The organism is Hanstruepera sp. CR43 (assembly GCF_055227665.1).
In genome coordinates, this window is the sequence record NZ_CP200078.1 from 57,672 (window position 1) to 115,342 (window position 57,671).

Below are 57,671 nucleotides of genomic sequence, written 5' to 3' on the forward strand. Positions count from 1 at the left end.
TAATATCCAATGAATGTGGAATTTTGGAGTCCTTAAAATAAAAACATGGAAACGTTTCATTATATAACATCTGACGCCTTAAGCATTGAGACAATATCAGAAGTAATTTACGAAAGCAAAAACCTCAAATTATCAGACGAAGCTAGCCAAAAAATAAAATCCTGCAGAAGCTATTTGGATGATAAGTTAAAAAGTCAAGACAAACCTATTTATGGTATCAATACAGGTTTTGGATCTCTATATAATATAAAGATATCATCTGAAAATCTTACCAAACTGCAAGAGAATTTAGTTATGTCACATGCCTGTGGTACTGGAAAAACCGTTCCACAAGAGATTGTGAAAATCATGATGCTTTTAAAAATTCAGTCATTAAGTTATGGGCATAGTGGAGTTCAGTTGGAAACCGTTGAAAGGTTAATTGATTTTTATAATAATGATGTATTGCCTGTAGTCTATACTCAAGGATCATTGGGGGCTTCTGGGGATTTGGCTCCATTGGCACATTTGTCACTTCCTTTATTAGGACGCGGTGAAGTTTATTTTGAAGGTGAAGTTTGTGATGCTTCTTCAGTTTTAGACCAATTTGGATGGCAGCCCATTCAATTGCAATCTAAAGAGGGACTGGCACTGTTGAATGGTACGCAGTTTATGAGTGCTTATGGGGTATATTTATTAATGAAATCTTTCAAATTATCTTATTTGGCCGATTTAATCGGAAGTATTTCTCTTGAAGCTTTTGATGGTAGGATTGAACCTTTTAATGAATTGGTTCATTTGGTGCGTCCGCATAATGGTCAGCTCAAAACGGCTGAACGCGTGCGTGAATTTTTGGACGGTAGCGAACTCATATCCCAAGAAAAAGCACATGTTCAAGATCCGTATTCATTTAGGTGTATACCTCAAGTTCATGGCGCTTCAAAAGACACATTAGAATTTGTGAGAAAAACATTTACAATTGAAATAAATGCTGTAACAGATAATCCGAATATTTTTAGTGTAGAAGATGAAATCATTTCAGGAGGTAATTTTCATGGGCAGCCATTGGCATTGGCATTGGACTACCTCAAAATTGCTATGGCAGAATTAGGTAATATTTCTGAACGCAGAATTTTTCAATTGGTTTCAGGTTTAAGAGGATTACCAACATTTTTGGTTGATAACCCTGGGTTGAATTCAGGATTTATGATACCTCAATATACGGCAGCGAGTATTGTAAGTGCTAATAAACAATTGGCATCTCCTGCCAGTATCGATAGTATTGTTTCTAGTAATGGACAAGAAGACCACGTGAGTATGGGGGCAAATGCAGCAACCCAAGCTTACGACTTAATAAACAATGTAGAACGCATTTTGTCTATAGAATTGTTTAATGCGGCTCAAGCCATATCTTTCAGAAAGCCTTTAGAATCTTCAGATTTTGTTGAATCATTTTTAGATGTTTTTAGAGAAGAGGTTGAATTTGTTTCAAACGATAGGGAACTTTATTTGGATATTGATAAATCCCTTAAGTTTCTTCAAAATTTAAATATCGATGTTCATGAATTGTACTAATTAGATTACACATCATCTGATAAAATTGTCGATAATCTAATTTACTTTGAAACAGCCTTGTGAATTATATATATTCGTGTTTAGAATAAATAATTCTACCTACAATTATAGCATTTAAATTGGTTAATAGCATTTAAGTGCCTCAATTTACTTCATAAAAATGACTTGTTATTTTTAGGATATTATGCATCCTGAAAGTAATGTTCCATTTGGAGCTACTGTGTTATGTTAACGCATTATTTAATCAAACTAAAATGTTATGTTAATGTACACTTTTTCCTCAAAATCAAGAGCTGTGAATTGTTGGAGCTCGTTAAAAAAATTATCCTCTAGTAGGAATGAGAAAGCCATTAGTTCAAGCAACATTAAATTGTTGTTGATGTCGATGGCTTTTTTATTGATTTCTATTCAGGGATTTAGCCAAAATCAAGAAGCGGTGATTACCACCAATGCGATTGATTCGAATTTAGGTTGTAATCCTGTTGTGGTTCCACCTCAATTCAACACCGACGTTAAATGTGATATTATAGTCAGTACCAGTGGCCCTCAAAATGCCGGAGGTTTTGATTGTAGTTTTTCACAAACTTGGACAGCATATTTATCAAAAAAATGCGATTATATTGCTGAACCTGTAAGTATTACCTACACATGGACTGAAGACAATTTACCTCCAAAGGTAATTTGTAATGGAGTCACCGGAGGTGATTTGGGATGTAACCCAGGAGTCAATTCCTAGTGGAGAAAGTTTAATAGATTTTTTTGATGTTGATGACAATTGTTTTGGAGCCGCTGATAATTCAGTGGTTTTTGTGGATGAAACAATTCTAGATGACGAAGGATGTGAAAGAAGTGTAACATATGTATTTAAAGCCACAGACCCTTGTGGTAATACCTCATTCGATTTTGAAGCCTGTAGAGTAACCTATACTTGGACTGTGGATATGGAAGCACCAGTTATCACAACCAATGGACAAAGTGGTGATTTGGGTTGTAACCCAGAGATCATACCACCGATATTCAAGGCAGATGACAACTGTGCAGGAGAAGTAGAATTAGAAGCTTCTACCGAAGGACCAATGAATGATGGTTGTGCATACAGCCAAACATGGACTGCAAACTACACTGACCCATGTGGTAATCAAGCAGAGCCAGTATCTGTTACCTACACATGGACAGTAGATATGGAAGCGCCAGTAATCACAACAGATAATGAGAGTGGCGACTTGGGCTGTAACCCAGAAGTTATGGCACCAATGTTTGGAGCAACGGATAACTGTGGTGTTGGTGAGCCAATGGTCACAACAGAAGGCCCAACCAATGATGGTTGTGCTTACAGCCAGACTTGGACAGCCAATGTAACAGACAACTGTGGTAACCAAGCAGAAGCAGTAAGTATTACTTATACTTGGACGGTAGATACCGAAGCACCAGAATTAACATGTCCAGAAGCTCAAGATTTTGGTTGTAATCCAGAACTTGTTCCTGTACCTCGTGTTGATGGAGCAATGATGCCTGCGGCTATATTGAATTTAACAGCTGAATGGACTGATAACTGCAGCGGTTCAGGAACTACGGATGATTGGTTTGTAGTTGCTCGTTGGAGTGATTTTGAAGGCTGTGACAGATCTGTATTTGTACGTTATAGAGAATATGATGATTGTGGCAATATAGGAACATGTGATGTAACTTTCACATGGACAATAGACACAGAAGCACCAATAATCACAACAGATAATGAGAGTGGAGACTTGGGTTGTAACCCAGAAGTTATGGCACCAATGTTTGGAGCAACCGACAACTGTGGTGTAGGTGAGCCAATGGTCACAACAGAAGGCCCAACCAATGATGGTTGTGCTTACAGCCAGACTTGGACAGCCAATGTAACAGACAACTGTGGTAACCAAGCTGAAGCAGTAAGTATTACTTATACTTGGACAGAAGATACAGAGGCACCAGTAATCACTCCTGAGAACGAAAGTGGTGATTTGGGTTGTAACCCAGAGATTGTACCACCTACCTTTAAGGTGAATGACAACTGTATGCAACAAGCTTCCTTAACAGGAATGGTTATAGAGGGAGAAACTGAAGGACCAACTAATGACGGTTGTGCTTACAGCCAGACCTGGACAGCAAATTATACAGACCCATGTGGTAATCAAGCAGAGCCTGTATCTGTAACTTACACATGGACTGTGGATATGGAAGCACCAGTTATTACTACCGATGGACAAAGTGGTGATTTGGGTTGTAACCCAGAGATTGTACCACCGATATTCAAGGCAGATGACAACTGTGCTGGTGACGAGATTGAATTGGAAGCTTCTACCGAAGGTCCAATGAATGATGGATGTGCTTACAGCCAGACCTGGACAGCAAATTATACAGACAACTGTGGTAATCAAGCAGAGCCAGTATCTGTGACCTACACATGGACAGTAGATATGGAAGCACCAGTAATCACAACAGAAAACGAAAGTGGTGATTTAGGTTGTAACCCAGAAGTTATGGCACCAATGTTCGGGGCAACGGATAACTGTGGTGTAGGTGAGCCAATGGTCACAACAGAAGGACCAACCAATGATGGTTGTGCCTACAGCCAGACCTGGACAGCCAATGTAACAGACAACTGTGGCAACCAAGCAGAAGCAGTAAGTATTACTTATACTTGGACAGAAGATACAGAGGCACCAGTAATCACTCCTGAGAACGAAAGTGGCGACTTGGGTTGTAACCCAGAGATTGTACCACCTACCTTTAAGGTGAATGACAACTGTATGCAACAAGCTTCTTTAACAGGAATGGTTATAGAGGGAGAAACTGAAGGACCAACTAATGACGGTTGTGCTTACAGTCAGACCTGGACAGCGAATTACACTGACCCATGTGGTAATCAAGCAGAGCCTGTATCTGTAACTTACACATGGACTGTGGATATGGAAGCACCAGTTATTACTACCGATGGACAAAGTGGTGATTTGGGTTGTAACCCAGAGATTGTACCACCGATATTCAAGGCAGATGACAACTGTGCTGGCGATGAGATTGAATTGGAAGCTTCTACCGAAGGTCCAATGAATGATGGTTGTGCATACAGCCAAACATGGACTGCAAACTACACGGACCCATGTGGTAACCAAGCAGAGCCAGTATCTGTGACCTACACATGGACAGTAGATATGGAAGCACCAGTAATCACAACAGAAAACGAAAGTGGTGATTTAGGTTGTAACCCAGAAGTTATGGCACCAATGTTTGGAGCAACCGACAACTGTGGTGTAGGTGAGCCAATGGTGACAACAGAAGGACCAACCAATGAGGGTTGTGCATACAGCCAGACTTGGACAGCTAATGTAACAGACAACTGTGGTAACCAAGCTGAAGCAGTAAGTATTACTTACACTTGGACTGTGGATATGGAGGCACCAGTTATTACTACCGATGGACAAAGTGGTGATTTGGGTTGTAACCCAGAGATCATACCACCGATATTCAAGGCAGATGACAACTGTGCAGGAGAAGTAGAATTAGAAGCTTCTACCGAAGGACCAATGAACGATGGTTGTTCATATAGCCAAACCTGGACTGCAAATTATACAGACCCATGTGGTAACCAAGCAGAGCCAGTATCTGTGACCTACACATGGACAGTAGATATGGAAGCACCAGTAATCACTACAGAAAATGAGAGTGGTGATTTAGGTTGTAACCCAGAAGTTATGGCACCAATGTTTGGAGCAACGGATAACTGTGGTGTTGGTGAGCCAATGGTCACAACAGAAGGCCCAACCAATGATGGTTGTGCTTACAGCCAGACTTGGACAGCCAATGTAACAGACAACTGTGGTAACCAAGCAGAAGCAGTAAGTATTACTTATACTTGGACGGTAGATACCGAAGCACCAGAATTAACATGTCCAGAAGCTCAAGATTTTGGTTGTAATCCAGAACTTGTTCCTGTACCTCGTGTTGATGGAGCAATGATGCCTGCGGCTATATTGAATTTAACAGCTGAATGGACTGATAACTGCAGCGGTTCAGGAACTACGGATGATTGGTTTGTAGTTGCTCGTTGGAGTGATTTTGAAGGCTGTGACAGATCTGTATTTGTACGTTATAGAGAATATGATGATTGTGGCAATATAGGAACATGTGATGTAACTTTCACATGGACAATAGACACAGAAGCACCAATAATCACAACAGATAATGAGAGTGGTGACTTGGGCTGTAACCCAGAAGTAATGGCACCAATGTTTGGGGCAACGGATAACTGTGGTGTAGGTGAGCCGATGGTTACAACAGAAGGCCCAACCAATGAAGGTTGTGCATACAGTCAGACCTGGACAGCTAATGTAACTGACAACTGTGGTAACCAAGCTGAAGCAGTCAGTATTACTTACACTTGGACTGTGGATATGGAAGCACCGGTTATCACAACCAATGGACAAAGTGGTGATTTGGGTTGTAACCCAGAGATCGTACCACCGTTGTTCAAGGCAGATGACAACTGTGCTGGTGACGAGATTGAATTGGAAGCTTCTACCGAAGGTCCAATGAATGATGGATGTGCTTACAGCCAGACCTGGACAGCAAATTATACAGACCCATGTGGTAATCAAGCAGAGCCATTATCTGTTACCTACACATGGACAGTAGATATGGAAGCACCAGTTATTACTACCGATGGACAAAGTGGTGATTTGGGTTGTAACCCAGAGATTGTACCACCGATATTCAAGGCAGATGACAACTGTGCTGGCGATGAGATTGAATTGGAAGCTTCTACCGAAGGTCCAATGAATGATGGTTGTGCATACAGCCAAACATGGACTGCAAACTACACGGACCCATGTGGTAACCAAGCAGAGCCAGTATCTGTGACCTACACATGGACAGTAGATATGGAAGCACCAGTAATCACAACAGAAAACGAAAGTGGTGATTTAGGTTGTAACCCAGAAGTTATGGCACCAATGTTTGGAGCAACCGACAACTGTGGTGTAGGTGAGCCAATGGTGACAACAGAAGGACCAACCAATGAGGGTTGTGCATACAGCCAGACTTGGACAGCTAATGTAACAGACAACTGTGGTAACCAAGCTGAAGCAGTAAGTATTACTTACACTTGGACTGTGGATATGGAGGCACCAGTTATTACTACCGATGGACAAAGTGGTGATTTGGGTTGTAACCCAGAGATCATACCACCGATATTCAAGGCAGATGACAACTGTGCAGGAGAAGTAGAATTAGAAGCTTCTACCGAAGGACCAATGAACGATGGTTGTTCATATAGCCAAACCTGGACTGCAAATTATACAGACCCATGTGGTAACCAAGCAGAGCCAGTATCTGTGACCTACACATGGACAGTAGATATGGAAGCACCAGTAATCACTACAGAAAATGAGAGTGGTGATTTAGGTTGTAACCCAGAAGTTATGGCACCAATGTTTGGAGCAACGGATAACTGTGGTGTTGGTGAGCCAATGGTCACAACAGAAGGCCCAACCAATGATGGTTGTGCTTACAGCCAGACTTGGACAGCCAATGTAACAGACAACTGTGGTAACCAAGCAGAAGCAGTAAGTATTACTTATACTTGGACGGTAGATACCGAAGCACCAGAATTAATATGTCCAGAAGCTCAAGATTTTGGTTGTAATCCAGAACTTGTTCCTGTACCTCGTGTTGATGGAGCAATGATGCCTGCGGCTATATTGAATTTAACAGCTGAATGGACTGATAACTGCAGCGGTTCAGGAACTACGGATGATTGGTTTGTAGTTGCTCGTTGGAGTGATTTTGAAGGCTGTGACAGATCTGTATTTGTACGTTATAGAGAATATGATGATTGTGGCAATATAGGAACATGTGATGTAACTTTCACATGGACAATAGACACAGAAGCACCAATAATCACAACAGATAATGAGAGTGGTGACTTGGGCTGTAACCCAGAAGTAATGGCACCAATGTTTGGGGCAACGGATAACTGTGGTGTAGGTGAGCCGATGGTTACAACAGAAGGCCCAACCAATGAAGGTTGTGCATACAGTCAGACCTGGACAGCTAATGTAACTGACAACTGTGGTAACCAAGCTGAAGCAGTCAGTATTACTTACACTTGGACTGTGGATATGGAAGCACCGGTTATTACTACCAATGGACAAAGTGGTGATTTGGGTTGTAACCCAGAGATCGTACCACCGTTGTTCAAGGCAGATGACAACTGTGCTGGTGACGAGATTGAATTGGAAGCTTCTACCGAAGGTCCAACCAATGATGGATGTGCTTACAGCCAGACCTGGACAGCAAATTATACAGACCCATGTGGTAATCAAGCAGAGCCATTATCTGTTACCTACACATGGACAGTAGATATGGAAGCACCAGTAATCACAACAGAAAACGAAAGTGGTGATTTAGGTTGTAACCCAGAAGTTATGGCACCAATGTTCGGGGCAACGGATAACTGTGGTGTTGGTGAGCCGATGGTCACAACAGAAGGCCCAACCAATGAGGGTTGTGCATACAGTCAGACCTGGACTGCAAACGTTACTGACAATTGTGGTAACCAAGCAGAAGCAGTAAGTATTACTTATACATGGACTGTGGATATGGAAGCACCGGTTATCACAACCAATGGACAAAGTGGTGATTTGGGTTGTAATCCTGATGAAATAATACCACCGATATTTAAGGCAGATGACAACTGTGCAGGAGAAGTTGAACTAGAAGCTTCTACCGAAGGTCCAATGAACGATGGATGTGCTTACAGCCAGACCTGGACAGCAAACTATACTGACCCATGTGGTAACCAAGCCGAGCCTGTAAGTGTAACTTATACTTGGACGGTAGATACCGAAGCACCAGTTATCACGACGAATGGACAGAGTGGTGATTTGGGCTGTAACCCAGAGATTATACGTCCTCAATTTAAAGTAGATGATAACTGTCAAGATGGTGAAATGGAAATTGAACCTGTAACAAGCGGCCCATCAAATAATGGATGTTCTTATAGTCAAACATGGACGGCTAATTATACAGATCCTTGTGGCAACGTTGCGGCTGAATTAAGTGTGACTTACACTTGGACTGTTGATACGGAAGCACCTGTTATTACAACCAATGGACAAAGTGGCGATTTGGGCTGTAACCCAGAGATCATACCACCATTGTTTAAAGCAGAGGATAACTGTGCAGGTATTGTATATTTAGATCCAGAAACTGAAGGACCAATGAACGATGGTTGTGCATACAGCCAGACCTGGACAGCGAACTATACCGATCCATGTGGTAATGCAGCTGAAACTGTAAGTGTAACATACACTTGGATTGTGGATACCGAGGCTCCTGAAATTGAAATTCCGGATATGGATCCAATGTGCAACGGTACATTCCCTAAAAATGTTACAGTTAACTGGACAGATAACTGTTCAGATGGCGGGGAACTACATGCTGGTCCTACAAATATTGTAGTATCTGAATGCCAAGAGACTGCGGATTATGTATTTACGGTTACTGATGATTGTGGAAACACAGCTACAGAGACATTAACATTAATACGTGAATTCGATATCATTGGAGAATGTGAAACAGCATTCGGTAGATCGGTTGATAATAGTATATGCTTTATACCTGACTTTAGTCGTTGGGGATGGACTAACTATTTTGAGACTGAAGGTGTTTATACTTTAGAAATGTATGCTGGAGCAGCTCATTGTGATATCACCAGAGGTGCTTATGCAGGGGATGTGATTGTAACTTATGAAAATGGTCAAGTAACTCTAGAATTTAATATAGATGAAGGTTATACCATGAGTGAAGCACATGTTTACGTAGGATGCAATATGTACCCAACAGGAAACAATGGTAGTCCAACTGTGGCGCCTGGACAGTACAATTTTAACCCTAGCGGATTTGGCGATGGAGTATCAAACTATACTGTTGGTCCTATTGATGCAAATGGTCCAATATATGTTATTGCTCATGCCAATGTTTGTGAAGTAACTTGTAGCTGTTCGGTTTCTGAACATGAAGGCGGTCAATTTGTGCCATCTAATTACGACCCTGTCAATTGTGGAGCTGATTTAACCAATGATGAAGTTCCAGAAGAGATCTCTTTTAGAGCACATCCAGTACCATTCGACAATGAAGTGTTCATCAATTACGTATATGATTTTGACACAGATGTTGTAGTTGAAGTGTTTGATACTAGAGGAGTAGTAGTTAGAAAAGTTGCCAATAACAATTATGTTAAAGGTACTGAAGGTACTACAAGAATAGATTTATCAGATACCAATAATCAATTCTACTTTGTAAGATTAACAACAAGTAAAGGAACAGTTACCAAAAAGATTGTTTCTTCTAGTCCGCAAAGAAGAGATTAAAGTTTAATCCATAAAATGAAAAAGGGAGCATTTAAATGCTCCCTTTTTTTATTAAAAAATAAAAGGCTTATGATTCACATAAATCATTGGCCCATTTAATTGCTTCATCAAGATTATTATAAGTTTTAAAGGGCTTTGAAAGAAACACACTTTCCAGATCAGTATTGTCAATAACAATTTTCTTCCCAGTAACAACCGCAAAACCAACGAGATTTTCAATTTTTGAAGTTCTAAAGTATATATTGGGATCGACTGCATAGGAATTTAATCTATGGGTGATATAAACAAAATTCTTGCCTGAAAAATAGCCATTGGAAATGTTTTCAAGTACATCATTCAATTCAGGTAAAATGGTCACCCCTTCATTCATAACAGCTATCAAATAATTGTCATAAATGGTGATTTTTCCAAAGGAGTATGTTAAGATTTTCCCCATATTATAAAGGTAATGATTTTAAAATTTAAACAAAAAAAACTCCGCAAAACGCGGAGTTTTCAAGTTTATGATTCTTTTATTTAAGATTCAGTTTTCTTTTTTGGAGACTCAATTTTTATTTTAAGTTCATTGGTTTTGGTGTCCAAATCCATTGAAATTTTATCGCCTTCAGAAATTTGAGAATTTATAATTTCTTCTGCCAATGCATCCTCTATATACTTTTGAATAGCTCGTTTAAGGGGTCTAGCTCCATATTGTTTATCGAAACCTTTATCAGCAATAAAATCCTTGGCGGCTTTGCTCAATTTTAATGTATACCCTAGATCTTTAATACGCAGAATCAATTTTTCAAGTTCAATATCTATGATCTTATTAATATCTTCTTTTTCAAGCGCATTGAAAACAACTACATCATCAATTCTATTTAAAAATTCTGGTGCAAATGCTTTTTTCAAGGCATTTTCAATAACACTTCTGGCATTGGCATCTTCTTGAGCTTTTTGAGAGGCTGTCCCAAAACCAACACCAGTTCCAAAATCTTTAAGTTTTCTTGACCCGATGTTTGAGGTCATAATGATGATCGTATTGCGAAAATCAATTTTTCGTCCTAAACTATCGGTTAAATAACCATCATCCAAAACTTGCAATAACATGTTGAAGACATCAGGATGTGCTTTTTCAATTTCATCTAAAAGAACTACGGCATAAGGTTTACGCCTAACTTTTTCGGTTAGTTGTCCACCTTCTTCATAACCCACATAGCCTGGAGGTGCACCAATCAGTCGCGATATAGCAAATTTTTCCATGTATTCACTCATGTCAATTCTAACGAGTGAATCCTCACTATCAAATAGTTCTTTTGATAGAACTTTAGCTAATTGTGTTTTACCAACTCCTGTTTGACCTAAAAATATAAAAGATCCAATCGGTTTGTTAGGGTCCTTAAGTCCAGCTCTGTTTCTCTGAATGGCTTTGACGACTTTAGCAACGGCATCGTCTTGACCGATAACCTTTCCTTTAATTAATTCAGGTAATTTTGCTAATTTATTGCTTTCGGTTTGAGCAATTCTATTTACGGGAATACCTGTCATCATGGAGACTACATCGGCTACATTGTCTTCAGTAACTATTTCACGATGTTGTTTAGTTTCTTCTTCCCATTTTTCTTGAGCAATAGCCAATTCTTTTTCAATGCGTTTTTCGTCATCACGTAATTTAGCTGCCTCCTCGTATTTCTGTTTTTTTACCACAGAAGATTTGGTTTCCTTAACAGCTTCAAGTTGTTTTTCCAAATCAATTATTTGATCAGGAACATTAATATTGGTGATATGAACACGAGAACCAGCTTCATCTAAAGCATCAATAGCTTTATCTGGAAGAAAACGATCTGTCATATACCTGTTCGTCAATTTTACACAAGCTTCGATGGCTTCTGGTGTATAATCTACATTATGGTGATTTTCGTATTTCTCCTTGATATTATTCAATATTTCAATAGTTTCCTCAACAGAAGTTGGTTCAATGATAACCTTTTGAAAACGACGTTCTAAAGCACCATCTTTTTCTATATACTGTCTGTATTCATCTAAAGTTGTTGCACCAACACATTGAATTTCACCTCTAGCTAAAGCTGGTTTAAACATATTGGACGCATCTAAACTTCCTGTTGCGCCACCAGCACCTACAATAGTGTGAATTTCGTCTATGAACAAGATAATGTCGTCATTTTTTTCAAGCTCATTCATAACAGCTTTCATACGTTCTTCAAACTGCCCACGATATTTGGTCCCAGCAACCAAGCTGGCTAAATCAAGTGTTACAACACGCTTGTTGAATAGAATTCTAGATACTTTTCGCTTTACAATTCGGTTGGCTAAACCCTCTGCAATTGCCGATTTACCAACACCTGGCTCACCAATAAGGAGCGGGTTGTTTTTCTTTCTTCGACTTAAAATTTGTGAGACGCGCTCAATTTCTTTTTCTCTACCCACAACAGGGTCAAGCTTGCCTTCTTCGGCTAAAGCCGTTAAATCGCGTCCAAAATTGTCTAAAACAGGTGTTTTAGACTTTTTATTTGTCTTACCAGAGGGAGAATTAAATAAATTGTCCTTTGAAGTATCCTCATCCGCTGAATCATCATCTTGAAAAGATTCTGCTTTGGGTTCTATATAATTTTCGTCATTTGTTATCATAAATTTAAACTGCTCTTTAACATTGTCATAATCAACTTTCAACTTATTCAAAAGTTTTGTGGTAGGGTCATTCTCATTCCTTAAAATACAAAGTAGTAAATGTGCTGTATTTATAGAGGTGCTTTGGAATAATTTAGCTTCCAAAAAAGTGGTCTTAAGAGCACGTTCTGCTTGTCTTGTAAGGTGTAAGTTCTTCTTTTCATTTGATGCAACCGCTACATTTGGATTTGCAGGACTTAAAATTTCCACCTTTCGTCTCAAATGGTTTAAATCTATCTCTAAAGCATTCAAAATATTAATAGCCTTTCCGTTGCCATCTCTTAATAGCCCGAGCATTAAATGTTCGGTACCAATAAAATCATGACCCAAACGTAAAGCTTCCTCTTTACTGTAAGCTATAACATCTTTAACTCTTGGTGAAAAATTATCATCCATAAATAAAATCCTTTCTGCATTAAATGTACTAAACATATTTTTAAGGTCAAAAACTGTACCTAAATTATGCTCTTTGCTAATAGACAAAAAAAAGTTTATAAAATCAAAATAATTAACAGCATACTTATTAACTATAATACGGTGTAAAATTGTTAATAAAAAATCCGAAAAAACAAATAGGGAAGTCTTGCTGTCACTACTGAAATGGTTATATTAGCACGTTTACAAAACCTACACAAAATCTAATAAATTTATATATGGCAGAAGGAGAAAAATTGATTCCAATTAACATTGAAGATGAGATGAAATCAGCCTACATTGATTATTCAATGTCGGTCATTGTGTCACGTGCTTTACCTGATGTTCGAGATGGTTTAAAGCCTGTTCACAGACGTGTGTTATATGGAATGCATGAACTTGGTGTTAGATCTAATTCGGCACATAAAAAATCGGCAAGAATTGTTGGGGAAGTATTGGGTAAGTATCATCCTCATGGCGATACTTCAGTTTATGATACCATGGTCCGAATGGCGCAGGAGTGGAGCTTACGTTACATGCTTGTTGATGGTCAAGGAAACTTTGGCTCAATTGATGGCGATAGTCCCGCAGCAATGCGTTATACTGAAGCACGGATGCGTAAGATATCTGAAGACATGTTGGCAGATATCGAAAAAGAAACAGTTGACCACAAACTTAATTTTGATGATACATTACAAGAACCAACAGTTTTGCCCACACGTATTCCCGGTCTATTAGTTAATGGAGCATCGGGTATTGCTGTCGGTATGGCTACCAATATGCCGCCGCATAATTTAAGTGAAGTAGTTGACGGTACAGTTGCTTATATAGAAAACAATGATATTGATATAGATGAATTAATCACTCACGTCAAAGCTCCCGATTTTCCAACTGGAGGAACCATTTATGGTTATGATGGTGTTCGTGAAGCTTTCAAAACAGGACGCGGACGAATTGTGATGCGTGGAAAGGCAAACATTGAAGAAGTTCAGGGTCGTGAATGTATCATTGTAACAGAGATTCCTTATCAAGTGAATAAGGCAGACATGATTAAAAAAACTGCTGATCTTGTTAATGAAAAAAAATTAGAAGGTATTTCTACTATTCGAGATGAATCTGATAGAAATGGTATGCGTATCGTTTATGTTTTAAAGCGTGATGCGATTCCAAATATTGTATTAAACAAACTTTTTAAATACACGGCTTTACAATCTTCTTTTAGTGTGAATAATATTGCACTGGTTAAGGGAAGACCACAGTTATTGAATCTAAAGGATTTAATCTATCATTTTGTGGAGCATCGTCATGAAGTTGTAGTAAGACGTACAACCTATGAATTACGTAAAGCGGAAGAGCGTGCTCATATTTTAGAAGGGTTAATCATTGCTTCAGATAATATCGATGAAGTGATTGCCTTGATTCGAGCTTCATCAAATGCTGAAGAAGCCAGAGAAAAATTAATTGAACGATTTGAGCTTTCTGAAATTCAGGCCAAAGCAATCGTAGAAATGCGATTACGTCAATTAACCGGTCTCTGAGCAGGATAAATTGCGTTCAGAATATGAAGAGTTGATGAAGACCATTGAGGATTTGAAAGATATCCTTGACAAAAAGGAGCGACGTATGGATATCATCAAAACGGAACTACTTGAGGTTAAGGAAAAGTATGGTGATGAAAGACGTTCTCAAATAGAATATGCAGGAGGTGATTTGAGTATTGAGGATATGATTCCTGATGAGCAAGTAGTGATTACCATTTCGCATGCTGGATATATTAAGCGTACCTCTTTAACTGAATATAAAACTCAAAACAGAGGTGGTGTTGGACAAAAAGCGTCCACAACCCGAAATGAGGATTTCCTAGAGCATCTATTTGTTGGAACGAACCACCAGTATATGTTGTTCTTTACTCAAAAAGGTAAGTGTTTCTGGATGCGTGTTTATGAAATTCCTGAAGGCAGTAAAACTTCTAAAGGACGAGCTATTCAAAATTTGATCAATATTGAGCAGGATGATAAAGTCATGGCTTTCATCTGTACCCAGGATTTGAAGGATGAGGATTATATTAATAGTCATTATGTGATTATGGCTACCAAAAATGGTCAGGTTAAGAAAACATCTTTGGAGCAATATTCAAGACCGAGAACAAATGGTATTAATGCTATTACCATCAAAGAAGATGATGAGTTGTTGGAAGCAAAACTAACAACTGGTAACAGCCAAGTAATGTTAGCATTGAAATCTGGTAAAGCCATTCGATTTGAAGAAGCTAAAACGAGACCAATGGGACGTAATGCGTCTGGTGTTAGAGGTATAACATTGGCCAATGCTCAAGATGAAGTCATCGGAATGATTGCTATTGAAAATCCACAAGAAGAGTCTGTTTTAGTTGTTTCAGAAAAAGGCTATGGTAAGCGAACATACATTGATGATCCTGAAGATGGTGAAGCCGTTTACAGAATTACAAACCGTGGTGGAAAAGGTGTTAAAACGATTTCTATTACAGGAAAAACAGGTCACTTGGTAGCTATCAAATCAGTTACGGATGATGATGATTTAATGATTATCAATAAATCGGGCATTGCCATTAGAATGCAGGTTAACGATTTGCGTGTTATGGGAAGGGCTACCCAAGGCGTTAAGTTGATTAATCTTAAAGGAGGTGACTCCATTGCAGCTGTTGCTAAAGTGATGAAAGATGAGAATGACGAAGAAATAGTTGATGACGCGTCAGATGTGAATAATGAAAATGGCACGGCTATTGATAATGATGGCGTGAATGAAAATAATGATAATTAAATAATTTAAACATGAATAAATCGATATTATTTGTTTTGACAGTTTTGTTAAGTTCACTGTCATTTGCTCAAAAAAAAGAATTACGTGCAGCAGATAAAGCAATTAAAAGCAACAATTTCGCAGAAGCAAAAGCAGCATTAGGCCAAGCAAAAGCCATGATGTCTGAAATGGATGGCAAACAAGCATCTCAATACAATTTGTTAATGGCCGAAGCACTTTTTGCCAATGGGACAGCAAATAATGAGGATGTAAATGCAGCCATTGAGCACCTTAATAAGGTAGGTAATGATTATGCTTCTGATGCATCAATGTTTCGCCAGTCTATTGGAAATGATTTGTTGTTAAAGGGGCATTCATTATATACTGATGGGAGCTTTGTTGATGCAGCAAATAAGTTCGAGCAAGTTTATAAAGTTAAACCAAACGATACTATATATCTTTATAATTCAGCAATTAGTTCAGATAGAGGACAAGATTATGAAAAAGCATTGAATAGTTATTTAAAGTTAGATGATATGGGATATACCGGCCGAGTTAAGGAGTATTATGCCTTTAATATTGAAGAAAATAAAGAGGAGAAGTTTGAAAAAGATACTAGAGATTTGTATGTAAAGGCGGGAACCCATATAAAACCGACTGAACGTATGTCAGAATCCAAATCAGGTGAAATTGTTGAAAGAATTGCCGCTTTATATGCACACTTGGATAAAAAAGATGAAGCGATTGCTGCTATAAAAAGAGCTAGAACCAATAAACCTAACGATTCTAATTTAATTCTAACAGAAGCCGATTTACATTACAAATTAGGAAACATAGAAGAATCTACTGCTTTAATACAAGAAGCTATCAAATTGGATCCCAATAATCTGGACTTGGTTTATTATTTGGGTCAATTATCTGCCAAAAACAAAGATGTTGAAGCTGCAAAAGGGTATTATCAAAAAGTGATCGATATGGATCCTAACTACGTTGATGCATTATACGATTTGTCAAGTTTAATTTTAGAAGATGACGTATCTATTTTAGAAGAAATGAACAATTTAGGTAATTCTACAGCTGACAACAAAAAGTATGATGAATTAAAAGAGCAACGAGAAAAAAACTTTAAAAAAATAATACCATATTTAACAACAATATTAGAAGTCAAGCCAGACGATGTTGGTGTGGCTAAAACCTTAATGAGTATTTACGGAGCTCTTGGGGATTCAGAGAATCAAAAGAAAATGAAAGCCAAAGTTGAAGAGCTTGGCGGATAAGAGATGATATAATAAACAAAAAAGCACTACAATTTGTAGTGCTTTTTTTATGGTATTATTTTTTTGATTACTCTTAACTTATGAGTGTGAATCCCTTTTTCTACATTGTATATTCCTGAATGATCGAGTCTATCAATGCGAACTTTTCCGTGGGCATGAATAATAAAATTATCTTTCATGATAATACCTACATGGACAATTTGACCTTCATTGTTATCAAAAAAAGCTAAATCACCAGGATCACTTTCTTCAATGAAACTTAAGGCTTCACCTTGAGTTGCTTGTTGGGAAGCATCTCTAAAAATTTTGTAACCATTGAGCTTATAAACCATCTGGGTAAATCCAGAGCAATCGATACCAAAAGGGGTTTTTCCTCCCCATAAATAAGGAGCGTTCAGGTATAAAAAAGCTGTTGTGATTAAATGATCTTTTGAGAATTTTTTTTGAACAGCATTTCCGTCGTGGGAATGATTTAAAATGCTCAATCCATTCAAACATGATCCAATTGGTATTGGATACAGTTGATTAGCTGAATCTTTAACAAATTCAACTAAATCAGTAGATACATGAGGTTTTTCAGCATGCAAAAAATCATATTGATCTTTAGATATTTCAATATATTGTTTGTTGTCAATCCAACCTTCGTATTTGTCAAAAGCTAACCGGATTTTACTCCAAGATTTCCGTTTTTCTAGTACTTTAAAAAAATCGCCATACAATACTTGAGATACCATTTCAGAGGTATCTGAAGATTCAATCCGAAGCGGAACTATGCTTAAATTGCAAATGCCGTATTGCATGAACTAACTGTGGTTAATTTCTTTTTATTACCATAGCAGAAGCACCACCACCGCCATTACATATTGCTGCGGCACCAATTTTAGCATTATTCTGCTCTAAAACATTTAATAACGTAATCAAAATTCTAACACCAGAACAACCAAGAGGGTGTCCTAATGAAACGGCACCACCATTGACATTAACATTGGAATCATTAAGACCTAAAATTTTCATATTGGCTAAACCAACGACAGAAAAAGCTTCATTAAACTCAAAGTAATCCACATCATCAATTGTAATTCCAGCTTTGTCGAGCGCTTTAGGAAGTGCTTTGGCTGGAGCTGTTGTAAACCATTCCGGTTCATGTGCAGCATCGGCATAGCCTGTTATGGTTGCTAAAGGTTTTAATCCAAGTTCTTCGGCTTTTTCTCTACTCATTAATACCATAGCACCTGCACCATCATTAATGGTTGAAGCATTTGCGGCTGTTACTGTCCCTTCTTTTGTAAAAGCCGGACGTAGTGCAGGTATTTTTTCTATTTTGACATTAGTGTACTCCTCATCTTTTGAAATAACCAATGCATCCCCTCGTCTTTGAGGTACTTCAACAGGTACCACTTCATTATCAAATTTACCTGATTCCCATGCTGCTGCTGAACGCTCATAAGATTGAATCGCAAATGCATCTTGTTCCTCTCTGGAAAAATTGTATTCCACAGCACAGGCATCTGCACAGACACCCATAGCGTTTTGGTCGTAAGCATCAACCAGACCATCTTTTTGCATGCCATCAATCAATGTTGCAGGACCAAATTTGGTACCATTTCTGGCGTGCAAATAATGAGGAATTAAACTCATATTTTCCATACCTCCTGCAACAATGATGTCCGTATCACCCAAAGCAATACTTTGAGCGCCTTGCATAACGGCTTTCATTCCTGAAGAACATACTTTATTGACTGTGGTGCAAGGCACCGTATTTGGGATTCCTGCGTAAATAGCTGCTTGTCTTGCTGGAGCTTGACCAGTTCCAGCCTGAACGACATTACCCATTAATACCTCCTGAACCAACTCAGGTTTTAAGTTTATTTTGCTTAAAGCGCCTTTTATGGCAATAGCTCCTAACCGGGGAGCTGGAATTGTAGATAATGAACCTAAAAAACTACCGATTGGAGTTCGTGCAGCAGAGACAATAACAACTTCTTTACTCATTTTGTGTGGGTTTAATTTTTATAGGCGCAAAATTAATCATTTTTTCATAGAATCTAGAATGATTGATACATTATACTTGCACAATTAACGGTGATATTTTTATTACATTTGACATTATAAAGCTATAGAATGAAAGACTTCATTAATTTATTATACAGAAACCATTCCTTGGGTTATAAGTTATTGTTGTTTATTAGTACGACCTTCCTTATAGTTTATCTGTTTCCCAAAAGCGGTAAGTTTAAATATAATTTTGAAAGAGGTAAACCCTGGCAATCTGAAAGCTTGCAGGCTCCCTTTGATTTTGCTATTAAAAAAACAGATGCTGAAATCAATTCCGAAAAGCAAGCTATTAAGGATAATGCCACACTGTTTTTTGATTTAGATGATAAGGTTTATGAAAGAGTGTTGGGCAATTATAAATCTGAATTTCAAAATGTATTTCCTGACACATTGGATGTTGCCACAAGTGCATTATTCTTTGAGCATGGTGAGCAAATAATTAATAGACTTTATTCCAAAGGCATTTTAGGTGATGACTATAATTTTTCAGGAGACAGAAATATTATTATCCTTAACAATAAAATTGAAAAGGAGCGAACTCAGTTTTCACAATTATTAAAGCAAAACCAGCTTACATCCATTATTGATAACAGTTTGTTAGATGACACCTTTAAGGGTTTCAAGACAGATTTTGTATCGTTGTTCTATGATGTTATTGAGCCCAATATTACTTTCAATAAGTTGTTTACAGACCGGGTTATTCAAAGTGAGCTTGACAAAGTGGCCTATACAAGAGGTAGCATTGAACGCGAAACCTTAATTATATCAAAAGGAGAGGTTGTTGAGGGCGATAAATTCCAGATTTTAAAATCGCTTGAAGCAGAATATGAATCTCAAGTCTGGACAGACTCCAACTACTATTGGGTCATTGGAGCCTATACACTGTTGGTTTCATTAGCACTTTTGATGCTTTTGCTATTTATTAAAAAGTATAGACCTGAAGTTTTTGAAAATAACACCAAGGTCACTTTTATTTTCTTCAATGTGTTTTTGATGATTTTCATTACAACATTGGTGGTAAACTACAACTCAAAATACGTCTATGTAGTTCCCATATGTATTTTACCATTGGTTTTAAAGGCTTTCTTTGATGCCAGACTTGGTTTGTTTGCCCATGTTATTACGGTTTTACTTTTAGGCTTTATTGTGTCTAATAGTTATGAATATATGTTTTTGCAGATTATAGCAGGAATTGTCACTATTTTGACCGTTTCGGAGTTGTATAAACGCGCTAATTTATTCATATCTGTTGGACAAATAACTCTTATTTACATTGTTGCTTACTTCGCTTTTTTTGTTATTCATGAAGGTAGTGTAGATACACTGAAATGGGAAACATTCGGGTTGTTTATCTTGTGTGGTTTAGCTACACTTTTTGTTCAGCCTCTAATATATGCCTATGAAAAATTATTTGGATTGGTTTCTGATGTCTCATTGTTGGAACTATCAGATACCAATACCAAACTCTTAAAGGAGCTTTCAAATAAAGCTCCAGGAACATTTCATCATTCATTAAATGTTGCAAACCTTGCAGAGGCAGCAGCCAACGAAATAGGCGCCAATGCCATGTTGGTTAGGGTAGGTGCTTTGTATCATGACATTGGTAAGATGAAAAACCCTACTTATTTTACTGAAAATCAATCGACAGGAATCAATCCGCATGATGAGTTATCCTCACGAGAGAGTGCTTCAATCATTATTAATCATGTAATCAATGGTATTGGAATTGCCCGTAAAAATAATTTACCAGATAGGATTATAGATTTTATCCGGACGCATCATGGAACCAGTGTGGTCTATTATTTTTATAAAAAAGAAAAAGAAATTAATGCAGATTTAGACGTTTCTGAATTTGAATATCCTGGACCAAAACCTTTCAGTAAAGAAACAGCGATCTTAATGATGTGTGATAGTGTTGAGGCAGCATCTAAAAGTTTAAAAGAGCCAACATCATCAAAAATTGATGTCTTTGTTGAAAACATTATCAATAAGCAAATGAATGATGGTCAGTTCTTAAACGCCAACATTACATTCAAGGAAATACAGTCCATAAAAAAAGTATTGAAGCATAAGTTAGCTAACATATATCATTTGCGAATTGAATATCCCGAATAAAATTATTCAGATTTCTTACTTATTGAATTTAGTTAGTACTTCATAACTCTCTAAATGCCCTTTTTTATTATATGTCTCCTCTTTAACTACTCCCACACCTTCAGCAATCCATATTTTTGATGTGGTATGTTTTGTTATCAACATTTTTATTTCATTTTTAGCCGTTATGATAATGCAACCAAATGTCCCTGCGGGAACGGTAATCTGTTCTTTACCAACAACTTTTCTGTCAGTTGAATTGGCACCAAAACTCATATTGATATCACCAGCATGGAAATCCATTTTCATATTTGAGTCTGGCAAATCTTGCCCAACAGTTAGGTTATTCGGCGTAAAAGGGTTTGTACCTGTTATTTCTGACTCAATATCTGAATTGGTTTGAGTGGCTTCAATTCTGTTTTTTAACAAGGTATTTAGATCAATAGTAGTACCCTTGCCATCACAGCTTATAGTATATTCTGAATTTAAACTTTCTTTACCATTTTTATCTGTAGTAATAGAGCTAATGGTTGCTGTTTCAGTAGAACCATTTTTTTGGAAATTGATAACTGTGTTAGTAATTACAGATTCCAATCTATCTTTCTTGTCATACTTTGTCAGCTCATAAGTTGTTCCTTTGGACATTGGGTAGTAGTCACTACAGGATTGAGCTTGTGCAAATGAAAATGTCGTTAAAATTAAGATGAAGGCAACAATGTTAGATATTTGTTTCATGATATAATAATTTAATTGGTTGTTTTTTGTCTAATTTATTAAGATAAATTACGTACCTAAATTAATAAAAAAAATAACAAAAAAGCTAAAACTATTGCCCTGAAGGTTGGTTTCGGAGTTAGAAACAAAAAAGCCTTAACATAATAAGTTAAGGCTTTAAGTGATCGCGACAGGATTCGAACCTGTGACCGTCTGCTTAGAAGGCAGATGGGCACATGTTCTAATGCGCGATCTTTATTAACCTTATCAATTCCAGAGAAGCAATGTGCAAATAATGTGCAAAACTTAACCTGATTGTATAATATATTAATTTTCGACGCCTCTTTCAAGTTTTCCGAAATTATCTGTTGGATAAAGCCACTTGTTTTTTGTGGCTATCGGATAATTATTTTCTTTTTGATTAATCATGTGTCTTCTCTTAAAAAGACATGATAATCTTCTAGCTAAATAGTTGGAAATCATTTCTCTCAAATTTTCTGGTTGTAATTTAGTAAAAAAGTATGGTATGCGTAAAGTATGTGTAGCGTATTATAAAGTTTTACCGTGTAAAGCTTATAATTAAGCTACTCATACTGGTAAAACAAATAGCTCGTTACAATTTAGACATAAATTGTAATGTGCTATTAAAAGCGTTGGAGAGCGGCTATTTTACATAATGTGGTTATGGCTTACAGCTCTGCTGTACCATAACTATTACATTATGTAAATATAGCTTTGGTTTAGATTGAAATTAATAAGGCGGGGTTACCGAATCTTTCTTTTTAAGCAAGGGGGTGTTTGTTGGTAGTAGTCTTATGTATTTAGAAAAAATTTTAATATCATTTACTTCATAAGGTCATCAAATGAATCAGGTCGAATAGGTTCATAACCATCATTAAGTCCAGAATTATTTACTTCATCATCAGAATGCTTGTTTTTTAACAATTCTAGTTCTTTCTCTAATTTATCAATTCTTAATGCATATTCTCTAACACAAGACCTTTCAAACTTTAATGATTTAGACATCTCATCGTATTTAATAGCACTCTCAAGTTCAGCTTCCTTATCTCTTATTGGTAATGTCATCATGGCAAGAACATATCCAAATGAAAGGCAAGCAACAGGGACTAAAACAGATCCAATAGCATCCATACAAAATATTTTTTAATTAAATTAAACAACTAAAATTTTAGATTCTTTTTAAATTTTATTTTCATTAAATAGTTAAATATACCACAACTACAATTCAGCAATTTCATTTATGTTTAATAGAACTGTTAAATTAATTAATTCTAAAGCAAAGATGAAGTTATAGCAATATTAATTCTATTTACTAAAGTTAATTATTTTAATCAAATCGGTAAAAATAGACCTGTTAATTATACACCTTATTTGTTGGTCACAAGTTAAATTATAGAAATTCACTTTTTGTATTATGATAAAGTGGGGTAGGTAAGTGCTGTGTTATTTTGCTTCACTGGAGCATCCGACCTCACACACAAAGGTCTGGGATGCGACTAGTTGTAACATATTAAGTTATTTTCTAGGCTACAATGGCATTATTATTAATCAAATCAATGATTTTAACAATTTTTGTTACGTCTGCATCATTTTCAAATACACCAATTAGGCCTTGATCATTAAGGTCTGTAAATGGTGGTTCAAAGAGCATTTGTTTATCTATGGTACCGTTCTTGGTGAGATATGACATTATTGTCCTAACAAAAGTGATCTGATCTGCTCTTAAATTGCCTGTTTGTAAGAAATCTGCAAACGCTTCATTTACAGTTTGCTCATTTAGTCCTGTAATACTTCGGATAAAGCTTCCTAATGGCTGTTCGCCATACTGTTTAATGAAATCTTCTTTAGTACCGGCCACACTTTCCGTGAATAGTATTTTTTCTAATTGATTGAGCTCTGCTTTAGTAATAGCTATATTATTACAGAGCTTATTTATTGTCAAATGGTTCTTGTTTTTACGAATATAACTTTCAACTCTATCCTTGTAAGACTGCAGGCTAACGTATGTATTTACAGGCTCTCTTGATGTGATGTTGTCTAAATCAATTTCATCCTCAAAATTAGTGTATACCGGATCTTGTTTTTCTATTTCAAGATATTTAATTAGTTCACGTAGTGCTACCCTTAATTCTTCAAGTTTTTTAATATTAATAGTGCTCCAGTATTGTTCTGTCTGCACATTTTTAATTAATGTTATGTGCTGTGCGACCTGTGGAATATTATCTTTCTTTTGTAAAGCTGCGGCTGTCCTGAAAATCTTGCTCATGTATTTTCCTGTATTTCCAGATTCGTTGAGCAACAATATTTGATAAATAAGCACTAACATATCAAAACGTCTAGCTAATTCATCATCATTCTTATTTGCAGGCTGTAAATTTGACAAATGCGTGTTTATTTCTTGCACATCACTTTTTGATAGATTAAACCATTTTGATTTATTGCTATACTCTTTAACATACCTCAATTCTTTTCGCACCACAAACCTATTTTCATCTAGATTTTTAATACTACCATGAAGCTCATCTAAATACTTATTTCTAATTTCTACTTGCTCATTTGTTTTTTCTGGAATGTCTGCTACAAGTTGTGTGACCTTTAGTTTAGCTTCAAATATTTGTTGTAATAAAGGCTTATCATTTGAAGCATTTGCACCATCTGGATACTCATCAAAAAATTCAAAGTTTTGGCAGTAATCAAATATTAAAAATTCCTTTTTATCCTGATCTGGACCGAATAAATCTGGGCATAACCGTGTGCCTCTTCCTATCATTTGCCAAAATTTAGAAGCACTACGCACTAATTTAAAAAACACCAAATTTACTACTCTCGGTGCATCAACACCTGTATCCATCATATCTACAGATACCGCTATTTGTGGTTCTTGTTCCTGATAAGGGTCGACAAACTTTTCCAGTAAATCCTGTGCTTTAGTTTCGTAATTATCAATTACACGTAAAAACTTACCACCATATTCTGGATAGTTTTTATTAAAGCGTTCTTCAATAAAGACTGCATGCTTATGATTCTTTGCGAAAATGATGGTCTTGCCAAGTTTATCACCACCACTTACTTTAATACCATCATTCATAAGGTGTTCCAATACTTTATCAACAGTATCTGTGTTAAATAACCATTTGTTAAGCGCACCACTACTGATTGTATCAGGTGCTTCTTCATTGGTTGGATCACCAAATTTTTCTTCATACTCTAGCTTTTCAGTTTCTGATAATTCATGGTACTTAATTCCTTCTCTTTGGAATTTTAGTGGTACACTAATAGCTTTTGGTGGTACTAGATAACCATCATTAACAGCTCTATCCAATTCGTAGGCAAATGTTGGATTATCATCTTCAATACCAAATAGGCCATAGGTGTTATGGTCAATATCCTTTTTTGGTGTTGCTGTTAAACCTAATAGCATGGCATCAAAATATTCAAATATGGCTCTGTATTTCTGATATACAGAACGATGGGCTTCATCAATGATGATTAAATCGAAATGACCTACACCATAGAAGCGTTGATCATCTGTCTTTACTTTATCAATCTTATTGATTATGGTTGGATATGTTGAAAACACCAGCCTTGTTTTACTATCTTCTTTTTCTTTGGTTAAATCTATGGCTGAAAGCTCTGGTAAATGTTCTCTAAAGGCATTTTTAGCCTGTGTTACTAATGCATTTCTATCAGCAAGAAACAACACCCGTTTAGCCCAATTGCATTTGGTAAACATATCTACAATAGCTGTTGCAGTTCTGGTCTTACCTGATCCTGTAGCCATAACTAGTAAGCTCTCTCGTCGGGCACCTCTTAATTTACCATTTGGTGCATCAACCACTATATTTTCTGCAACTCTTTGAATAGCTTCCAATTGGTAATCTCTACCTGCAATATTAGTGTTAACCTTAAATTTTCTTGGGTCTTTTCTTGTTGTTCTTCTATCAATGAGTAATTGTAACTCATTTTGGGTGTAAAAGCCTTGTATTTCTCGATCAGTGTAGAATGTATCATCCCAAATAAAGGTTTCAAAACCATTGGTATAAAATATTATAGGCCTTTGGGTGTATGATTGTTCTAAACAATCGGCATACAATTCAGCTTGATGTCTACCTTTTCTAGCATCTGCCATGGTTTTTTTAGCTTCCACAACAGCTAAAGGCTTACCATCTTTACCCCAGAGAACATAATCAACATATCCTACACCAGATGGATTAGTACTAACAGGCATACCAGATATCTCATATTCCAAATCTTTACCATCTTTTAGGTTTTCCCAACCTGCTTCTTTAAGCAATACATCAATGTAAAGCTTACGTGTAACTGATTCTGGAATTAAAGTTGGTATTACCTCATCTGGGTCTTTAACCTTTTCACGTTTAACTCGACGTTGCTTATTAGCTATTTGTTGTGCTTTTAACTGCTTTTTAAGTAGTTCAATTTCGTTAGCCTGTTCTTCCAGCTTTTTACGTTCTAGTTGCTCTTTTTCCCTTCTCTGGTCTAACTGACGCTCTATGTTTTGCAGTTCTTTAAGCGTGGCTTTATGTTCATTACCATCTGGTATAATCCCCATGGTAAACGTTGGAATCTTAATATCTTCTTCGCTGTAGTACAAGCCTATAAAGCTTAAAAAACGAAACAGGTTTTTAATACTGGCAATTGACTGATCGTGCGAAATGGATTTACCATGAGCACCTGCATTACCATTGAGGCGAATTAGGTTAATCTCCCTAAACATGGAAGGCTTAATGATTTCCCTAAAACACTGGGCGTGTATTAAACTGGATAGCTTGGTATCATAAGGCCATTCCAAATCTACATCATTATCATACAGCCATTGTACGGCTTTTTCTAAAGCACTACGAGCAATTAAAGCACTTGCTTTGGGCGAAGTTAAAGTAAGCTGTTCAGCTTCTTTAGCTTCCTTATAGATGGCTGGCCATTGCTTATGTAGAAATTGAAAATTACTCATTAACTTAAACTAATATCTCGTTATATCTCGTTTTTCTGCAGATATATAGTGTTTTTTGTATCCTTGATCCAATAATTTTCCATCAAAATTTACTTTATAATGAGATTCATATACAATTTTAAATGAATCTAGAAAAAACTGCTCGGTTTCATACAATTTCCTATTGGATGATGCTTGATTCCCATCCAAACTATTGTATGTGAAAAATCCAACTAGTTCAAGTAGATGACATGGAATATTTATTACTTTAATATTGTTATGCAAAGGCCATGTCCAATCATTTTCAGTTAAAATATCTGGCTCATACGAATCTATTGAATAATGGTCCAATCCTAAATTTATTTTTATAAGAGCATATTCATTGCCATTTTCAATTTCACGTATTTGAGTGTTAATTACTGCGTTAATAATATCTAATTTGTTTGTTCTTAAAACGCAAATACCTTTATTATCTGGTCTCAAACCTTGAAACCTAATTTTTTCCCAATTTATTGCTGGTGTAATATGGTAAAAGGTACCGTTTTCATTTAAGTAATTTCTCATAATATATTCTCTTGAAATTCATTACGTTATTGCAATTGTAAGAACCTTGTTTTCTAATTTACCATTCATCTTCATCATTTTGTTTGCAATCGGTACAAAGTCCGCGGTAAACATAATATTCAAACGCACCACAACGCGAGCATGTGTTTTCTAAATAATTTTTACAATCTTCACAATAATCATCATACTCATCTTTTGAATAACCACATCTGGGACACGTACTATCAGCTACGTCATTTTCTAGATAATAGCCATCATCAAATGAACATGCTGGACCTGTAATTTGAATTTCAAATTCTCTGCCATCATATAATGTAATTTCACAATATCCATTATCATTTAATTCTTCTGATGAAAACTCGCTACTATCAAGCCAGCCGCTCGAAAAAGATATTTTAACCACTTCATTATATTCAACATCTACATTTAAAGTGTAGTTGTTACTGAAACCAGTTTTTGGGTTGTAGTAATCCACATCAGCGCAATATGTGTCATCTGGATAAGCTTCCTCATCATCTTCATAATAACTACTTTTAGAATTATTATAACTATTTGAACTAGAAGTGTTCTTTTTGCATGATTGCAACGCAAATACTAATAAAATTGCAATAAGTAATGTTTTTGTTTTCATATTAATTCTCCTTTAAATGCCTTTTGTAATAGGCTGTTAAACAATTCATCTGCTTTATTCAGTTCTTGCTGTGCTATTGCTTTTTGGACTTCAATTGCTTTAACTCGTTCTGCAAATTGTATTTGAAGGTCATAAGGTGTGAACATTATTTCCAATTCTGCTAAAGTCCCAACATTTAAGCCTGGTTGTGCTGCACCTGTAGCATATTTGTTCAAGTTTATCATATCTAACATGTGGTAAAGCCATAACGTTTTGTATTCCATAATAGGTGTGCAAACAATTGCATGCTCTGTAGCATGAAATTTGCCATTTACCATCTTAACGTTACCACACAAAGCTCCTTGTCTTCCTATTAAAATAAATTCTCCCTCATGCGTGAATGATTTAACAAATCCTCTCAAACCATTTCCTCCATAACACGAATATAAGTCAGTACTTTGTTGAGGATGTATTTCTGATGCTTTTATAAATTTCCCAGCTTTCATGCTAGAAACAAGACCTAACTTTTTACTTTCCCAACCATTCGGATTAGTAACAGGATCCCCAAACATATCCAGAAATAGGGATTGAGTTAGCGCATCATATTTAGCTATAAGTGCTTTTGTCTTTTGCCTATAGGCATCTGCGGTATCTAATATATTGGCTATTTGTTTTTGTTGGTCTATTGGTGGTAGTGGAAGCTTTACTCTTGATACGGTTTTAAAATTAATAGCAGACATTGATGTACTTTGTGAAGCATGAAGTAATTGTCTTTGAACCGAATTACTCCAAAGAGCCCTGTAAAGAAAATCACCATTAACAAGATTTTTATCATAATTTACCTTGAACATATTGTTCGCAAGAACACCTTCAAGTCCTCTACCTACAAAACCTACAGCACCGTATCTCACCATTATAATATCGTCAGCATTTACATGATACTTTTGATTCTGTTTTGGTATGTATCTAAAATCTTGAGAGTTTTGAGTATAATTTACTATTCTTAAAAAAGTATCAGAATTTTCAAATTGTTCAGTTTTCTGATCTGGTATAGAAACTTGTTGACCTTGACTAAAGCTAGCTATTTCTCCTAATTGTACCATTTTCATCGTAACATCTCTTTTAAAGTAGTTAAAGCCTCATATCGTTCTTTATTTAGTAATTCTATATCCTTAATAATGGTTGCAGGTGCATCGTACTCAATTTCATCATAAACAATCTCCTTATAGCGATTGATAGATAAATCCCAATCATTTTCCTTAATCTCATCAAAAGGTACCAAGAAGCTCTTTTCAGTTCTAGCTCGTTCCAGTTCACCTTGCATGTTATGATACCTAGATAGGATCTCTGGAATATCATTTTCCTTAATCTGTGAACGCTTATCATCTAAACTATACCCATCGGCCTGCATATCATAGAACCAAACCTTGTCTGTTCCTCCTGTTCCTGTTTTTGTAAAGAACAGCACCGCAGTACTTACACCTGCATAAGGTTTAAAAACACCACTAGGCATAGAAATAACCGCATCTAGTTTATGATTTTCAATAATTTCTTGTCTTATTTGTTTATGTGCTTTAGAACTACCAAATAGCACGCCATCTGGTACGATTACTGCACATCTACCACCTGTTTTAAGCATACGAAGCATCAATGCTAAAAATAGCAATTCGGTCTTTTTAGACTTGACCATTTTAAGTATTGAACCTTCCACCACATCATAATCCAAAGCACCTTTAAATGGCGGATTGGCTAATATTAGTGAGTACTGATTTCTAATGTCTGCCAAACTCTCACCAAGAGCATTGTTTTTCATCAAATTTGGGCTATCAATACCATGTAATTGCAAGTTCATAGCACCAATACGCACCATAGTATCATCTATTTCAATACCATTAAACATGTCATTATTAAAATGGTCTCTAAAGTCTTTATCTAAAAACCAATCGTTATGGTTATCTCGGTAATATTCGCTAGCCGTTACTAAAAATCCTGCTGTTCCTGCAGATGGATCGCAGATTATATCATCTTTTTTAGGTTGTACAATATCAACCATCATCCTTATAATATGGCGTGGTGTTCTAAATTGTCCGTTAGTACCTGCTGACGCAATTTTAGACAGCATGTACTCATAGAGATCACCTTTGGTATCTCTATCTTTCATATCAATGGCATCAATGAGTTGAACTACCTGATCAAGTAGTTTGGGCGTTGCTATAATAAAGTTGGCGTTCTTCATAAAATCAGCAAAAATGCCTGCTTTATGCCCAACTTGTTTCATATGATCAAAGACTGTCATGCCTTCCACTGAAGGCCTTGTAAACAGCTCGAACATGCTTTCTGGGTCTTTATTCTTGAAAGAGCTCCAGCGAAGCTCCTTTTGATCTGGTGTGAACAATGCATTTTGTATTGGAATACCTACTGTATTAGCTTTCTTTTCTTCTAATAGCTGTCGTTCATCCAATCTGCGTAAAAATAGTAGGTAAGTAAATTGTTCTATTACTGTTAGTGGGTTTGATATTCCGCCAGACCAGAATGTATCCCATATTTTATCGACTTTTGATTTGAGTTCGCCTGTGATCATTTAAAATAATGTAGTTTAAGTTGGTTTTAATAGAACGTCTAAAATAACATAGTTGAATGGTAATTTCTAGAAATTTGGCGTTTTTATGTGAAAAATAGTATCAAATTTTAGATGAATTCATCAAATTGAAAATTTAAACTCTCAAAAAAAAGCCTGTTTTATTGAGAATAATGCAATTCCGTTTTTTGAAATGTTAAAAAAGGGGTCAAAATAGGCCAAAATACGACCTATTTTTAGCTATATCATGCAAGTAAAATTTTTATTGAGAATTTCGCAAAAGTGTTGTATAGCATTGGATTTCAATGGTTTTAGACGTACTTTCACTGCTTCAAGGGAAGTAATATGTTGGTGGTAATTTCCAATGAAAAAAAATGCTTCACTCAATACTAAAAAATGGCACTTCAGAACAATAAAATTCAAAATGACGACATCAAAATTGGTGATAAGTACAGATTAAATGATGTTTTAAGAACAGATAAAAAACAGCGCACCATAAAACAGCTTATTGATGAATCACCATTGTATTTATGGAATAAAATTCACTCAAAACATAGTAACGTATCACTTGTAAGAAATGCATATGCCTTACTAAAAGCAAAAGTTGGGGCAAAAAGGCCTGATTGGGTTTCAAAAGTAGAAAAACAGCATTTACACCACAAAACTAAAAAGATGCTACGAGTTGCCCTTAAAGATGGTACAGCAGGGCTTCCGGGAAGTAGATTTAAAAAAATAGCTTCCCGAAAGATTGAAAAGTAACTTATTTTATATCAATAACTTCCTGATGCATGGCATCTATTTTATTTGTATCAAATGCGTCCAAATAAATTGCTGTTGTCCTATTTCCGTAAGAATGGCCTAATGCTTCTGCAATGAGCTCATTTGAGTAACCCAATTGTTTTGCAATATTGGCAAATGAGTACCTACTACTATAGGTTGTAATAGTTATTTCACATTGTAATTCCAGAGAAAAACGTTTTAGATACTTATTAGTAGTCTTTATCCACTGTTTAATAATCTTTTTAGCTTCTAAACTGTCCTCAATAATGTTGTTAGGCAAAATAGGTAACAAATAATCTTGATCTTTTTGATGTAAACGATTTACAATTGATTTTGCCTGACTAAATAGTTTAATATTATACTGTTTATGTGTTTTACGTCTTGTATAATGTATTCTGTTATTTATGATGTTAGAATGCTTTAAATATGCCATGTCTGTAAATGATATACCCCTTAAATAGAAGCTTAACATAAAGTAATTTAACGACCTATAATGTTGCGAATCATTAACTATATCTAGTTTGTTGAGCTTTTGAATAACAGCTTTAGAAATAGCCTTATTTTCAGTTCTCTGGGACTTGATGCTAATATCATAAAATGGATAGTTGGATCTATCAACAATCTTATGCTTAATAGCCTTATTATAGATGGCTCTAATTGTCCTGAAGTAGTTGGAAATGCTATTTTGTTTAAGGCCTTGTAGCTGTAAGTGGTGTCTATATTTATCCAGAAGTTTATAATCTATATCTGTAAACAATATATCCTTGTTACAAAAGGTTAAAAAGCTGTTCATTGCTGTACGATAAACTATGGCGTTACCAGTTTTGTTCGTAGCAAGCATTTGATCTATTAAATTTTGTGCAAACTTTTTAAATGTTAATGAACTGTTTGGTGGATTACCTTTGATGATATTTCTTAATTTTTCAATTGTAAAATCATTGTCAAGTGTTAGAATAGCTTTCTCAATTTTAAAGTAATCTTTTAATAGTTTTAAGTTTAGCAATTTAGCATTTGGGTGCTGTTTTGAAATTCTAGAATGTTCGTCATCCCAGTAGCTTTCAATAATTGATGTACCTGAATTAATAGTGTACACTTTCTTGTAATGTGTAATACGATAAATAATGTTGTAAGTACCATCAGACTTTGCTCTTCTGGTGTCTAGTGTAGTTTTTACATTTGCCATAATTTGGAAGTGTTATGGTCAAGTTGTGCAAACTATGTGCAAAAATAATGGCTGATTAAATAGCCAAATTATGCTTCTCTGGAATAATTAAATTTGTTATAAATAAAAAAACCTCCTGATAATCAGAAGGTTAGTTAGTGATCGCGACAGGATTCGAACCTGTGACCGTCTGCTTAGAAGGCAGATGCTCTATCCAGCTGAGCTACGCGACCATTCAATCACGCAACGGCGCGATGAAAAAAGATTAAGTCGGGGTGGCAGGATTCGAACCTGCGACCTCCGCGTCCCAAACGCGGCGCGATAACCGGGCTACGCTACACCCCGAATAAGGTTATCATTAAAGTGCGGAGAGACGGGGATTCGAACCCCGGCGACACTTACGCGTCGACAGATTAGCAATCTGCTCCATTACCACTCTGGCACCTCTCCAATTGAAAAGAACGTTCTTTTAATGCGGATGCAAATGTAACTTTTCATTACAAAGAACGCAACTATTTTTTGAATTTTTTGTGTTGTTTTTAGAATAGGGAAAACTTTTGTAGGAAGTTTTTGAGTAAACTGTTTAAGCTTAATGTATTAGAATATTTTTGATCTTATCGTATCGAATTTCATCAAAGTCAGAAATAATTTTATTTGCTTTGGAATAATCCTGATTTTTTGAATGCGGACTTTTAAACCCAACACAAAAAATGCCAGCAGAATTGGCCGCTTGAATACCATTTGTGGAATCTTCGATGACCATGCAGTTTTTAGTCTCAAACCCGGCCGTTTGTGCTGCTTTCAAAAAGATTTCCGGATGTGGCTTTGATGCCTTTAAATCTGCTCCGCTTAATTTACCTTTAAAATATTTGTCTAAATCAAATCTATCAAATACACTATTGATGGTTTGCATGGATGCTGAGGACGCCAATACTAGTGTGAGTTCATTTTGATGGTAGTCTTTTATCAAGTCGAAAACACCATCTAGCATTTTTAGACTGGAGTCACTTATAAAAAGTTCTTTAAAAATACTACGCTTAATTTGCACGAGCTCTTCTGGATTTTTCTGAATGCTAAAATGGTCGCATAAATGTTTACAGACATTAATTGTTGATTGACCCGTAAATGTCTGATAATGTTCTTCCGTTACATCAATTTTTACAGAGTCAAACATTCCAAAGTAAGCTTTGTGGTGCAGCGGTTCAGTATCAACAATTACACCATCCATATCAAAGAGTACAGCTTTTAACATATATTCATTTTTGTTTTTTACAAATGATTACAATTCTTTCATTGTTAGAATTGGTCGTAAAAAAAAGATAATTATCACCACCATCCTGAATGCTGAATTTTTTTCGAATGTCTTTTACGGATTCAGGAAAGTTCCGTGTAGTGATATTGGCTTTTTTTATATTCGTTTTTTTAAATGTTTTTTTATTGTAAGGTATGACATTTTCAACCTTAAATATGCGACCAGGAAATTCAATCAAAGTGTCTGATGTATACAAATGGGTATGTTTGTTTAGCTTACATAAATTGAATTGCGACGCTAAACTATTAAAAGCACCTGCTTTTAAAATGGCAGAATTGGGCTCATACAAATAGGTAAGTGGATGGCTGAAATCCACATCATAACTGGATTCTTTTGAAATATCAAAACAGAATACCTCTTCCTTATTTTTTATTAAATTGACTGCTGTAATCTCAATAGGGCTCTTATTATTCTTTTCTAAAACCCACAAAAGTTCCTTGACTTCATTGTTTACTGCCAAAACAAAAATGGATTTAACGTGGTCCAGTTCATTAATACCCGCTGAAATATCCAGAAGCGGAGACGTCTTAATGAGAACATGATCACTTTTTGAGAATAACAAATCTAAATGTTTAGGGACATTGGGTAGACAATCGTTTAAGAAAAACACCTTACCCTTAACGTCATGTCGTCTGGAAGGATCAATGTAAATCCAATCAAAAGCTGCTTTTGATTTTTCGAGATATTCTATTCCATCATAATTAACACAATTGATATTTTTGACTTGTAACTGATTAAAATTGTGCTCGACTATTTCAGATAGTTCCTCATTAATTTCGCAATGGGTTACACTATCAAAATGTTTTGAAAAGTAATAAGTATCGACACCAAACCCACCAGTAATATCAATCAGGGAATTCCCCATAGCTTCAATTAAATCAGCTTTGTATTTCGCGGTGATTTCAGATGAGGTTTGTTCAATGTTCAACTTGTTTGGATAAATAATTAAAGGCATATTATACCAAGTTGGTAACTTGTTTTCGCAACGTTTTTTGGCTTCAATCTGTCCAACTAATAGTTTTATGTCTGTAGTAATGCCATGATGCTTTTTAAATAGAATTTGTGTAATGTTATCTTCAAGATGAGTGCTTATAAACTCTTGATTTTCAATATTTAATATTGATTTATCCAAGATTAATTATAGTCCTTTGGTGAGGTTTTGTACAATTTTGTTTTCTGAAAGAAATTCTTTTAGAATAACTTTTAATGCAGTATAAGCAGGTACAGCCATTATCATTCCGACAACACCAAATAACAGGCCTGCTATAATAATAATTAAAAATATTTCTAAAGGGTGGGACTTGACGCTTTTTGAAAAAATAAGCGGTTGGCTAAAAAAATTATCAATTAATTGTCCGATGGTTATAACAGCCAATACTTTAAGTGTCATAGGAACAATAACTTCACTAAATCCTTCGCCCAAGTTGCTGGTCATAGTCAAAAAGATCATGATAATACCTCCAATCATAGGCCCTAAATATGGAATAAGGTTAATTAATGCACACAAAAAAGCAATCACAATGGCGTTTTCAACCCCTATGATTAATAGTCCAATAGTATATATTACAAACAGTACAGAAATCTGTAGTACCAACCCCACAAAGTAACGCGATAGCAAATCTTTTATTTTTTCTATTGATTTTTTTAATCGGGCTTCTTTATTGTCAGGTATCAAGGTCATTAAGCTATTCTCAAATAGTTTGCTGTCTTTTAAAAAGAAAAATGAAATGAACATGACTGAAAACAAACCAATACTAAAGTTGCCTAAACCACTCATGATGGTATTCAGAAAATCTGGAATAACTGAATAATCTATTCTGGACAATAGGTGGCTTTCTTTCAATGATTCTTCAACTTCCAAAGGCGATATTCCAAATTGTTTGGTTGTTTCAATGTAGAGGTCTTTAACGTTGCTTTCTAACTTGTTAATATCCAAAAGTGATAAATTATGACCTTGTTCAGCCAATAGTGGAACAAATAACATGATAAGCCCTACCATTAATCCAATTAACAAAAACATAGTTACAGCTACCGCAAAAGTGTTTTTAAATTTAAGTCTATTCTTTAAAAATCCTACTATTGGTCTACCCGTAAGCGATACAACTACAGAAATAACAATATAGACAATTACTGATTGAATAATATAGAGAAAATACAATAGGGCACCAATACCCAATACAATGGCTAATGCTCTTAAAATTCCGTTGGCTATTTCTTTTGAATTCATTTAGTAAATATACATATTGATGTTTAATTCACGATATTAATGAACTATTTAGTTGCTTGGTTATTTCATATAATGCTATAGAAGCTGCCTGCACTACATTCATGCTACTATTTTGACCATACATGTCAATATGCAATGTGTTATGACATTGATCTAAAATCGATTCAGAGACACCAAAGTTTTCGTCACCAATAATTAAAGCAATAGGGCTATTCGATTTTACTTTGTAATTATTTATAGGTATACTATCCGTAGTAATTTCAAGCGCGATAATTTGATAATGAGATTCCTTGCAGCTATTAATTGCGGTTTGAATATCACAATTTAATTCATATGCAACTGCCTTTTCTGCAGATCTTGAAGCTCTTGTGGATTTTCTGCTTAAAGCAAGATCATCACCACAGAATATTACTTTTTCAACACCAAAAGCATCAGCAGTCCTTAACAGACTTCCTATATTAGTAGCATTGGAAATATTGTCACAGATTATAACAATGGGGAACTGTTGTTTTGTAAAAGTTGTATTGTAATGATTGCGTTGCAACTAACTAAAAAATTATTTTACTCTACTTTTATTAAAGTTACTAGTTTTTTTATTTTGATCCATCCAAACAGCAATCGGGATTGTTCCACTTAATGTACTGATTAAACCAAAATTCCATAATAAAATGGTTAGAATAATAGCAAGGATGACACTAGCAATAATTAATAAATTGTTAGGTTCAGCGTGTAGCCTATTTATGTGTTTATTGGTTTCTTTACCACAATTATTACAGGTGTTTGCTATTTCATTTTTACCCAATTCCATCAACAAGTCATGTCTATTGGAGGTATTTGTTTTAATATAATTTTCAGCACGACAGAAATTACAGTAATAGCTTAACTTCATAATATTTTTTAATTCTCGAAAGCATATTTAACAATATTTGCTCCCATTTTCAAAGCTTTTTCTCGAACGTCTTCAGGGTCGTTATGAACGACTTGATCTTCCCAGCCATCTCCTAAATCACATTCAAAAGTAAAGAGTAAAACTAATCGCGATTCATGAAATATTCCTAATGCTTGTGGGCGTTTTCCATCATGTTCATGAATTTTAGGTAATCCTTCTGGAAAAGAGTATGCAACATTGAATATAGGATGATTGGCAGGAATTTCAATCAGATCGGAATTAGGGAACACTTTTTTTAATTCTTCAGTTATATAGGGTTTCATACCATAGTTATCATCAATATGCAGAAATCCTCCAGAAATCAAATAGTTTCTTAAGTTGCTGGCATCGTCTTCATTAAAAAATACATTACCATGACCTGTCATGTGAATGAAAGGATATTGAAAAATATCAGTGCTTCCAACTTCAACTGTTTCCGGTTTGGGATTTATTTTAGTCTTGATATTGTTGTTGCAAAATCTAATGAGATTGGGCAGGGCAGTAGGGTTTCCATACCAATCACCACCACCTTTGTATTTAAGTACAGCGATATCTTGAGAAAAAGCGGTGATTGGAAGGCAACAAATTAAAAGTAACCAAATGATTTTCATATAGTTTATTCATTTACAAATACGACGCTATGACAGGCAACTATGGCAGCTGTTTCAGTGCGTAATCTGGTTTCACCCAAAGTTACGGGAATAAATTTATTGTGTAAAGCCATTTCAATTTCTTTAACACTAAAATCACCTTCAGGTCCAATGAGTATTGTAACATCTTGATCTTTCGTAAGCTGTTCTTTCAAAGATAATTTGTGATTGTCTTCACAATGGGCAATAAATCGTTGTCCGATTAATTCTACTTTCATGAAATCACTAAAGCTAATTGGTTCATTAAGTATTGGCAAATAGCATTGTAGGGATTGTTTCATAGCCGATTGGATAATCTTGTTAAAACGTTCTGGTTTTATGATTTTTCGCTCGCTGTGATCACAAATAATAGGCGTTATTTCATCTATTCCTAATTCGGTACTTTTTTCTAAAAACCATTCATAGCGGTCATTGAGCTTTGTTGGTGCAACAGCAAGATGAATTCTGTAATTTTTTTTTGGTTTCTTTTCTTTTTCAATAATATTGGCGATACATTTTTTTATGTCAGCTTGTATTATGGAGGCTTTAAATAACCAACCCTTTCCATTGGTAATATCTAAAGAGTCACCAATGGATTTGCGCAACACCTTGGCAATATGTCTGCTCTCTTCTTTATCAAAAATGATATCTTGAGAAGTTTCTGTTATATCGGGATTGAAAAATAATTGCATTAGTTTTTCTTCTCAACAATTTTCAGGGCCTTAACCTCTTTTATGTACTTAATATCATGAGTCTTAAGAATGAGATAATGCATATTATTTTCTAGCACATCAAAGGTTGCTAAATCACCAATACTCATGGGACTTGTGATTACAAAATCTTCAATTTTAGGATGCAAAGTACCTTGTTTAAGCCAACCGGAATCACCGCCTCGCCTTGCATTAGAATCTTCGGAATACTGCATGGCCAATTTATTAAAAGGCATGCCGTTTTCAAATTTAGTCATTATTTGACTTCTTAATATGACTATTTCTGATTTACTCAAATTTTCACCATTGAACACGATATAGCTAAATCTGTAATGCAAATTATTATTACTTTCAACAACTTTATAATGCGTAATTTTAAAATCACTCTTAACAGTTGATCGTCCACGTTCAAATAATTCCTTGGCTAGGGTTGTTTTGTGCTTTTCCTCATTGAAACTAATCAGCTTGCTACTTTTAGACGGATTATTGGCCAGATACATTTCAGCTTGATCAATGTTTAGAATGGAATCTAATTCACGGCTGATACTTTCTTGGCTGTAAGACGCTATAGAAAGTAATAAGACTAGAAGGGAAATTTTGTGCATAGCTTTAATTTAGTTTCAACAAAAAAACAAAAATTCTACTTGTATTCAGAATTATCACAAAACATTATCAACAGAAGTTTTAACAATGCAAGGTGCCGTTAATTTTATTAGATTTTCAACCTAGCTGAAGCTGTAATTTTATTTTCAGAAAAATCATTATTTAGATATTTCAGATAGCCTACTATGGCAATCATGGCAGCATTATCAGTCGTATATTCGAATTTGGGGACATAAGTGGTCCATCCAAATTTGTTTTCACCATCCTTTAATGCCTGTCTGATTCCGGAATTAGCTGAAACTCCACCACCAATAGCAATATGTTTGATACCAGTTTGTTTTACTGCTATTTTTAACTTGTCGATTAGAATACCAATTATAGTATATTGAATCGAGGCACAGATGTCGTTAATGTTGTCTTCAATAAAATTGGGATTGTTCTTCGTTTCATTCTGAACAAAATATAGAATAGCTGTTTTTAGTCCGGAAAAACTAAAGTTAAGACCATCAACTTTAGGTTTCGTGAATTTGAATGCTTTGGGGTTGCCAAGTTTGGCACGCTTGTCTATTTCAGGTCCGGCTGGATAACCTAAACCTAATATTTTCCCACTTTTATCGTAAGCTTCACCTACGGCATCATCAATGGTTTCGCCAATAACATCCATATCGAAATAGCTGGACACCTTCACTATTTGCGTATGTCCACCAGAAATTGTCATTGCCAAAAACGGAAAGGGAGGTTTATTATAGCCTTCTTCTTCAATAAAATGAGCCAGGATATGGGCTTGCATATGGTTGACTTCAATAAGTGGGATTTGCAACCCAAAGGCTAGTGATTTGGCAAATGAGGTACCAACAAGTAGCGAACCTAAAAGGCCAGGGCCTCGGGTAAAGGCAACAGCATGTAATTCATTTTTTGAGATATTAGCTTTTTTTAAAGCCTGATCTACAACAGGAACTATATTTTGCTGATGGGCTCTTGAAGCCAATTCAGGAACAACACCGCCGTAGGCTTCATGTATTTTTTGGTTTGCCACAACATTACTTAAAACCTTACCATTGCAAATCACTGAAGCAGCTGTATCATCGCATGAAGATTCAATTCCCAGGATGTAAATATTTTCTGAACCCATTACTGAATATTAGGCATAATTATTGTTAATTTTGACTTCAAAGTTATAACTTTCAATACGTATCAAAAAATTTTTTAAAATACTGGGTCGGTTACTGGCAACATTGTTGTTGCTGTTTATTATTCTAGTATTGATATTATCCATTCCGGCAGTTCAAACAGGACTTGGGAATTATGCTACAAAGCGTATAAACGAAGATTTTAAAACCAACATCAATATTGATAAAATAGGATTGCAGTTTAATGGTGATGTGGAGCTAAAGGGAGTCTTGATCCGTGATTATAAGTTGGATACACTTATTAGTGCGACTGAAATCAACACGTCTATTTTAAATTTCAAGAATCTTTATAACGGTAAATTGGTATTTGGCGATATAGATTTGGAAGGGTTGATTTTCAATATTGTAACCTATAAAGGAGAAACCGATACTAATCTGGATGTTTTTGTGGCCAGGTTTGATGAAGAAGAACCCAATACCGATCCAAGCGATTTTCTGATGTCCTCAAGTGATGTGACTATTTCAAGAGGAACATTTAGACTTATTGACTATAATAAGGAAACTCCAAAAATTTTGGAGTTTACGGACATTTTTACAAATTCTACCAATTTAGTAATCAGTGGTCCCAATGTGAGCACACGCATTAACACATTGGCTTTTAATGACAGTCGCGGATTAAAAATGAAAAATTTGGTAACCAATTTTTCATACACACGTGAACAAATTTTTCTAGATGATTTAGACATTAGAACGGCTAATTCTGAATTAAAAGGAGATGTGAAGTTTTTATATAATAGAGAAGATTTAAAGGACTTTACCGATAAAGTGAATGTCGAGGCAAACTTTACCGAGGCCAATATTGCTCTTAATGAACTAAATACCTTTTACGATGAATTTGGAATTAATCAGCATGCAACTCTGACTGCCAATATTACCGGCACGTTGAATGATATGCATGTCAATAATTTAAAGCTGAACACCAGTTCCAATAGTAAAATTTATGGAGATATCCATTTTTTAAACCTCTTTAATGCTGAAGAGGGCAACTTTTATATGAACGGTCAGTTCACCAATTTATCTTCTAATTATCAGGATTTAACGGCACTTCTTCCAAATGTTTTAGGAGAGTCCATTCCAACGGCGTTTAATAAGCTTGGTAACTTCACTATTGTTGGGCGCTCCGAAATTACCACAACAAATGTGAGAGCAGATATCGGTATCCATACGGAATTAGGATTTATTCACTCAAATCTGGAGCTCAAAACCATTAACGATATTGATAATGCCACATATAATGGGAATATTATTTTTGACGATTTTGATATTGGAAAATTTATTGATAATCCCAAATGGAGTATAGCTTCATTAAATTTAGATGTAAAGGGTAAGGGATTTACATTGGAAAGCCTAAACACACAATTGCTGGGCGATGTCTATTCGGTAGTATACAATGGTTACGAATATAACAATATTGAATTGTCCGGAGATTTAGGAAATAATATTTATGATGGAAAATTGGTATCACATGACCCTAATTTTAGAGTAAATTTTAATGGCTTGGCCGATTTTTCCAATGAAGTTAATGAGTTCGATTTTATAGCTAATGTAAGTTATGCCAACTTAAAAGCTATGAATATTGTCAAGAGGGATGAACAGGCAATATTTAAAGGTTTGGTTGAAATGAAGATGACAGGGACATCGTTTGATGATGCTGAAGGTAGTATTGTTTTTGATGATACGCATTATGAAAATGAAAATGGTGAATACGTTTTTGAAGATTTTCAGATAACATCATCTTTCGATGGGAGCAAACGTATTATTGATGTGAATTCACCCGATATTATTCAAGGGCAATTAAGTGGTGTATTCTCATTTGATGATATTGGGTATTTATTTGAAAATGCCATAGGAAATATGTACACCAATTATAGACCACATAAAGTAAAGGAAAACCAATATATCGACTTTAATTTTAAAATCTATAACAAAATTGTTGAGGTATTTGTTCCAGATATTGAGTTGGGTTCTAACACATATTTTAAAGGACGGGTTGAAAGCGATGAGAAAGAATTTAAACTAACTTTCAAATCGCCTAAAATCAAGCTTTTTGATTATTTTGCTGATCAAATTTCCCTTCAGGTTGACAGTAAAAACCCCTTGTATAATACCTTTATTGAAGTTGATAGTATTAACACCACTTTCTACAATCTTTCGAAATTTAACTTAATAAATGTGACGCTTAATGATACTTTGTATATGCGATCAGAGTTCAATGGGGGTCGTAATAATGCTGATTCGTATGACTTAAGTTTTTATCATACAATAAATGAAGATAATAAATCCGTAATCGGATTTAAAAGGTCTGATGCTACCTTCAAGGGTAATAAATGGGTCATAAATGACAGGCGAGATAATAACAACAAAATCATTGTTAGTAAAGATTTGTCGACTATTAACATCGATTCATTTAGAATGAATCACAACCAAGAAGAGATCAAGCTATCCGGTTTATTAAGGGATTCAACATATAAAGACATTAGATTGAACTTCAAGGATGTTGATTTAGCCAAGATTACACCAACAATAGACAGTTTGGATTTACGAGGTAATGTTAATGGGAAGTTAGATATTTTACAGGAACATGGTAGGTATTTACCAAACTCCACCGTTACAATTGATGACTTGGAAGTTAATGGTCTTGTTTTAGGTTCTTTTGATGCCAATATTATTGGTGATGAGTCTTTGACCAACTATACCGTGGATGCTAAAATTAAAGATGATCTCACGGAATCCTTCTCCGCAAAAGGAAACATCAACGTAGCGTCAAATTCATCATCGATAGATGTTGACCTAAATTTTAAGGATTTTAATCTATCACCCTTAAATCCATTTTTGTCAGATATTTTAACCAACATACGTGGGGAGGTGACTGGTGTTGCCAAAGTAAGTGGTAGTCTCAAGCTGCCAGAAATCAATGGAGACCTACAATTAAATAATTCTGGACTGACGGTACCTTATTTAAATGTAGATTATGACTTTGCCGATAAATCTTCTGTCACGCTTGAAAATCAAAGCTTTGTTTTTAATAATATCAATTTAACAGATACAAAATATAATTCGAAAGGCGTTTTGAATGGCTCCATAAATCATGTTAACTTTTCAGAATGGAGTTTAGATATTGATATTAATACGCCAAGGCTGTTGGTTTTGGACACAGAAGAAGAGACTGAAGATGCACCATATTATGGTACTGGTTTTATTGGTGGACTAGCCAGTATTGATGGTCCAACCGATGAATTGGTTATTACAGTAGTTGGAGAAACAAAACCAGGGACTATTTTCATTATTCCATTGAGTGATTCAGAATCTTTTGGTGACAATTCATATATTCATTTTTTGACTCCTGAAGAGAAAAAAGCCAAAAAAGAAGGTAGAGAAGTTCAAACGAAGGATATTACTGGTTTGGAACTTGATTTTGAATTGGATATTACCCAAGACGCGGAGATTGAAATTGTTATTGATAAAGTATCTGGAAGCACCATCAAAGGCCGAGGAGCAGGTGGGATGTTAATTGATATTAACACCAATGGTAAGTTTAACATTTATGGTGATTTTATTGTGTTTGAAGGTGTTTACAATTTTATGTATGGAGGCCTTGTTCAGAAAAAGTTTGAAGTAGAACCCGGAGGTTCGCTGGTTTGGGAAGGAGATCCTTTTAGAGCACAAATTGAAATTAATGCCATATACAAAACACAGGCAAACCCTTCACCTTTGTTGGATAATCCTATAAATAGAAGTATTCCGGTTTATGTAAGAACAACTTTGAGTGGTCCGTTGGAGAAACCTGAAATCGACTTTAATTTTGAGTTTCCAAATGTCAACTCAACAGTAAAGTCTGAATTAAATTACCGTTTGGATTCGAAGGAAGAGAGAGATAATCAAGCTTTATTCCTATTGGCTACAGGAGCATTTTCAAACAGACAAAATGTGAACATTACCGGGACTGTTACAGAAAGGCTCAATGGTATTATCAATGGCTTTTTCTCAAATAGTGACAATAAAGTAAATATTGGTTTAAACTACGAAGCAGGAGAAAATACTCCAGATTATCAAACGGATGATCGGTTGGGTGTTACGTTGCAGACCAATATTAGCGATAGAATTCTTGTTAATGGTAAGGTAGGTGTCCCGGTAGGTGGTGTTAGTGAAACGGTTGTAGCTGGAGATGTTCAAATAGATTTCTTGTTGAATGAAGAAGGCACTTTGAGAGCTAAAGTTTTTAATCGTGAAAATAGTATTCGGAATTTTGGGGAAGAAATAGGTTATACCCAGGGAATTGGTATAGCTTGGAGTGTTGATTTTGATACTTTTGGAGAGCTCATCAATATCATTCTCAAAGGGAAAAAAGAAGTTGAAGACGAAATGGATAAGGAAGCTCAAGAAGAAAATGATAGCGATAAAAACATTCCTAGCTATGTAGGCTTTAAAAAGGAAAAGGACTGATATTTGTTGTTCATTAATGCCTGTTTTTTGTTTCTTTACGCAAAAAATTAACTTATTTATTAACGAAAACGTTTGAGTTTTTAATCTTCTCTTAATTTATTTCAAAACCTTGTTATTTATGATTTTTCTTTAGTAGTTTTACTAAACCAAGAGGTTTTTTATGACTAAAAAAATTAAAAAAATAGGAGTTTTAACATCAGGTGGTGATGCACCTGGAATGAATGCCGCTATTCGTTCGGTCGTTCGGACTTGTGCTTTTCATCAAATAGAATGTGTTGGTATTTACAGAGGTTATGAAGGATTGATTGAAGGTGATTTTAAAATTTTATCAGCTCGTAGTGTAAACAATATCATTCACACAGGTGGCACGATGTTAAAATCTGCGCGCTCAAATGAATTTAGAACTAAAGAAGGTAGACAAAAGGCCTATCTGCAATTAAAAAGTGTAGGGATAGATGCTCTAGTTTTAATAGGTGGTGATGGTACTTTTACAGGAGGCATGATATTTAATGAAGAATTCGGATTTCCTGTAATTGGTATTCCTGGCACCATTGATAATGATATTTTTGGAACCAATTTTACACTTGGTTTTGACACCGCCTTAAACACGGTAGTTGAAGTTATTGATAAAATCCGAGATACAGCAAGTTCACATAAGCGATTGTTTTTTGTTGAAGTCATGGGACGGGATGTGGGTCACATTGCACTCAATGCAGGTGTAGGTGCAGGAGCCGAGGAGATTTTGATTCCCGAAGAAGATTTAGGGTTGGATAGACTTTTAGATTCGTTGAGAAGGAGCAAACAGTCAGGGAAATCTTCAAGTATTGTTGTGGTCGCTGAAGGCGATAAAATTGGTAAAAATGTATTTGAACTCAAGGATTATGTTGAAGAAAACATGGAAGAGTATGAAGTACGTGTATCCGTTTTAGGACATATGCAAAGGGGCGGTTCGCCCTCGTGCTTTGATCGTGTTTTAGCCAGTAGAATGGGTGTAAAAGCTGTTGAATCTTTATTGGAAGGCAAATCTAATTATATGGTTGGCATTCTGGATAATAAAATAGCACTTACTCCATTGGATAAAGCAGTAAAAGGAAAATCAGAAATTAACAAAGAATTGTTGCGTGTATCAGATATCATGACAACATAAAATTATAAATAAGTAAAAAAACGAAAAAAGATATATGTCAAGTTTAAAATTAGGAATAAACGGTTTTGGAAGAATAGGAAGAATAGTATTTAGAGCTACTGTAAACAGACCAGATGTTGATGTGGTTGCCATTAATGATTTATTGGATGTCGAACATTTAGCTTATTTATTGGAATATGACTCTGTTCATGGCCGTTTTGATGGGACCATTGAAGTAAAAGATGGACATTTGATTGTCAATGGAAAAAAAGTGCGGGTAACTGCCGAAAGAGATCCTAAAAATTTAAAATGGAATGAAGTTGGAGTAGATGTCGTTGCTGATTGCACAGGCATTTTTACCACCTTGGAAACAGCACAATATCACATAGATGCAGGAGCCAAAAAAGTGGTTATTTCGGCACCAAGTAAAGATGCCCCTATGTTTGTAATGGGTGTTAATCATCATGAAGCTAAAGCATCTGATGTAATCGTTTCAAACGCATCATGTACAACTAATTGTTTAGCACCAATGGCCAAGGTTTTGGATGATAATTTTGGTATCGAAGAAGCTTTAATGACAACGGTTCATGCGACAACTGCTACACAATTAACCGTAGACGGTCCATCAAGAAAGGATTTTAGAGGAGGCAGAAGTGCATTGATTAATATTATTCCTGCTTCTACTGGTGCAGCAAAGGCTGTTGGAAAAGTGATTCCAAAACTAGATGGTAAATTAACGGGTATGGCATTTCGTGTGCCAACTGCTGATGTTTCTGTAGTAGATTTGACGGTTAGAACTGAAAAAGAGACGTCTTTAGACGAAATAAAAGACGTATTTAAAAAGGCCTCGGAAACTAGTATGCAAGGTGTATTAGGCTATACAGATGAGTTAGTGGTTTCACAAGATTTTGTAAGTGATGCCAGAACATCCATTTTTGATGCAGATGCAGCTATTGAGTTAAATTCTCGTTTCTTTAAATTGGTTGCATGGTATGACAATGAGTTTGGGTATTCCAATAAACTGGTTGATTTAGCTATGCATGTAAATTCTATATAAAAATTTAATATTTAAAATTTTAATCCGTAGTTTGTTGAATATTATTAACTACGGATTTTTTAATTTAAGCTTATGATATTTATTGTTGATAGTGGCTCTACAAAATGTGACTGGATTTCTATAGATGAGAATGGCAAACAATTATTGGAAAAGATTCGAACTAAAGGTCTTAACCCAGCTATTTTAAAAGAAAAGAAACTTTATAAAATAATAAATAAGCATCCAGATATTAATGCTCATAAAAATGAAGTAACCCATGTTTATTTCTATGGAGCTGGTTGTGGGACAGAAAAACCAAGACTTCAGTTAAAAGGCGTTTTAGAATCCATTTTTACTAATGCCTTGGTAGAAGTTAAGGAAGATACTTTTGCTGCTGTTAGGGCAACAATTAGCAGTCCAGAAGAAGCAGCAGTTGTTTGTATTTTGGGAACTGGTTCAAACTGTAGTTATTTTGATGGAAAAAACCTTCATCAGCGGGTGAGTTCACTTGGCTATACTTTAATGGATGATGCTTCAGGTAATTATTATGGTAAACAACTTATTCGTGACTATTATTTTAATCATATGCCCGAAGAAATTAAGGTTTCCTTTGCTGAACGCTATAATTTAGATGCTGATTTTATAAAGTACAATTTATATAAACAACCTAACCCTAATGCTTATCTGGCCTCATTTGCTGAGTTTATGTTCTTGAACAAGGAGTCTGAATATATAAGAAATGTAATCAAGTCAGGACTTCGTGTTTTTGCAAAAAATATGATTTTTCAATTTAAAGATGAGTTGAAAAATGTCCCGGTTCACTTTGCGGGTTCCATAGCGTTTTTTTCCAAAGAAGAAATTCATGAAGTTGCCGAAGAATTAGGGTTTAAAGTTGGCAATATTGTCAGAAGACCAATAGAGGGGCTTGTTAATTATCATTCTAACTTAATATAATGGAAATTGCAATTATTGCTCATGATGGAAAAAAAGCTGAAATGGTTCAGTTCTTGAATGAGCATCGTGAAATTTTACATCAAAAAAATATTTCGCTTGTTTCTACAGGCACCACGGGGAAGAAAGTAAAAAAAGCTGGATTTGAAGTTATACGATTATTATCAGGGCCTTTAGGAGGTGATGCGCAGATAGCGGCTAGAGTTGCTGAAGGTAAATGCCATATGGTATTGTTTTTCAGGGATCCACTGGAAAAACATCCTCACGAACCCGATGTGTTAATGCTTATGCGTTTATGTGATGTTCATGATGTACCTTTAGCCACAAACCCTGCTACGGCAGAATTATTAATCAAGGGTATTTAATTTTTACAGAATGAATGAGTTTTCAAAAACCAAATCTGAAAATCAATATGATACAATTGTTATAGGTTCAGGTGTTGGAGGCTTATCATCTGCTATATGTCTGGCCAGAGCAGGTCAACGTGTTTTGGTTCTGGAACAACATGATGTTCCAGGAGGCTGGTGTCACAGCTTTTACTTAAATGGCTATCGATTTACACCTGGTGTGCACTATGTTGGTTTGCTTGGAGAGGGGCAGTCAACGCGGGAACTATATGAGGGACTGGGTATTGCCAATGATGTCGCTTTTTTTAAAATGAATGCTGATGCCTTTGAACACTGTAGAATAGGAGATGAGCGTTTTGACTATCCTGCTGATTTTTCGGAATTTGAAAAGCGGTTAATCGAAAAATTTCCTCATGAAAAAAAAGGTATCATTAAGTACCTGACGCTGGTTAAAAATGTCAGTACCCAATTACAGCTTATTCCAAAGATTAAAACGCTATGGCAGCAAATAATCATTCCATTCAGGACAAAACACATGGGGAAATATGCGCCATTTACTTTAAAACGCGTTATTAACTGGCACGTCAAGGATACCTTATTACAACGAATTTTAAATATTCAATATGGCGATCATGGCTTGCCACCAGCGAAAGCTAGTTTCATAATGCATGCGGCAATTATGGATCATTATTCAGAAGGTGGGTATTATCCTGTTGGTGGAGGAGGTGCACTTGTTAAGGCAATGACTAATAGGATAAAGGAATATGGTGGCTCCGTGAGGACAAGCACAGGTGTTTCTAAAATCCTTATTGAGAAAGGAAAAAAGAAAAATAATGCTGTTGGTGTTGTATTAGAAAATGGAGAAACATTGTTATCTAAAAGAATCATATCAAATGCAGACCCAGACACAACTTACAGAAGATTAATTGGAGAAAAATATTTAAGTAAGCGATTAATAAAAAAACTACAACGAACAAAATATTCTTGTACGTCTCTGATGCTGTTTTTAACGGTTGATATGGATGTTAAAAAAGCAGGGTTAGATTCTGGGAATATTTGGATGATTCCCAATAAAGATATGGATGATTTGTATGAAGATATGCAGAAACCCAATATTTTAGAAGGAGATGAGTTTTCGGGTTTGTTTATAAGCTGTACAACCTTAAAGGATCCTATGAGTTTTGATGGTCGCTACCATACACTTGAAGTCATCACTTATATCAATTATGATGCTTTTAAAGAATTTCAAAATGAAACCATTGAGCGCTCACAAAAATATTTAGATTTTAAGGAAAAATTAATTCAGAAATTTTTAAATAGTCTGGAACGAGTTGTACCTGGAATATCCGACCATATTGTTCACAAAGATTTGGGAACACCATTAACGAACGAATATTACTTGAATACAACTCGAGGCAATGTATATGGCACTGAAAAAAGTTTAAAACATATTGGACCATTTGCTTTTAAACCTAAAAGTGAAATTGAAAACTTGTATATGTGTGGTGCCAGTATTGTTTCCCATGGTGTTGCTGGAGCTGGTTATTCAGGGGTTCAAACTGCCGCCAAGATATTATGTTGCAAACAAGATGACCTTTTGAAACCAGATTCAAATCAAAACCTCCAGGTTTTCGATGCGGAAGATAGTACGAACTATCCTGATTGGATGTTAAAGAAAATAGAAGTTAAAAAATCCAGATTGGCAAGTAAAGATCAAGTCCTAAACTAAATAATGTTACTCGTTGGTGTAAATTTGATTTTCTTGTTCTGCTACACGAATGAAAGTCGTGCGTTTAGTCAATTCTTTTAGACGTTGAGCTCCAACATAAGTACAGGTACTTCGTAGGCCTCCTAAGATATCCTGTAATGTGATTTCCACTTTACCTTTGTAGGGCACTTTCACGGTTTTTCCTTCACTTGCGCGGTAATCAGCAATACCTCCTACATGTTTTTCCATAGCAGTAGCGGAGCTCATACCATAAAATTGTTTGAATAAATCACCATCTTTTTCAATGACTTCACCACCACTTTCATCATGCCCAGCTAACATGCCACCTAGCATCACAAAATCGGCTCCTGCACCAAAGGCTTTCGCTACATCACCTGGTGTCACACAACCACCATCACTAATAATTTGTCCACCAAGTCCATGGGCTGCATCAGCACATTCGATTATGGCAGATAATTGTGGATAGCCAACGCCTGTTTTTACACGTGTAGTACAAACTGAACCAGGGCCTATGCCAACTTTAATAATGTCTGCCCCAGCCAATAATAATTCTTCAACCATTTCGCCTGTGACCACATTTCCTGCAATAATGGTCTTTTCAGGATATTGCTTTCTGGTTTGTTTGACAAAATTTACAAAATGTTCAGAATAGCCGTTAGCAACATCGATGCAAATGTATTTAAGCTCTGGAAACATGGAAAAGATAGTTTCTAATTTATGAGCATCATCTTTTCCTGTACCTGTACTGATTGCAATGTAGTTCTCAATACCTTTTGGAACATCTTTCATAAACGCTTCCCATTCATATACCATATAATGTTTATGTATGGCGGTAAACAATTTACTTTTCGAAAGTGATAAAGCCATTTCAAAAGTACCCACAGTATCCATGTTAGCAGCCATAATTGGAATGCCGCTCCAGGATGCTTGACTATTTAAAAATTTAAAATCCCGTTCTAAATTAACTTGAGACCTACTTTTAAGAGTGGATCTTTTAGGTCTTATCATAACGTCCTTAAAACCAAGTTTGATGTCTTGCTCTATGCGCATGGAATTTATTTTTGGTATTTTATCAAATATACAAGTTCCTATAATAAATATAAAGATTAATGATTTTGATTTAATGAATGAATAATCGATTTTTGAGAGATTATTTTTGTTTGTAAAACACGTTAGATGCACTTTAAAATCATTGGTATGAATGATATAAATATTTTGAAAACAGTAAGAAATCTTATTTTCATCGTTCCATTTATTAATGTCTTTTTAATTTCTGCCCAAGATATTGAACCTAGAAGGTGGACACCCTTACCACTGGGAACCCATGTAATTGGAGGTGGATATGTTCATACTTTTGGAGATATTTTGTTTGATCCTGTATTGCAGGCTGAAGATGTCACAATGAAAGTTGATGCCATGGCGATATCTTATGTTCAGCCCTTAAAAATTGGAAATAAGTTGGCAAGATTAGATGTTTTATTACCCTATGTAAATGCTAATTGGGAGGGCTTACTGCAGGGAGTGCCCACAAGTATTACCAGAACTGGATTTTCAGACCCCAGAATTAGATTTTCAATGAACTTAATAGGGCCTAAAGCAATGAATGCTCAAGAAATGATGGCTTATTATGCTGAACATGCTACAAGTACCATGTTAGGTGCTTCAGTTTCGGTGACTTTTCCTTTTGGGCAATATTCGGGCGATAGATTGTTGAATTTGGGACAGAATAGATTTGTTATTAGGCCACAAGTTGGCTTTGTCCATAATTGGGGCTTGTGGTCATATGAGTTTACCGCTTCTGTATTTATCTATACCATTAACAATGATTTTTTTAATGGACAAGAACGTAAGCAAGACCCTACGTTAGCAGCGCAAACACATTTAATTCGGAGATTTAAAAATAGGATGTGGGTTTCCATAAGTGCAGGCTATGGTTTGGGAGGTCAATCTATTGTTGATAGTCAGCCTAACAATGATGAAAGAGGTGATTTTTTATCGTCTTTAGCATTAGGTATCCCAATTACGAAAAAGCAAAGTGCCAAAATATTCTATCTGCATTCAGAATCGGTGAAATCTATTGGTGCCGATACAAATTCACTTGGTATTGGCTATTCTATTTTATTTTAAAGAAATGCTGGTTATTTAATAGCTATCATGCTAATTTCAACATTCACAAACTTGGGAAGGTTGGCAACTTCTACAGTTTCCCTTGCTGGAGCTGAATTTGAATCGAAGTATGTGGCATATACCTCATTTATTTGCGCAAAATTATTCATATCACTAATGAAAATAGATGTTTTAACCACATTGTCAAATGTCATGTCGGCCTCATGAAGAACAGCTTGCATGTTTTGCATAACTTGTTGGGTCTCCGTTTTAATATCATCTAAGACTAATTTGTCAGTATGAGGATTAATGGCTATTTGTCCCGAAGTGTAGAGCGTGTTTCCAACTAAAACAGCTTGATTGTAAGGTCCAATTGGTGCAGGCGCGTCTTTGGTGTTAATTATGGTCTTCATGTGTCTTGTGTTTATAATTGTTGGTCAGGTTGACGACGTTTGTCGTATTTAATGTCTTTAAGGATATTTGATTTGATGCCAATGAAGAAGTACCATGAACTTCTGGAACTAAAAGGTACCCAGCTAAAGTTCATACGCCAACTTAATAGGTCTCGCTCAAAACGCAATTGGGTATAAGTAAAGCCTTTATTTTTAAAATCGTATCCTGATGAAGCCCCAACGGTCCAACGTGGTGAAAATTCCACATCACCTGAAAACATCAATGAGTGGGATGAAATTTCATTTTCTCTTCTGGAATTGGCGTAATTGACAGCATAAGCCAGTTTTAAGTTCCAGGGTATTTTGGAGGTATATAGGTCACTAGGCATTTCTTTTTCTTCATCATCTTCATCATAATATCGTTGATCGGAAAAATCTTGGGCTCTACCAAATAAGTCGTCATCACGTCCACCACTTCTCAAATTTTCTTGTTGACTGCGTTCATTTTGTGATCCATCAAAATTACTGCTTGATAATGAATAGCTCACAGCCATGTTGGCACTTGTTAATCTGAATAAACTACCGCCATTGTCAATATTGAATTTATCAATTTTAGTGTTGTTGTTATCCAAAGCATAAGGATCTAAAGTAGCACCAAAATTTACAGTCATTTTATTTTGTAATAGTTGGGTACCTCCAGTCATTCTTAAAGGACTCCAGTTTAAGGAATCACCAGCCAAATTATAGGCTGTTGAAAAGTTTAAGTTGTCAAGGATTTTGATTTTTTTTGGCTCGGTAGCCGTAGAGTCCTTATCTCTTATCTTGGCCTCAATATTATTGGACAAAGAAAAACCAACGGAACTGGAGTATCGATTACTAGGCGTGCCATAAATACCGCCTTCAAAACGCGTGTACTCAATTTCATCAGTTGTGGTGCCATTCGCATCAATTACTTCGTAGGTTTCATAATAATTACTGAATGACGGATTGATGCTATAACTAATTGATGGCCGCATAATATGCCTAATAGCCTGTATTTTTGGATCTTTACCTTCTTTCCTAAAATCAAACATACCATATAAAGTTGTTCCTAAATTGGTACTGAAGTTGTAGGTTCTAAAAGCATCAAATCCTTTAACAGGTTCTGTTATAACCGTATTTTCTTCAATATCATAATATTTTCTAACTGTTTCAAAAACCCAAGTTTCATCATAAGATGTACTAGCGCTTAAACTTAAATACCTGAAAAGTTTAAAATTAGTAGTTAAAGGAATACTATGTCTAATGCCATTTTGGGCACTGTCCCACATTTCCTTTTTAAAGAATAGGGAATCGGTGGTTTGGATCCGGTTTTCAGCACGGATATTATACTGAAAATTGATATTTTGTATAATTCCTTTTTTAACACCTGTTTTAGGCGCAAATGGAAAAACCCTACTAACACTGGCTTGAATGGTAGGCAAGGTCATATTAATTACTTCGGTATTGGTGTTTTGTGAATGTGTTGCAGTCACGCTCATATTAACCTGCGGCTCTCCTGCAAATGTCTTGGAATAGGAAATAGACGATGCCAAGGTGTTGTTCAAAAAACTTGGTGCATTGACTTGATTGATGGATGTTTGATAATACTTGCTACTTCCTAAATTCACGGATGCCGAAAATCGGCTACTTGGATTGGCCTTCGCGTCCTGATTGTGAGACCATCTGATATTATAAATAGACGATTTACTATAATCTGGAAAACCACGTTCACTATTAATTAAATTTTCATAACGAAAACTTACATTACCGTTGTAACGATATCTATTAGCATAGGCACTTTCAAAACGCAATCCATAACTGCCGTTGGTATAGTAATCGCCTAAAACAGCTAGATCAACAAAATCACTAATAGCAAAATAATAACCACCATTTTGAAGAAAGTAACCTCTGTTATTTTGTTCTCCAAAGCTAGGGATAATCACACCTGAAGTTTGTTTGTCCGTTAATGGAAAAAAACCAAAAGGTAATCCAATGATAGTGGGTACATCAGCAATAACCATATTTGTTGGTCCAACGACAATCTTTTTCTTGGGGACTATTTTTATTTTGTTGGCTTGAAAATAATACTCTGGATTATCAATATCCTTCGCGGTAGTAAAACGTCCTTTGTATAAAAAGATTACCGAGTCATTAACCTTTTTGGTTATAGGCGCCAGGATGTTCATACCACCTTGTTCGGTTTTAGAATTGTATATAAGTGCCTTTTCAGTCTTGGTATTAAATTTAATGGAATCTGGCTCAACAACATTATTAGCCTGCTTAAACACGGGAGCCTGGTTGTAATTGCCCAAAGAGTCCACAATACCTGCAGCAAAAACTTCATTGGTATTATAATCAATAATAATTAAACCGGCCTTTAGTTCCATATCTTCATAGTAGACTTCGGCTTCATTGTAGAGATAAAGTTTTTGTTCTTTATTATTGAAAGAAGTATAATCCAATGCCTTATAGGTTACTGATCCAGTCAGTAGTTCAGGTTTTGGTTTTACGGAATCCTGTAAAATAGAGTCTTGACCCTTTTCAGATGCAACCGGTTTTAGAGCTTCTCCAATGGAAAGATTTAGGGTGTCATTTTCTTGGGTTGGACTTACTTTTCCACCTTCCTTTGGGATATCTTGAGCAAAGCCAAAAGTGTTGATAAACACTGTAAAACTTAAGGCAAAAAGTATGTGGAAGATGTTTGTACGCAATGCTTTTAGATGTATTTTTGTAAAAGTATGGCTCGGTTTTTGAATTGCCAAAATTACATATATTTTTTGTGATTAATTTAATATAGCGTAAAATTCAAAAATTAAAATAAACCTGCTATAAAGTTGTTATACTTACTATGAACACAATCATTAAATTACGTTTCTTAATTCTGGCCATTTTGGCTATGTTTTCTAATGCCAATAATCTGCATGCGCAAGCATCATCAAATAAGTTTGTGGTTGTTTTGGATGCAGGACATGGTGGTCATGATCCTGGAAATTTAGGCAATGGTTATAAAGAAAAAAGCATTGCTTTAAACATTGTTTTAGAAGTTGGTAAAGCTCTTGAGCGTAATCCAGATATCAAAGTTATTTATACAAGAAAAACAGATGTCTTTTTAAAGTTGCATGAGCGTGCCGCAATTGCCAACAAAGCGGATGCGGATTTATTTGTTTCTGTTCATTGTAACTCATTTAGCAATAATGCACATGGCACAGAAACTTTTGTTCTAGGACTTCATGCCAATGAAAGAAACTTTAATGTGGCCAAAAAAGAAAATGAGGTCATTTTTCTGGAAGAAGATTACGAAAAACATTATGAAGGGTTTGATCCGAACTCGCCAGAATCCTTAATTGGATTGACACTTATGCAGGAGGAGTATTTAGATCAAAGTATCTTATTGGCTAATTTGATAGAGAATAATTTTAGTGGTAAACTGAACAGGAAAAGTAGAGGTGTGAAACAAGCTGGTTTTTGGGTATTGCATAATACTTACATGCCAAGTGTTTTAATTGAAACAGGATTTTTAACTTATAAACCAGAAGGCAGTTATTTAAATTCAAACAAAGGACAAAGTCAGATGGCTACAGCTATTAAGGAGGCTATACTGGATTATAAACATGGGTTGGATTTAAATGTTGGTATTAATATTAGCCCTAATAATGATGAAAATACATCGGTTTCCATTGATGAGCCCAAACAAATTTATGAAGGGGTTATTTTTAAAGTGCAAATAGCTGCCAGTTCTCGAAAATTAGAACCAAAATCGTACAATTTTAATGGATTAGCTGATATTTCAAGAGAAGACGTTGATAATCTTTATAAATATTATTACGGAAGTACTTCTGATTATAATGAGGCTAAACGACTTCAGGAGACAGCAAAAGCAAAAGGTTATAAATCCTGTTTTGTTGTTGCCTACAAAAACGGTAAGCAAGTTTCGGTGGCTGATGTCTTAAATTCATCAGCTAATTAGAGCCATTCTTTATAAATTTATCTTTAATTTTGTTTAATAACCAAATAACTTGACTTTGAAAATAACTAAAGAAGTTAAAACTGCCATACTTGTTATTTTAGGAATCGCTTTTTTGATTTTTGGAATAAACTATCTGAAGGGAAGAAACCTGTTGGATGCATCAAATACCTACTATACAGAGTTTGAATACAATGGACTTACCGAGTCTTCTCCAGTTACTATAAAAGGTAACAATGTTGGGAAAATCAAAAAGATTAAATATGATTTTGAAACAGGTAAAACCCGTGTATCATTTACCGTTGATGAAGGATTAAAATTTTCTAAAAACAGTAAAATACGGTTGTATGAAATGGGCTTAATGGGCGGTAATGCCATGGCGATTATTCCAGCTGAAGATAATCAGTTTGCACAAGATGGCGATGTTATTCAATCAGAAGTGGAAAAAGGGTTATTGGATGGTTTAGCAGGAAATTTTTCAAACTTGAGTACGGGACTTGATACCACTTTAAAATCAGCTGATTCACTATTGATAGGTTTAAATGCGATAGTAGAAGACGATTCTGATAAAGGGTTAAAAAGCGCTATTGCTGAATTGAATGCTACTATAAAGTCTTTTCGAACGCTCTCTAATTCCTTTAACGCGCTCATCGCGAACAACGAAAAAAACCTGACATCTGTAATTAGTAATTTTGATTCAATCAGCAAAGATTTAGCCAGTTTATCAAATGATTTAAAAAAGGCTGAAATATCAAAAACCATCGAAGATTTAGATACCGCACTCTTAAATTTCAATGCACTGCTTACAGATCTGGATAATGGAGAAGGTACGGTTGGGAAGTTATTGAAAGATGATGAGTTATATACAAATTTAGAAGGAGCAACCAAGGAATTGGAGGAACTATTACGAGATATTAAATTACACCCTAAACGATATTTCAGAATACTTTCTAAAAAGGAGATTCCTTATGAAGAAGAAGAAAGTGACAACTAACATGTAACCAATATGAGTTTTATTCCAAACATATTATTTGTTGTAGCATTGATTGCAGGTATCGGCTATTTTGCAAAAAACGTGAAGAAGCTGATGCGCAACATAAAACTAGGCCATGATGTTGATGTTAGCGACAACAAATCAGAACGCTGGCGTAATATGATGATGATTGCCCTTGGGCAAAGTAAAATGGTGAAAAGACCTATTGCTGGTTTTCTGCATGTTATCGTATATGTAGGTTTTATTATTATCAACATTGAAGTATTGGAGATCATTATCGATGGGCTGTTTGGAACGCATCGTATTTTTTCTTCTATTGGTAGTCTCTACGGTGTTTTAATAGGTTCATTTGAA

General features: G+C 35.5%; 40 protein-coding genes, 4 tRNA genes and 1 pseudogene (1 of these 45 only partly in view). 17 read left to right on the forward strand and 28 right to left on the reverse strand.

All coding sequences use genetic code 11. The annotated features are described in order from the left end of the window. The first annotated feature begins 45 nt into the window (after positions 1–45). The 3 genes from hutH to ACKXGU_RS00220 all read left to right on the forward strand — a co-directional run bounded on the left by hutH (position 46) and on the right by ACKXGU_RS00220 (position 9,947). Positions 46–1,554 carry a histidine ammonia-lyase gene (hutH, locus tag ACKXGU_RS00210; protein ID WP_463466074.1) on the forward strand — a complete coding sequence of 503 codons (1,509 nt, stop codon included), beginning with the start codon at positions 46–48 and terminating at the stop codon, positions 1,552–1,554. A 385-nt stretch (positions 1,555–1,939) separates the two neighbouring features. Further along, positions 1,940–2,290, forward strand: coding sequence for a hypothetical protein (locus ACKXGU_RS00215; RefSeq protein ID WP_463466075.1), 351 nt, complete (start codon positions 1,940–1,942; stop codon positions 2,288–2,290). Continuing rightward, positions 2,241–9,947 (forward strand): T9SS type A sorting domain-containing protein, encoded by a 7,707-nt coding sequence (locus ACKXGU_RS00220; protein WP_463466076.1) that lies wholly within the window; start codon positions 2,241–2,243, stop codon positions 9,945–9,947. The genes ACKXGU_RS00215 and ACKXGU_RS00220 overlap by 50 nt, the downstream gene beginning before the upstream one ends. A 67-nt stretch (positions 9,948–10,014) precedes the next feature. Here the strand turns inward: ACKXGU_RS00220 and ACKXGU_RS00225 are convergent, their stop codons facing one another. Then, positions 10,015–10,383, reverse strand: coding sequence for a hypothetical protein (locus ACKXGU_RS00225; protein WP_463466077.1), 369 nt, complete (start codon positions 10,381–10,383; stop codon positions 10,015–10,017). Positions 10,384–10,463: 80 nt separating this feature from the next. Next, entirely contained in the window at positions 10,464–13,010 is a 2,547-nt protein-coding gene (locus tag ACKXGU_RS00230) for an ATP-dependent Clp protease ATP-binding subunit (RefSeq protein WP_463467393.1), read from the reverse strand. A 257-nt stretch (positions 13,011–13,267) separates the two neighbouring features. Here ACKXGU_RS00230 and gyrA point away from each other — a divergent pair. Beyond that, positions 13,268–15,827, forward strand: a pseudogene (gene gyrA, locus ACKXGU_RS00235) (DNA gyrase subunit A). An 11-nt stretch (positions 15,828–15,838) separates the two neighbouring features. Then, a complete protein-coding gene (locus ACKXGU_RS00240; RefSeq protein WP_463466078.1) occupies positions 15,839–17,083 on the forward strand; it encodes a tetratricopeptide repeat protein in 1,245 nt (414 codons plus the stop codon). A gap of 47 nt (positions 17,084–17,130) precedes the next feature. Here ACKXGU_RS00240 and ACKXGU_RS00245 read toward each other — a convergent pair whose 3' ends face one another. Both ACKXGU_RS00245 and ACKXGU_RS00250 read right to left on the reverse strand, forming a co-directional pair. Continuing rightward, positions 17,131–17,883 carry a C40 family peptidase gene (locus ACKXGU_RS00245; protein WP_463466079.1) on the reverse strand — a complete coding sequence of 251 codons (753 nt, stop codon included), beginning with the start codon at positions 17,881–17,883 and terminating at the stop codon, positions 17,131–17,133. 13 nt (positions 17,884–17,896) lie between these two features. Next, positions 17,897–19,075, reverse strand: a complete 1,179-nt coding sequence (locus ACKXGU_RS00250) for an acetyl-CoA C-acyltransferase (RefSeq protein ID WP_463466080.1) — start codon at positions 19,073–19,075, stop codon at positions 17,897–17,899. Positions 19,076–19,204: 129 nt separating this feature from the next. Between ACKXGU_RS00250 and ACKXGU_RS00255 the strand changes: the two genes are divergently transcribed. Continuing rightward, complete coding sequence (locus ACKXGU_RS00255; RefSeq protein ID WP_463466081.1) at positions 19,205–21,253, forward strand: HD family phosphohydrolase; 2,049 nt, start codon at positions 19,205–19,207, stop codon at positions 21,251–21,253. A gap of 15 nt (positions 21,254–21,268) precedes the next feature. On the opposite strand, the gene ACKXGU_RS00260 is transcribed toward ACKXGU_RS00255, so the two are convergent. The 8 genes from ACKXGU_RS00260 to ACKXGU_RS00295 form a co-directional block, all read right to left on the reverse strand. Beyond that, positions 21,269–21,967 (reverse strand): TapB family protein, encoded by a 699-nt coding sequence (locus ACKXGU_RS00260; RefSeq protein WP_463466082.1) that lies wholly within the window; start codon positions 21,965–21,967, stop codon positions 21,269–21,271. 161 nt (positions 21,968–22,128) lie between these two features. Then, positions 22,129–22,200: transfer RNA gene (locus ACKXGU_RS00265), tRNA-OTHER, on the reverse strand. A 589-nt stretch (positions 22,201–22,789) separates the two neighbouring features. After that, complete coding sequence (locus tag ACKXGU_RS00270; RefSeq protein ID WP_463466083.1) at positions 22,790–23,098, reverse strand: hypothetical protein; 309 nt, start codon at positions 23,096–23,098, stop codon at positions 22,790–22,792. 391 nt (positions 23,099–23,489) lie between these two features. Then, entirely contained in the window at positions 23,490–26,936 is a 3,447-nt protein-coding gene (locus ACKXGU_RS00275; RefSeq protein ID WP_463466084.1) for a DEAD/DEAH box helicase family protein, read from the reverse strand. Between the two features lie 9 nt (positions 26,937–26,945). Beyond that, the gene (locus ACKXGU_RS00280) at positions 26,946–27,479 is read right to left on the reverse strand and encodes a hypothetical protein (protein WP_463466085.1); all 534 of its coding nucleotides are present in this window, start codon (positions 27,477–27,479) and stop codon (positions 26,946–26,948) included. A gap of 58 nt (positions 27,480–27,537) precedes the next feature. After that, positions 27,538–28,110 carry a hypothetical protein gene (locus tag ACKXGU_RS00285; RefSeq protein WP_463466086.1) on the reverse strand — a complete coding sequence of 191 codons (573 nt, stop codon included), beginning with the start codon at positions 28,108–28,110 and terminating at the stop codon, positions 27,538–27,540. Next, positions 28,107–29,198 carry a restriction endonuclease subunit S gene (locus tag ACKXGU_RS00290; protein ID WP_463466087.1) on the reverse strand — a complete coding sequence of 364 codons (1,092 nt, stop codon included), beginning with the start codon at positions 29,196–29,198 and terminating at the stop codon, positions 28,107–28,109. The genes ACKXGU_RS00285 and ACKXGU_RS00290 overlap by 4 nt, the downstream gene beginning before the upstream one ends. Further along, positions 29,195–30,670 carry a type I restriction-modification system subunit M gene (locus ACKXGU_RS00295; protein ID WP_463466088.1) on the reverse strand — a complete coding sequence of 492 codons (1,476 nt, stop codon included), beginning with the start codon at positions 30,668–30,670 and terminating at the stop codon, positions 29,195–29,197. Before ACKXGU_RS00295 ends, ACKXGU_RS00290 begins: the two co-directional genes overlap by 4 nt. Before the next feature lie 393 nt (positions 30,671–31,063). Between ACKXGU_RS00295 and ACKXGU_RS00300 the strand changes: the two genes are divergently transcribed. Further along, the gene (locus tag ACKXGU_RS00300; RefSeq protein WP_463466089.1) at positions 31,064–31,426 is read left to right on the forward strand and encodes a hypothetical protein; all 363 of its coding nucleotides are present in this window, start codon (positions 31,064–31,066) and stop codon (positions 31,424–31,426) included. Between the two features lies 1 nt (position 31,427). On the opposite strand, the gene ACKXGU_RS00305 is transcribed toward ACKXGU_RS00300, so the two are convergent. From ACKXGU_RS00305 to tsaD, 13 genes are all read right to left on the reverse strand, one after another. Continuing rightward, complete coding sequence (locus tag ACKXGU_RS00305; RefSeq protein WP_463466090.1) at positions 31,428–32,630, reverse strand: phage integrase SAM-like domain-containing protein; 1,203 nt, start codon at positions 32,628–32,630, stop codon at positions 31,428–31,430. Positions 32,631–32,768: 138 nt separating this feature from the next. After that, a tRNA-Arg gene (locus ACKXGU_RS00310) sits at positions 32,769–32,842 on the reverse strand. 37 nt (positions 32,843–32,879) lie between these two features. Then, a tRNA-Pro gene (locus ACKXGU_RS00315) sits at positions 32,880–32,954 on the reverse strand. A gap of 21 nt (positions 32,955–32,975) precedes the next feature. Beyond that, positions 32,976–33,059, reverse strand: a tRNA-Ser gene (locus ACKXGU_RS00320). A 139-nt stretch (positions 33,060–33,198) separates the two neighbouring features. Next, positions 33,199–33,861: an HAD family hydrolase gene (locus ACKXGU_RS00325; RefSeq protein WP_463466091.1), complete on the reverse strand. Its 663-nt coding sequence runs from the start codon at positions 33,859–33,861 to the stop codon at positions 33,199–33,201. A gap of 4 nt (positions 33,862–33,865) precedes the next feature. Continuing rightward, positions 33,866–35,053 carry a THUMP-like domain-containing protein gene (locus ACKXGU_RS00330; RefSeq protein ID WP_463466092.1) on the reverse strand — a complete coding sequence of 396 codons (1,188 nt, stop codon included), beginning with the start codon at positions 35,051–35,053 and terminating at the stop codon, positions 33,866–33,868. A 6-nt stretch (positions 35,054–35,059) separates the two neighbouring features. Continuing rightward, positions 35,060–36,148 (reverse strand): AI-2E family transporter, encoded by a 1,089-nt coding sequence (locus tag ACKXGU_RS00335; RefSeq protein WP_463466093.1) that lies wholly within the window; start codon positions 36,146–36,148, stop codon positions 35,060–35,062. A 28-nt stretch (positions 36,149–36,176) separates the two neighbouring features. After that, positions 36,177–36,692, reverse strand: a complete 516-nt coding sequence (locus tag ACKXGU_RS00340) for a TrmH family RNA methyltransferase (protein WP_463466094.1) — start codon at positions 36,690–36,692, stop codon at positions 36,177–36,179. Between the two features lie 12 nt (positions 36,693–36,704). After that, entirely contained in the window at positions 36,705–37,037 is a 333-nt protein-coding gene (locus tag ACKXGU_RS00345) for a hypothetical protein (RefSeq protein ID WP_463466095.1), read from the reverse strand. An 8-nt stretch (positions 37,038–37,045) separates the two neighbouring features. Next, entirely contained in the window at positions 37,046–37,687 is a 642-nt protein-coding gene (locus tag ACKXGU_RS00350; RefSeq protein ID WP_463466096.1) for a DUF4159 domain-containing protein, read from the reverse strand. Positions 37,688–37,692: 5 nt separating this feature from the next. Further along, complete coding sequence (locus ACKXGU_RS00355) at positions 37,693–38,397, reverse strand: 16S rRNA (uracil(1498)-N(3))-methyltransferase (RefSeq protein ID WP_463466097.1); 705 nt, start codon at positions 38,395–38,397, stop codon at positions 37,693–37,695. Beyond that, the gene (locus tag ACKXGU_RS00360; protein WP_463466098.1) at positions 38,397–39,020 is read right to left on the reverse strand and encodes a foldase protein PrsA; all 624 of its coding nucleotides are present in this window, start codon (positions 39,018–39,020) and stop codon (positions 38,397–38,399) included. The genes ACKXGU_RS00355 and ACKXGU_RS00360 overlap by 1 nt, the downstream gene beginning before the upstream one ends. A gap of 107 nt (positions 39,021–39,127) precedes the next feature. After that, entirely contained in the window at positions 39,128–40,150 is a 1,023-nt protein-coding gene (gene tsaD / locus ACKXGU_RS00365) for a tRNA (adenosine(37)-N6)-threonylcarbamoyltransferase complex transferase subunit TsaD (protein ID WP_463466099.1), read from the reverse strand. Between the two features lie 130 nt (positions 40,151–40,280). Between tsaD and ACKXGU_RS00370 the strand changes: the two genes are divergently transcribed. From ACKXGU_RS00370 to ACKXGU_RS00395, 6 genes are all read left to right on the forward strand, one after another. After that, on the forward strand, positions 40,281–44,651 hold the full coding sequence (locus ACKXGU_RS00370; RefSeq protein ID WP_463466100.1) for a translocation/assembly module TamB domain-containing protein: 4,371 nt from the start codon (positions 40,281–40,283) through the stop codon (positions 44,649–44,651). A 160-nt stretch (positions 44,652–44,811) separates the two neighbouring features. Further along, the gene (gene pfkA / locus ACKXGU_RS00375; RefSeq protein WP_463466101.1) at positions 44,812–45,798 is read left to right on the forward strand and encodes a 6-phosphofructokinase; all 987 of its coding nucleotides are present in this window, start codon (positions 44,812–44,814) and stop codon (positions 45,796–45,798) included. Between the two features lie 34 nt (positions 45,799–45,832). Further along, on the forward strand, positions 45,833–46,834 hold the full coding sequence (gap, locus tag ACKXGU_RS00380) for a type I glyceraldehyde-3-phosphate dehydrogenase (protein WP_463466102.1): 1,002 nt from the start codon (positions 45,833–45,835) through the stop codon (positions 46,832–46,834). A gap of 72 nt (positions 46,835–46,906) precedes the next feature. After that, the gene (locus tag ACKXGU_RS00385; protein WP_463466103.1) at positions 46,907–47,767 is read left to right on the forward strand and encodes an N-acetylglucosamine kinase; all 861 of its coding nucleotides are present in this window, start codon (positions 46,907–46,909) and stop codon (positions 47,765–47,767) included. After that, entirely contained in the window at positions 47,767–48,129 is a 363-nt protein-coding gene (locus ACKXGU_RS00390) for a methylglyoxal synthase (protein ID WP_463466104.1), read from the forward strand. Before ACKXGU_RS00385 ends, ACKXGU_RS00390 begins: the two co-directional genes overlap by 1 nt. Before the next feature lie 10 nt (positions 48,130–48,139). Then, positions 48,140–49,840 (forward strand): phytoene desaturase family protein, encoded by a 1,701-nt coding sequence (locus ACKXGU_RS00395; RefSeq protein WP_463466105.1) that lies wholly within the window; start codon positions 48,140–48,142, stop codon positions 49,838–49,840. A 6-nt stretch (positions 49,841–49,846) separates the two neighbouring features. Here the strand turns inward: ACKXGU_RS00395 and ACKXGU_RS00400 are convergent, their stop codons facing one another. Beyond that, positions 49,847–50,890 carry a GMP reductase gene (locus tag ACKXGU_RS00400; RefSeq protein WP_463466106.1) on the reverse strand — a complete coding sequence of 348 codons (1,044 nt, stop codon included), beginning with the start codon at positions 50,888–50,890 and terminating at the stop codon, positions 49,847–49,849. Positions 50,891–51,016: 126 nt separating this feature from the next. Here ACKXGU_RS00400 and ACKXGU_RS00405 point away from each other — a divergent pair, with 126 nt between their 5' ends. After that, on the forward strand, positions 51,017–51,967 hold the full coding sequence (locus ACKXGU_RS00405; RefSeq protein ID WP_463466107.1) for a transporter: 951 nt from the start codon (positions 51,017–51,019) through the stop codon (positions 51,965–51,967). Between the two features lie 11 nt (positions 51,968–51,978). On the opposite strand, the gene ACKXGU_RS00410 is transcribed toward ACKXGU_RS00405, so the two are convergent. Continuing rightward, positions 51,979–52,359 carry a RidA family protein gene (locus tag ACKXGU_RS00410; protein ID WP_463466108.1) on the reverse strand — a complete coding sequence of 127 codons (381 nt, stop codon included), beginning with the start codon at positions 52,357–52,359 and terminating at the stop codon, positions 51,979–51,981. Positions 52,360–52,370: 11 nt separating this feature from the next. Then, a complete protein-coding gene (locus tag ACKXGU_RS00415) occupies positions 52,371–55,121 on the reverse strand; it encodes a putative LPS assembly protein LptD (RefSeq protein WP_463466109.1) in 2,751 nt (916 codons plus the stop codon). 86 nt (positions 55,122–55,207) lie between these two features. On the opposite strand from ACKXGU_RS00415, the gene ACKXGU_RS00420 reads away from it, so the two are divergent. The 3 genes in view from ACKXGU_RS00420 to ACKXGU_RS00430 are tightly spaced (at most 55 nt apart) and all read left to right on the forward strand, a layout consistent with a single transcriptional unit that may run on beyond the window. Then, on the forward strand, positions 55,208–56,326 hold the full coding sequence (locus ACKXGU_RS00420; RefSeq protein WP_463466110.1) for an N-acetylmuramoyl-L-alanine amidase: 1,119 nt from the start codon (positions 55,208–55,210) through the stop codon (positions 56,324–56,326). A gap of 55 nt (positions 56,327–56,381) precedes the next feature. Then, entirely contained in the window at positions 56,382–57,317 is a 936-nt protein-coding gene (locus ACKXGU_RS00425; protein WP_463466111.1) for an MlaD family protein, read from the forward strand. A gap of 12 nt (positions 57,318–57,329) precedes the next feature. Beyond that, positions 57,330–57,671, forward strand: partial view of a 4Fe-4S dicluster domain-containing protein gene (locus ACKXGU_RS00430; protein WP_463466112.1) — the start only. The gene runs 966 nt beyond the window's last position; 342 of the gene's 1,308 nt are visible here — the first part of the coding sequence; the start codon lies at positions 57,330–57,332; its stop codon lies off the right edge, out of view.

Excerpts from the sequence above, each read along its gene's own strand:
- hutH (WP_463466074.1), top strand. The coding sequence starts at position 46 with ATGGAAACGTTTCATTATATAACATCTGACGCCTTAAGCATTGAGACA.
- ACKXGU_RS00215 (WP_463466075.1), top strand. The coding sequence starts at position 1,940 with ATGGCTTTTTTATTGATTTCTATTCAGGGATTTAGCCAAAATCAAGAA.
- ACKXGU_RS00220 (WP_463466076.1), top strand. The coding sequence starts at position 2,241 with ATGGAGTCACCGGAGGTGATTTGGGATGTAACCCAGGAGTCAATTCCT.
- ACKXGU_RS00225 (WP_463466077.1), bottom strand. The coding sequence starts at position 10,383 with ATGGGGAAAATCTTAACATACTCCTTTGGAAAAATCACCATTTATGAC.
- ACKXGU_RS00230 (WP_463467393.1), bottom strand. The coding sequence starts at position 13,010 with ATGGATGATAATTTTTCACCAAGAGTTAAAGATGTTATAGCTTACAGT.
- ACKXGU_RS00240 (WP_463466078.1), top strand. The coding sequence starts at position 15,839 with ATGAATAAATCGATATTATTTGTTTTGACAGTTTTGTTAAGTTCACTG.
- ACKXGU_RS00245 (WP_463466079.1), bottom strand. The coding sequence starts at position 17,883 with ATGCAATACGGCATTTGCAATTTAAGCATAGTTCCGCTTCGGATTGAA.
- ACKXGU_RS00250 (WP_463466080.1), bottom strand. The coding sequence starts at position 19,075 with ATGAGTAAAGAAGTTGTTATTGTCTCTGCTGCACGAACTCCAATCGGT.
- ACKXGU_RS00255 (WP_463466081.1), top strand. The coding sequence starts at position 19,205 with ATGAAAGACTTCATTAATTTATTATACAGAAACCATTCCTTGGGTTAT.
- ACKXGU_RS00260 (WP_463466082.1), bottom strand. The coding sequence starts at position 21,967 with ATGAAACAAATATCTAACATTGTTGCCTTCATCTTAATTTTAACGACA.
- ACKXGU_RS00270 (WP_463466083.1), bottom strand. The coding sequence starts at position 23,098 with ATGGATGCTATTGGATCTGTTTTAGTCCCTGTTGCTTGCCTTTCATTT.
- ACKXGU_RS00275 (WP_463466084.1), bottom strand. The coding sequence starts at position 26,936 with ATGAGTAATTTTCAATTTCTACATAAGCAATGGCCAGCCATCTATAAG.
- ACKXGU_RS00280 (WP_463466085.1), bottom strand. The coding sequence starts at position 27,479 with ATGAGAAATTACTTAAATGAAAACGGTACCTTTTACCATATTACACCA.
- ACKXGU_RS00285 (WP_463466086.1), bottom strand. The coding sequence starts at position 28,110 with ATGAAAACAAAAACATTACTTATTGCAATTTTATTAGTATTTGCGTTG.
- ACKXGU_RS00290 (WP_463466087.1), bottom strand. The coding sequence starts at position 29,198 with ATGAAAATGGTACAATTAGGAGAAATAGCTAGCTTTAGTCAAGGTCAA.
- ACKXGU_RS00295 (WP_463466088.1), bottom strand. The coding sequence starts at position 30,670 with ATGATCACAGGCGAACTCAAATCAAAAGTCGATAAAATATGGGATACA.
- ACKXGU_RS00300 (WP_463466089.1), top strand. The coding sequence starts at position 31,064 with ATGGCACTTCAGAACAATAAAATTCAAAATGACGACATCAAAATTGGT.
- ACKXGU_RS00305 (WP_463466090.1), bottom strand. The coding sequence starts at position 32,630 with ATGGCAAATGTAAAAACTACACTAGACACCAGAAGAGCAAAGTCTGAT.
- ACKXGU_RS00325 (WP_463466091.1), bottom strand. The coding sequence starts at position 33,861 with ATGTTAAAAGCTGTACTCTTTGATATGGATGGTGTAATTGTTGATACT.
- ACKXGU_RS00335 (WP_463466093.1), bottom strand. The coding sequence starts at position 36,148 with ATGAATTCAAAAGAAATAGCCAACGGAATTTTAAGAGCATTAGCCATT.
- ACKXGU_RS00345 (WP_463466095.1), bottom strand. The coding sequence starts at position 37,037 with ATGAAGTTAAGCTATTACTGTAATTTCTGTCGTGCTGAAAATTATATT.
- ACKXGU_RS00350 (WP_463466096.1), bottom strand. The coding sequence starts at position 37,687 with ATGAAAATCATTTGGTTACTTTTAATTTGTTGCCTTCCAATCACCGCT.
- ACKXGU_RS00355 (WP_463466097.1), bottom strand. The coding sequence starts at position 38,397 with ATGCAATTATTTTTCAATCCCGATATAACAGAAACTTCTCAAGATATC.
- ACKXGU_RS00360 (WP_463466098.1), bottom strand. The coding sequence starts at position 39,020 with ATGCACAAAATTTCCCTTCTAGTCTTATTACTTTCTATAGCGTCTTAC.
- tsaD (WP_463466099.1), bottom strand. The coding sequence starts at position 40,150 with ATGGGTTCAGAAAATATTTACATCCTGGGAATTGAATCTTCATGCGAT.
- pfkA (WP_463466101.1), top strand. The coding sequence starts at position 44,812 with ATGACTAAAAAAATTAAAAAAATAGGAGTTTTAACATCAGGTGGTGAT.
- gap (WP_463466102.1), top strand. The coding sequence starts at position 45,833 with ATGTCAAGTTTAAAATTAGGAATAAACGGTTTTGGAAGAATAGGAAGA.
- ACKXGU_RS00385 (WP_463466103.1), top strand. The coding sequence starts at position 46,907 with ATGATATTTATTGTTGATAGTGGCTCTACAAAATGTGACTGGATTTCT.
- ACKXGU_RS00390 (WP_463466104.1), top strand. The coding sequence starts at position 47,767 with ATGGAAATTGCAATTATTGCTCATGATGGAAAAAAAGCTGAAATGGTT.
- ACKXGU_RS00395 (WP_463466105.1), top strand. The coding sequence starts at position 48,140 with ATGAATGAGTTTTCAAAAACCAAATCTGAAAATCAATATGATACAATT.
- ACKXGU_RS00400 (WP_463466106.1), bottom strand. The coding sequence starts at position 50,890 with ATGCGCATAGAGCAAGACATCAAACTTGGTTTTAAGGACGTTATGATA.
- ACKXGU_RS00405 (WP_463466107.1), top strand. The coding sequence starts at position 51,017 with ATGCACTTTAAAATCATTGGTATGAATGATATAAATATTTTGAAAACA.
- ACKXGU_RS00410 (WP_463466108.1), bottom strand. The coding sequence starts at position 52,359 with ATGAAGACCATAATTAACACCAAAGACGCGCCTGCACCAATTGGACCT.
- ACKXGU_RS00420 (WP_463466110.1), top strand. The coding sequence starts at position 55,208 with ATGAACACAATCATTAAATTACGTTTCTTAATTCTGGCCATTTTGGCT.